The sequence below is a fragment of the Streptomyces omiyaensis genome (assembly GCF_014650895.1).
Taxonomy (GTDB): Bacteria; Actinomycetota; Actinomycetes; order Streptomycetales; family Streptomycetaceae; genus Streptomyces; species Streptomyces omiyaensis.
The window spans coordinates 399,629-456,948 of the sequence record NZ_BMVV01000003.1; the positions used below are offsets into that span (position 1 = coordinate 399,629).

Here is a 57,320-nt window from a genome sequence, read left to right on the forward strand (position 1 = left end):
CCGCCACCGTGGGTGATGGCGTCCGGGAGCATGACCAGCGAGGTGGTGCCGGCCTGCTCGCCCGAGGGGCGGAGCTGGACGCGGATGCCGTGCCGGTCGGAGAGCCGGCCGACCACGAAGAGGCCCATGCGCTGGGAGACGGCCGCGTCCACGGTGGGCGGGTTCGCCAGCTTGTGGTTGATGTCCGCGAAGTCCTCGGCGGTGAGGCCGATGCCCTTGTCGTGGATCTCGACCATCACGCGGCCGTCGGGGAGACGGGTCGCGGTCACGCGGACCTTGGTCTGCGGGGAGGAGAAGGTGGTGGCGTTCTCCAGCAGCTCGGCGAGCAGGTGCACGAGGTCGGTCACGGCCTGGCCGTGGATCTCGGCCTCCGGCACGCCGGCGATCTCGATGCGCTCGTACTGCTCCACCTCGGAGGAGGCGGCGCGCAGCACGTCGACCAGCGGGACCGGCTGGTCCCAGCGGCGGCCCGGCTCCTCGCCTGCGAGGACCAGGAGGTTCTCGCCGTTGCGGCGCATACGGGTCGCCAGGTGGTCCAGCTTGAAGAGGTTCTCCAGCTGGTCCGGGTCGGCCTCGTTGTTCTCCAGGTCGGTGATGAGGGTCAGCTGGCCCTCGATCAGCGACTGGTTGCGGCGCGACAGGTTGGTGAAGATCGCGTTGACGTTGCCGCGGAGCATGGCCTGCTCGGCGGCGAGCCGGACGGCCTCGCGGTGGACCTGGTCGAAGGCGCGGGCGACCTCGCCGATCTCGTCCTGCGAGTCGATCGGGATGGGCTGCACACGGGTGTCGACCCGGCCCGGCTCGGTCCGGGAGAGCTGGTCGACCAGCATCGGCAGGCGCTGCTCGGCGATGCCGAAGGCCGCGGTGCGCAGCTCGCGCATCGAGCGGCTCATCTGGCGGGCCATCATCCCGGCGAGGATGAAGGCGGCCAGCAGGGCGAGGACGACGCTGGCGCCGGTGACCCAGGCGTCGGTCTGCGCGTCGGAGGAGATGTCGGTGGCCTCGGCCACGGCCTTGTCGACGAGGACCTTCTCGACCTCGCTGTAGCCGTCGAACTTGGCGGTGGCGATCGCCATCCAGGTCTCGGCGGTGATGCCCTTGGCCGCGAGGGCCCGGATCGCGTCCGCGTCCTCGGCGGTGCCGATCAGGCCGGCCGCGCCGGTGTAGACCGAGCCGTCCTTGCCCTTGGGCAGGGTGACGTTCGCGGCCTGCATCTGCTTCTCGCCCGCGGCGGCCTTGCCGGCCATCACCTTCTTCAGGCGCTCGACGTCCTCGGCGGTGCCACCGGAGTTGTACTCGCCGAGGGCGATCTGCTCCAGGTAGTTGTACGAGTTGAACGCGACCGACTGCTGGGCGAAGACGGCGTCCTTGGCGCTGGGCCGGACGAGCAGGTGGGTGCCGATGGAGCGCTGGAGGGAGCCGGCGGCCTGCGCGAGCTGGATGGCGTAGACCGTCCGGCCGTAGCTGGTGATGTTGCCGGTGCCCAGGCCGAGCTCGTTGGAGAACTCCATGAGGTAGTGCTGGACGCCGGTGTAGCCGAGCTGGGTGTTCACCGGGTCGAGGGCGGCCGTGTAGGCGGCCTTGCGGAGCGCGGCGAGCTTGGGCTCCTCGTTCTTGAACGCCTGCAGACGGCGCTCCAGGCCCTGGCCCGAGGGCATGTTCCGGACGGCCTCGTCGAACTTGGCGCGGGCCGCGTCGGTGTTGGCGTACGCCCGGGTGATGTCCTCGCCCGCGCGGTCCTTGCCGGCGAGCAGCGGGGCCGCCGTCAGGTCGCGCTCGTTGAGGAGGGCGGTGGAGTACTCCGAGGCGGCGCGCACGATGAGCGCCGTCTTCTCGGCGTCCTGGGCCTCCTGCCAGGTGTCGATCGACCCCTTGACCTGGAAGCCGCCCATGACGAGGCCGACCAGCACGGGTATGAGGAGGATCGCGTTCAGGCGGGTGGGCACGCGCCAGTTGCGCGGCGACAGCTTGCTGGAGCTGCCCCGGGGGGCGGGCGCGGGCGCGGGCGTCACCGGCACGTCCGCGGGCGATATCGCACCGCGCGACGGCGGGGTGAAGTTGCCCCGCGCCTCCTGCTCCGCGGAGCCATCCATGCTTCGCCTCACTCGACCAACAACCTCTCCGCGTCGGCACCTACGTCGTGCCGGTGTTTCGTTCAGGGCCGTACTACTCGGGAGTTCATGAATTGCAGCACGTGAAGGGGGCCGGTTCCAAACAGTGGGACGGAGCCGGTTTCCGTGGCCCACGCCTCGCATAAAACGGGCATAAAGAGCGAGCCCCGCCAAATGGCGGGGCTCAGGTGAGCGCAGCGGCACCGATCGGATGCGTCGGGTGTCCGAGGCGTCCGAATTCTCTGTCGAAATGTTATGAAGCCCCGGGCGGGCCGTGTCGAAGGCCACAGATCCACTCCGACCGGCCCGGCGCCCGGGCATATGACAACCGTCCTGGTGGGGAGCCTACTTGAGCCGCGCCATGAGGGCGTGCTCGACGAGGGTGATGAGCGCGCTCTTCGCGTCCGCGCGGTGGCGGGCGTCGGTGGTGATGATCGGGGTGTCGGGACCGATCTGCAGCGCCTCGCGGACCTCGTCCGGGGTGTAGGGCTGGCTGCCGTCGAAGCCGTTGAGGGCGATGACGAAGGGCAGGCCGCTGTTCTCGAAGTAGTCGACGGCCGGGAAGCAGTCGGCGAGACGGCGGGTGTCGACGAGCACGACGGCGCCGATGGCGCCGCGGACCAGGTCGTCCCACATGAACCAGAAGCGGTCCTGGCCCGGCGTACCGAAGAGGTACAGGATCAGGTCCTGGTCCAGCGTGATGCGGCCGAAGTCCATCGCCACCGTGGTGGTGGTCTTGCCGCCGGTGTGGGTCAGGTCGTCGATACCGGCGGAGGCCGCGGTCATCACGGCCTCGGTACGCAGCGGGTTGATCTCCGAGACGGCACCCACGAACGTGGTCTTGCCGACGCCGAAGCCACCGGCCACCACGATCTTCGCGCTGGTGGTCGATCTGGCCGCGCCGCCGTTAGAGCTTGCGAAGTCCACTGAGCACCCTTTCGAGCAGTGTCACGTCCGGCGTGCCGCCGGCTTCTCCGTTGCCCGGCTGGTGGATGGCCACCATGCCCGCCTCGGCCAGGTCGGCCACGAGGATCCGGGCGACACCGAGCGGCATCGACAGCAGGGCGGACACCTCGGCCACCGACTTGACCTCACGGCACAGGTGGCAGATGCGCTGGTGCTCGGGGAGGAGCGTGGCGAGGTGCGCCGGGTCGGCCGTGGTGCTGACCAGCGCCTCGATGGCGAGCTGGTAGCGCGGCCGGGTCCGGCCGCCGGTCATCGCATACGGACGGACCAGCGGCTGGTCGCCCTCATGACCGTACGGATCGTCCAGGGACGAGCCGCCGTACGGATCGTGAGTGGCGGGGGGCGGGGTCATGAATCCTCCGGGCGTGACAGCAAGACGTCTGCCGTCTGATGGGGCCGGTGGGGGGCCGGATGGGGCGGCCGGACGATGAACGGTGCCGGGGGCGGTACGGGATGGGGGGTGTACCGCCCCGTCGGGGAGCAGGTGCCGCGTGCGGGTGGGGGCCGCTAGTGCAGCAGGCTGCCCTGGAGCTCCGCGCGGAGATCCGGGGTGAGCACGCTGCCGGCCCGGTCGACCAGCAGCGCCATCTCGTACCCCACGAGGCCGATGTCGCACTCCGGGTGCGCGAGCACGGCCAGCGAGGAGCCGTCCGAGACCGACATCAGGAAGAGGAAGCCGCGCTCCATCTCCACCACGGTCTGTGCCACGGGTCCGCCCTCGAAGATCCGGGAGGCACCCGCGGTCAGCGAGGTGAGCCCGGACGCGACCGCCGCCAGCTGGTCGGCACGATCGCGGGGGAATCCTTCGGACATGGCCAGCAGGAGGCCGTCGGCGGAGACCACCACCGTGTGGGACACCCCGGGGGTGTTGTCCACGAAGTTGGTGATCAACCAGTTCAGATTCTGCGCCGCCTGGCTCATCGCGCTCAACTATCGCTCCTGCTGGTGGTTCGGACCGAGGTGGAAGCTACCCGTGGTCGAGTTGCCCGCCTGTCGGCCCTGCTGGATACCGCGGCGGAGATTGGTGAGCCGGCCGCGGACGTCGTCGGGTGCACGCGAGACCTGGGGGCCGGCCGAGTGGGCCTGCTCCTGTGCGGTCCCGGGTACGAGGTTGGCCTTCGGCACACGGCGCGGAAGACCGGAGGTGGTGACCCCGCCGGCGGAGGGCTTGCGCGCCCGCTCGGCCTGGCGCACCAGATCGTCGTTGGGCGAGGGCCGCCACGAGGCCGAGCCCGGCCGGCCACCGTCGCCGGCGGCCGGACCGCCCGCCGGCCGCGGACCCGCCGGAGCGGGCTGCTGCACGACCGGGGTCTGCATGGTCTGGTCGACCTGGGGCGTCCGCTGCTGCTGCTGCGCGGGCTGGACCGGCTGCGCCGGGGCCTGCTGCTGACCCTGGTCCTGGTGGAACCAGTTGGTCTCCAGCGTGTCGTACAGCGGGGTGCGCCCGTCCGCCGTGCCCGGCGCCGGCGGCAGGGCCTCCGGACGGCGCGACCGGCCGAGCTGCGGCTGACGCGGCTCGGGGGCCTGGGCCTGCGGCGCCCCGTGCTGCGGAGCCTGCGGGAGGCCCTGCTGCTGGGGAGCGAACTCGTTCCCGGTGCGCTGACGCGGGGCCGGGGCCTGCGGGGCCTGCTGCTGCGCCTGCGGCACGAAGGGCTGGCTGCCGTACGGCGGGTGGCCCTGGTACTGCGGGGCCTGCGGGCCCTGGGGAGCCTGCGGTCCCTGGGGCGCCTGCGGGGCACCGAAGTCGGGGCGCGGGAACTGGCCCGTCGAGCCGGGACCCTGCGGCAGCTGCGGAGCCTGGGGCTGCGGAGCCTGCGGGGCCTGCGGCATCTGGGGAGCCTGGGGCGCCTGCGGGGCACCGAAGTCCGGCCGCGGGAACTGGCCCGTGGAACCGGGACCCTGCGGGGCCAGGGGCGCCTCGTACTCCGGCCGCGCGAACTGCGCGGTGGAGGCCGGGTCCTGGTACTGCGGGGCCTGCGGCATCTGCGGGGCACCGAAGTCGGGACGCGGGAACTGGCCCGTCGAACCCGGGCCCTGCGGGGCGCCGGGCGCGGCGAACGCACCCGTGGTCTCCGGGTCCTCGTGGCCGCGCGGGGCGTCCAGCGGGGTCATGTCCTGCTGCGGGCGGCGCACCGGCTGCTGGGCCGCCGGGTCGCTGCCCCAGCTCGCACCCTGCGGGCGCTGCGGCTGCGGGTTGCCACCGGGCAGCTCGGCGCGCGGGAAGCCGTTCGGGGCACCCAGCGGGTCCTGCTGCTGCGGGGCCTGCTGGTTCTGAGGTGCCTGCTGGTTCTGCGGCGGCTGCTGGTTCTGCCGGGAGCCCCACACGTCCGTGCGGGACGGGATGGCGCTGGCCGCGCCGCCGATGAGACCGGCACCGGGGCCGGGCTGCGGGAGCTGCGGGAGCTGACCGGTCTGCTCCAGCTGCGCGTTGGCGGGCTGGGGCTGCTGCGGAGCCGGGGCCTGCGGCGCGCCGTCGCGGGCGGGCAGCGCGGTGCGCGGAGCACCGCCGGTGCCGACCTGGGGACGGGCTCCGCCCGGACCGGCGCCGAGGCGGCCGGCCGGGGCTGAGGGGCCGCCGAGGCCCGGACGCCCGGCACCGGGACCGCCGGCACCCGGACCGCCGGCCGCGCCGGGGCCGCCGGGCAGACGCCCGCCGGGGGCGTTGCCGCCCTGCGGGGCCGCGCCCTGGGAACCGGGGCCCGCCTTGGGGGCCGGCTTGCGGCCGCCCTGGGCGACGTCGACGGGGAGCATGACGAGCGCGGTGGTGCCGCCCGAGTCGGACGGGCGCAGCTGGATGCGGATGCCGTGTCGCAGGGACAGGCGGCCGACCACGAAGAGGCCCATGCGGCGGGAGACGGAGACGTCCACGGTGGGCGGCGAGGCGAGCCGCTCGTTGATCGCCGCGAGGTCCTCGGGGGAGAGACCGATGCCGGTGTCGTGGATCTCGACCAGCACGCGCCCGTCGGGCAGCGCGTGGCCGGTGACCCGGACCTTGGTCTGCGGGGAGGAGAACGAGGTGGCGTTCTCGAGCAGCTCGGCGAGGAGGTGCACGAGGTCGTTGACGACCCGGCCGGCGACGTCCGTCGCCGGGACCGCGGCCAGTTCGATGCGCTCGTACTGCTCCACCTCGGAGGCGGCGGCACGCAGGACGTCGACCAGCGGGACCGGGCGGGTCCAGCGGCGGCCCGGCTCCTCGCCGGCGAGGACGAGGAGGTTCTCGCCGTTCCGGCGCATACGGGTCGCGAGGTGGTCGAGCTTGAAGAGCGAGGAGAGCTGGTCCGGGTCGGCCTCGCGGGACTCCAGCTCGGAGATGAGCGAGAGCTGGCGCTGGATGAGGCCCTGGGAGCGGCGCGAGAGGTTGGTGAACATCGCGTTGACGTTGCCCCGGAGGAGGGCCTGCTCGGCGGCGAGGCGGACGGCCTCGCGGTGCACGTCGTCGAAGGCCGCGGCCACCTGGCCGATCTCGTCACGGGAGTGCACGCCGACGGACTCGACGGAGGTGTCGACGTCCTGCGGGTCGGACTCGGAGAGCTGCTTGACCAGCTCGGGCAGGCGTTCCTGGGCGACCTTGGTCGCGGTGTCCTGGAGCCGGCGCAGCGAGCGGATCATGGACCGGGCCACGACGAAGGCGCCGATGAGCGAGACGCCGAGGACGAGCAGGATCAGCGCACCGTTGATGATGGCCTCGCGCTGCGACTCCTGCCGCAGCTCACGGGCCATCGTCTCCATGTCGCCGAGGAGCTGGTTCTCGATGCGGCCCATGGCCGCGATCTTGGTCTCGTACTCGTCGGTGAAGTTGAGGTAACCGCGGCGCACGCCGCCGGGCATGGCCCCGTCGGACTTCAGCACGCGCTCGGCGTACTTCTCGGCGTCCACGATCGTGGGGTTGCCGGAGTGCAGCGAGTCGGTGAGGTCGGTGGCGTCGCCGCCGGTCGCCTCGTAGATCGCGGTGAAGGACTTGAAGGCGTTGCTCTCGCCGTTGAGCGCGGCCTCGCCGTAGAGGCGGTCGCCGGGCTGGATGCGGCCGGCGGTCTTGTCGCTGGCGGGCAGGGCGCCGGCGATGATCGCCTGCTGGATGGAGGCGTACTCCTTGGCGGACGAGAACGCGGCGAGCGCGCGGGTCCGCTTGATCATCTCGGGGTTGCTGGTCGCCTGCGCCATGTCCTGGGAGAGGCTGAGCAGCGAGCGGATGAGACGGCTGTACGCCTCGACCGTCACCGAGTGCTGGACGCCCTGCTTGTACGCGGTCGTCCGGATGTTGTGGAGGTCGATGACCTGCGACGCGATGGTGTTGACGTTGGAGCGGATGCTCCGCAGCGCCTCGTCGTCCTCGCCGTTCGGGATGGCCCGGGTGGCGTCGAGGAAGGCGTCGTACTGGCGGTCCGTGCGGCGGCGCGGGTTGGCGACCTGGTAGTCGCTGATCGGGCGCCCGTTGGCGAGCGGACCCGCGGAGAGGTCGCGCTCGGCCTGGAGGGCCTGGGCGAGCGCGGTCGCCTCACGGGTCAGCTTGGTGAGCAGCTGCATGTGGTCGAGCTGCTGCATGTCCTGGAGCGACTCGCTGATGCGGATGCCGCCGAGGCTGGTGGCCGCGACCACGGGGAGGGTCAGCAGGGCCACGAGGCGCGTCGAGATGCGCCAGTTGCGCAGCGCTATTCGGGGACCGGTGGAGTTCTCCGGGGGAGTGGGCGCTGCGCCCTTCTCCCCGCGCGGCGCGCCGGGCGCGCCGGACTGGTCGCCGGGCGCGGCGGACGGGCCGGAACGGCGTGCGGAGCCCTCGCCGGACTCGCCGTTCGGCCGCGCGGCCTTGCCCTGGTTCCTGCCCTGGCCGCCCGGGCCGGGCGCCTGCTGGGTGGAGTGCGGGGCCGCGGGACCGCGATCGGCCCCGGCACGCGGTTCCTGCTCCGACGGAGCCTCCGCGCGGCCCTTGCGGGCCGGGGCGGAGCCCGCGCCATCCCTCTTGAAACGTCCCTGCACTAGCGTCGCAACCTCTGGACCAGGCGTCCTTCCGGGTGGAACCGGAACGGACGGTGTCGGCGTCGATGGGACGCGTCGGTGCGCCCCGGGTGGTCGTCGGTGACCGGCGCAGATCCCCCTTTCCCGCCACTCGGCCGGCGCTGCGTTGCGCCCCCTGCGTGCCGGCGTCGAACCCGCGGCGGATGCGTGGAATTCCAGCACAGTGCCGGAACTCCAACAAGGGCTGAGGTCTGTACCGCAGACGGGATGACCAACCGTGCGCAGCGCGTCACCGGGTGTAGAGGATGGCCGTGGAGCTTTCGGACTTTTCACCCCCAATGACTCGGCGCCCCCGTGTGTCCCAGTCGCGATGATCAGGAGCGGAATGGAGGGTTCAGTGGCGGAATGTCCCTTTCCGTGACCTGACATGCCCGCCCGTAATGACCGGAATATCCACCCAGTGGTGAGCAAACTCACACGGGAATGGATGTCTCCGCCATGCATTCGAAGGGAACGCCTTGATTTAGCCTGACGCTTTACACCATTCTCGCGCCCGCACGGGCGCCCGTCCCGGACAAGGTCTGCCAGCGCGATGACTGCACCCACGCCCGCCACCACGGCCAACCCGCGCCGTTCCACGCTCGCCCACCTCGCGGACGCCGCCGCCCTCGGCCGCGGCGCCACCCCCGAGTACGCGACCGAGCTCCCCGGCACCACGGCCAACCCGCGCCGCACCGTTCTCATGCAGGCCCCCGCGCCCTACGTGCCGGCCTACCTCGCCGAGGCCTGATCGGGCCTCCCGCCCGCCCGCCACCGGCGATATCCGCCGGTCGGCCGCCCCGCGCCGCGTTAGCCTGGAGCGTCAGACTCCAGCCAGTACCAAGTGAGGGGCGACAGCACTCGTGCGCATCGCCAGATTCTCCATCGACGGCAATGTCGCCTTCGGCGCGGTCGAGGGCGAGGGGGCCGTCGAGTCCGGCGGCCTCGTCCTCGACATCATCAAGGGCATCCCGTACACCGACTTCGAGCTCAGCGGCACCAAGGTCCCGCTGAGCAAGGTACGGCTCCTGCCGCCGGTGCTCCCCAACAAGATCGTGGCCATCGGCCGCAACTACGCGGAGCACGCGAAGGAGCTCGGCCACGAGGTGCCCGAGGTCCCGGTCGCCTTCTTCAAGCCGACCACCTCCGTCATCGGCCCCGGCGACGCCATCGAGTACCCCTCCTTCTCCAGCGAGCTGCACCACGAGGCCGAACTGGCCGTGGTGATCGGCCGCATGTGCCGCGAGGTGCCCCGGGAGCGCGTCAAGGACGTGATCTTCGGCTACACCTGCGCCAACGACGTGACCGCCCGCGACGTCCAGAAGCGCGAGGCCCAGTGGGCCCGCGCCAAGGGCTTCGACACGAGCTGCCCGCTGGGCCCCTGGGTGGAGACCGACCTCGACCCGAGCGACCTCGCCGTCCAGGCCACGGTCAACGGCGAACAGCGCCAGCTCGGTCGGACGAGCGACATGATCCGCTCCATCGAGGACCTGGTCGTCCACATCACCGAGGCCATGACGCTGCTCCCCGGCGACGTCATCCTCACCGGCACTCCCGCCGGGGTCGGCCCCCTCACCGTCGGCGACGAGGTCGCCGTCACCATCGAAGGCATCGGCACTCTCACCAACAGGGTGATCAAGCGTGGCTAACGCGAACCTCCGCGTCCGTTTCTGTCCGTCCCCGACCGGCAACCCCCACGTGGGCCTGGTCCGCACCGCCCTCTTCAACTGGGCGTTCGCCCGGCACAACCAGGGCACCATGGTCTTCCGCATCGAGGACACCGACGCGGCCCGCGACTCCGAGGAGTCGTACGAGCAGCTCCTCGACTCGCTCAAGTGGCTCGGCCTCGACTGGGACGAGGGCCCCGAGGTCGGCGGCCCGCACGCCCCCTACCGCCAGTCGCAGCGGATGGACATCTACAAGGACGTCGCCGACAAGCTGCTCGCCGGCGGGTACGCGTACCGCTGCTACTGCTCCACCGAGGAGCTCGACGAGCGCCGCGAGACCGCCCGCGCGGCCGGCCGCCCCTCCGGCTACGACGGCCACTGCCGCGAGCTGCCCGCCGAGCAGGTCGCCGCGTACGAGGCCGAGGGCCGCACGCCGATCGTCCGCTTCCGGATGCCCGACGAGGCCATCACCTTCACCGACCTGGTCCGCGGCGAGCTCACCTTCACCCCGGAGAACGTGCCGGACTACGGCATCCTCCGGGCCAACGGCGCCCCGCTCTACACGCTGGTCAACCCGGTCGACGACGCCCTCATGGAGATCACCCACGTCCTGCGCGGCGAGGACCTGCTCTCCTCCACCCCCCGCCAGATCGCCCTCTACAAGGCGCTGATCGAGCTGGGCGTCGCCAAGGAGATCCCCGCCTTCGGCCACCTGCCGTACGTCATGGGCGAGGGCAACAAGAAGCTCTCCAAGCGCGACCCGCAGGCCTCCCTCAACCTCTACCGGGAGCGCGGCTTCCTCCCCGAGGGCCTGCTCAACTACCTCTCGCTCCTCGGCTGGTCCTTCTCGGCCGACCAGGACATCTTCACCATCCCCGAGATGGTGGCGAAGTTCGACATCGCCGACGTCAACGCCAACCCGGCCCGCTTCGACCTCAAGAAGGCCGAGTCCATCAACGCGGACCACATCCGCATGCTGGACGTGAAGGCCTTCGCCGAGGCCTGCGAGCCGTGGCTCCGGGCCCCGCACGCCCCCTGGGCCCCCGAGGACTTCGACCGCGCGGCCTGGGAGCGGATCGCCCCGCACGCCCAGACCCGCCTGACCGTCCTCTCCGAGATCACGGCCAACGTCGACTTCCTCTTCCTGGCCGAGCCGGTCTTCGACCAGGCCTCGTGGGACAAGGCGATGAAGGGCGAGCCCGCGGCCCTCCTCGCCACCGCCCGCGAGAAGCTGGTGGACGCCGACTGGAACGACCCCGAGTCGCTCAAGAACGCCGTCCTGGCCGCCGGCGAGGCCCACGGCCTCAAGCTCGGCAAGGCCCAGGCCCCGGTCCGCGTCGCGGTCACCGGCCGCACCGTCGGCCTCCCCCTCTTCGAGTCCCTGGAGATCCTGGGCGAGGAGAAGACCCTGGCCCGCATCGACGCGGCCCTGGCGAAGCTCGCCGCGTAACCGCGCGCCGCACCCCGCACGGGGGCGGCGGCCGGAGACCCCTCCGGCCGCCGCCCCCGTCGCCGTATCCGGGCCGCACGGCGGCCCGGACCGCGTGGACGTGCCCCGGAACCGCGGGAACCGCCCCCGGCGGACCGTCCGGCGGCGTACCGTCGGTCCCATGAGCATTCGCGCCGTCCTCTGGGACGTGGACGACACGATCTTCGACTACGCGAGCGCCGATCGTGCCGGGATGCGCGCCCACCTCGCCGCCGAGGGCCTGGCCGGACTGCACGGCTCCGTCGAGGACGCCCTGCGCCACTGGAAGGAGCTCACCGAGCTCCACTGGCGGCGCTACGAGGTGAGCCCGGAGGGGGGCTGGCAGGAGCAGCGGCGCGACCGCGTCCGCGACTTCCTGGACCGCCCCGCCATGACCGACCCGGAGGCCGACGCCTGGTTCGGGCGGTACGTGACCCACTACGAGGCCGCCTGGGAGCTCTTCCCCGACGCCCTGCCCGTCCTCGACCTCCTCGCGGCCGAGTACCGCCAGGCCGTCCTGTCGAACAGCAGCATCCACGCCCAGGAGCCCAAGCTGCGCGCCCTCGGCGTCCGCGACCGCTTCGAGGCCGTGCTGTGCGCCGCGGAGCTGGGCAGCGCCAAGCCCGCCGCCGAGGCCTTCCACGCCGCCTGCACCGCCCTGGGGCTCGCCCCGCACGAGGTCGCGTACGTGGGGGACCGGCCCGACATCGACGCCCTCGGCGCCCAGGAGGCGGGGCTCCGCGGCATCTGGCTGGACCGCGCCGGCACCGGCGGACAGCCCGGCCTGCACCGCATCACCGACCTCCACCAGCTCCCTCCGCTGCTCCGCGGGGATACCCGTTTTGGAGCACCGTCCACCTTCGGGTAATGTTCTTCCTGCGCCGAGGGAACGGGCCGAAAGGCAAGAACCCCCGAAGCGCAAGCCGAGCAAGATCCCTCTCACGGGGAAGTTGCCCCGGTGGCCTATGGTGTAATTGGCAGCACGACTGATTCTGGTTCAGTTAGTCTTGGTTCGAGTCCAGGTAGGCCAGCTCGCAGAGCTCATCTGCAAACCGTGGATGGCATCCACAAAGCCCCCGTTGTGTAGCGGCCTAGCACGCCGCCCTCTCAAGGCGGTAGCGCCGGTTCGAATCCGGTCGGGGGTACAGATCCTTCCCGCGGGATCACTTGGGTAGCTCCCAGGTGGACCCGATGCAGGATCGCTAGGGCCCCCGTTGTGTAGCGGCCTAGCACGCCGCCCTCTCAAGGCGGTAGCGCCGGTTCGAATCCGGTCGGGGGTACGACGCTGGTCTAACCACGTATTGGTCTATGGTGTAATTGGCAGCACGACTGATTCTGGTTCAGTTAGTCTAGGTTCGAGTCCTGGTAGACCAGCTCGGGTCTGCGGCGGAAACGCCCGCATGATCCAAAGCCCCCGTTGTGTAGCGGCCTAGCACGCCGCCCTCTCAAGGCGGTAGCGCCGGTTCGAATCCGGTCGGGGGTACTCGAAACGAAGAAGCCCTTCCCTCCGGGGGAGGGCTTCTTCGCCGTTCCCCCGCACCCCTCCGCGTCCGGACACAACTCCGGCCCACCGCTGCGGCGTTGGAGCGGTGGGCCGGGGACGTACAGGTGAACAGGGAGCAGGTCAGCCGTTGCGGCGGAGGGCCTCGGAGAGACGGGCGGCGGCGTCGATGACCGCCTGGGCGTGCATGCGGCCCGGGTGGCGCGTCAGACGCTCGATCGGACCCGAGACCGACACGGCGGCCACCACGCGGTTCGACGGGCCCCTGACGGGCGCGGAGACGGACGCGACGCCCGGCTCCCGCTCGCCGATCGACTGGGCCCAGCCGCGGCGCCGCACGCCCGACAGGGCCGTCGCCGTGAAGCGGGCGCCCTGGAGGCCGCGGTGCAGCCGCTCGGGCTCCTCCCAGGCCATCAGGATCTGCGCCGACGAGCCGGCCTTCATGGTCAGCGTCGAGCCCACCGGGACCGTGTCCCGCAGGCCGGACAGCCGCTCGGCCGCCGCCACGCAGATGCGCATGTCGCCCTGGCGCCGGTAGAGCTGCGCGCTCTCCCCGGTCACGTCGCGCAGATGCGTCAGCACCGGCCCCGCCGTCGCCAGGAGACGGTCCTCACCCGCCGCCGCGGCCAGCTCCGCCAGCCGCGGACCGAGGATGAAACGGCCCTGCATGTCGCGGGCCACCATCCGGTGGTGTTCCAATGCCACAGCCAGTCGGTGGGCCGTGGGTCGTGCGAGTCCCGTCGCCGCGACCAGTCCTGCGAGGGTGGCCGGACCGGACTCCAGGGCGCTCAGGACAAGGGCTGCCTTGTCGAGAACGCCTACGCCGCTAGAGTTGTCCATGCAACGATATTCGCGTCTCACTCTGTGAAACGCAAGTTCAATTTTCCGGGGAACTTGTCACTCTGGTGAGGCGGCCGCACAACGGACCGCACAACGGTCTCTAGTGGTGCCGGCGCAGCCGCCGGCCGGAGGGAAAGCGATGGGTAGGACACTCGCGGAGAAGGTCTGGGACGACCACGTCGTCCGGCGCGCCGAGGGCGAGCCCGACCTCCTCTTCATCGATCTTCACCTGCTGCACGAGGTGACCAGCCCCCAGGCCTTCGACGGCCTCCGGCAGAACGGCCGCCAGGTCCGGCGCCTCGACCTCACCCTCGCCACCGAGGACCACAACACCCCCACCCTCGACATCGACAAGCCGATCGCCGACCCGGTCTCCCGCGCCCAGCTGGAGACCCTGCGCAAGAACTGCGCCGAGTTCGGTGTGCGGCTCCACCCGCTCGGCGACGTCGAGCAGGGCGTCGTCCACGTGGTGGGACCGCAGCTGGGCCTGACCCAGCCCGGCATGACCGTGGTCTGCGGCGACTCCCACACCTCCACCCACGGCGCCTTCGGCGGTCTGGCGTTCGGCATCGGCACCAGCCAGGTCGAGCACGTCCTGGCCACCCAGACGCTGCCCATGGCCCGCCCGAAGACCATGGCGATCACCGTCGACGGCGAGCTGCCCGCCGACGTCACCGCCAAGGACCTCATCCTCGCGATCATCGCGCGGATCGGCACCGGCGGCGGCCAGGGCTACGTCCTGGAGTACCGGGGCTCCGCCATCGAGAAACTCTCGATGGAGGCCCGCATGACCATCTGCAACATGTCCATCGAGGCCGGTGCCCGCGCGGGCATGATCGCCCCCGACCAGACCACCTTCGACTACCTGGAGGGCCGCCCGCACGCCCCCGTGGGCGAGGACTGGGACGCGGCCGTCGCCTACTGGAAGACCCTGCGGTCCGACGAGGACGCCGTCTTCGACGCCGAGGTCGTCATCGACGCCGCCGCGCTCGCCCCCTTCGTCACCTGGGGCACCAACCCCGGCCAGGGCGCCCCGCTTTCGGCGAACGTCCCCGACCCGGCCTCGTACGAGGACCCCTCGGAGCGCCTCGCCGCCGAAAAGGCCCTGGAGTACATGGGGTTGACCGCCGGGCAGCCGCTGCGCGACATCAAGGTCGACACCGTCTTCGTGGGCTCCTGCACCAACGGGCGCATCGAGGACCTGCGCAACGCCGCCTCCCTCCTGGAGGGCCGCAAGGTCGCCGACGGCGTCCGCATGCTGGTCGTCCCCGGCTCCGTCCGGGTCGCCCTGCAGGCCGTCGAGGAGGGCCTGGACAAGGTCTTCAAGGCCGCCGGGGCCGAATGGCGGCACGCCGGCTGCTCCATGTGCCTGGGCATGAACCCCGACCAGCTGGCCCCCGGTGAGCGCTCCGCGTCCACCTCCAACCGCAACTTCGAGGGCCGGCAGGGCAAGGGCGGCCGCACCCACCTGGTCTCCCCCCAGGTCGCCGCCGCCACCGCCGTACTGGGCCACCTGGCCTCCCCGGCCGACCTGTCCGACGCCGTCACCACCGCGGGGGTCTGAGGAACCATGGAAGCTTTCACCACGCACACCGGCCGGGCCGTCCCGCTGCGCCGCAGCAACGTCGACACCGACCAGATCATCCCCGCGCACTGGCTCAAGAAGGTCACCCGCGACGGCTTCGAGGACGGCCTCTTCGAGGCCTGGCGCAAGGACGCCGAGTTCGTCCTCAACCGCCCCGAGCGGCAGGGCGCCACGGTCCTGGTGGCCGGCCCCGACTTCGGCACCGGCTCCTCCCGCGAGCACGCCGTCTGGGCGCTCCAGAACTACGGCTTCAAGACCGTCATCTCGGCCCGCTTCGCCGACATCTTCCGCGGCAACTCGCTGAAGAACGGTCTGCTCACCGTCGTCCTGCCGCAGGAGACGGTGGACGCCCTCTGGGAGCTCACCGAGGCCGACCCGACCGTCGAGATCACCGTCGACCTGGAGGCCCGCAAGGTCCTGGCCCCCGGGATCGACGCCGACTTCGAGCTCGACGAGAACGCCCGCTGGAGGCTCCTGAACGGGCTCGACGACATCAGCCTCACCCTTCAGAACGAAGGCGACATCGCGGCCTACGAGGCGGAGAGGCCGTCCTTCAAGCCCCGTACAATTACGGCCTGAGCAGCGCTTTTCCAAGACTGCGCCCCCCACCCTCCGGTGGGGGGCGCAGTCGCTTGTTGAGACCCCGTCGGGCGACAACTCGCCCTAGATGGCACAATCGGTGCATGGAACGCGACAGCCAACTCGAGCTCTACGAGGCAGTCGCCGCCCGATTGAAGGAAGCGCACTCCCGGGTGCGCACACTGCAAGTCCCGGAGGGCGTAAGGATGGCGCTGTCCCGGAAGCTGCTGGTCGTCACGGCCGCGGCGAAGCACGATCTCGCGGACGCGGCGACGCGTCTGGACCGGTTGATGAAGGACCTCGATGAGGGCCGATTCCCTGAAGACGACTGACGCCAGGAACTCCGCAACGGCACTTCCGCGTTGCGGCACAAGGGTGATTAGACCGTTTCGTGTTTGATTTGCGGTATATACATGCCTAACGTGCGAAAACGCTTGAACAGTTTCGTTCCGGCAAAGTCTCCGAAGGGGAAGACGTGAACAAGGCGCAGCTCGTAGAAGCGATTGCCGACAAGTTGGGCGGTCGCCAGCAGGCCGCCGAAGCCGTCGACCACGTGCTCGACGCCATCGTGCGTGCCGTGGTGTCCGGCGACCGGGTCTCGGTCACCGGCTTCGGCTCGTTCGAGAAGGTCGACCGTCCGGCCCGCTACGCCCGCAACCCCCAGACGGGCGAGCGCGTGCGGGTCAAGAAGACCTCGGTTCCGCGTTTCCGCGCAGGCCAGGGCTTCAAGGACCTGGTCAGCGGCTCGAAGAAGCTCCCCAAGGGCGGCGAGGTCTCCGTCAAGAAGGCCCCCAAGGGCAGCCTGACCGGCGGCGGCGCCTCCGCCACCGTCAAGAAGGCCGCGGCGAAGAAGGCCACCACGGCCAAGAAGGCCGCCGCCAAGAAGGCCACGCCGGCCAAGAAGACCACCGCCGCCGTCGCGAAGAAGGCGACCCCGGCGAAGAAGACCACCACCGCGGCCGCGAAGAAGACCACCACCGCCGCCGCCGCGAAGAAGACCTCGGCGGCCGCGAAGAAGACCACCACCGCCGCCGCCGCGAAGAAGGCCACCACGGCCACCACGGCCAAGAAGGCCGCCGCCAAGAAGACCGCCCCGGCCAAGAAGGTCACGGCGAAGAAGGCGCCCGCCAAGAAGACCACGGCGCGCAAGACCGCCACGGCCAAGAAGGCCGCCGCCAAGAAGTAGGACGGGTCACCGCACGTCCGCCGGGCCGGGCTCTCCGCACGGGAGCCCGGCCCGCGGCGCGCCCGGGCACCTCAGAAGGTCTGCAGGGTCACCAGCGTGATCCGCAGCTCCGCGCCCGAGGTGCCCGGAGCCGCCTCGATCCGCACCCGCTGCCCCGGCCGCAGCAGCCGCAGCCCGCCCGCGTCGAAGGCCTCCGCCCCGAACCCCACCGGGGTGCCGTCGTCGAGCAGCACGCTGCCGCTGCGGGTCTCGGGGTCGTACGTGTACGCGGTCGCCTGCATGGACCGCAGCCTATCCGGCCGGCGCCGGCCGCCGGGCGGCCGTCCGCGGGCCGAGCCCCAGCGCCCCCGCCTCCTCCAGGTCCTCGCCGGTGTCCACGTCCCGGCGCACCGAATCCACCCCGGCCAGCCGGATTTCCACCGCCCCCGACGACAAATGCCGGAGCCGCGACGGACCCCCGAAAGCCGGTTCCAATTCCACGCCCGGCGCCGCCGAGAGGAATGTCGTACCTATTTCGGAGGCATCCGCGAGAAATGCCCTCGGGAATTGCCGGGCCGCGGACAGGACCCGCGCCAGCTCCACCGGGCGCAGCGCCGGGAGATCCGCGTTCAGCGCCGCCACGCGCGCGTGCGGCCGCCGTCTCCGCACCGCCCGCGCCCCGTGCGCGAGCGCCGCGTTCAGCCCCGCCGCCGGCGCGTCCGGCACGATCCGGGCCCCCAGCGCGCCCAGCGCCCGGGCCGCCAGGGAATCGTCCGTGACCACCACCACGTCCCGTACCTCCGGACAGTCCAGCGCCGCCGCCACCGTGTCCTCGGCGAAGGCCAGGGCCAGCCGGGGCCGCAGCAGCTCCCCCGTGGCGGGGGCCAGCCGGCTCTTCGCCAGGGCCAGGGGCTTCAGGGGTACGACCAGGGTCCAGCCGTCGTCCGCATCCGTGTTCATCGCCGCCCATTCTGTCCCGCCCCGGCGGTACGGCCCCGGCCCCGGGGCGTACGGTGTCCTCGACAGAGCTGGAGCACGGGGCGACACTTGACCCCCTGCCGACGGGAACCGGCGAGGCCGGACGAGGCCCGGAGGCGCGGACCGGGCAGGCCCGGCCCGGTCCAGCAGGACGCAGCAGGACTCAGCAGGACCCATGAGGACACGGAGAAAGGTGCCCCGAGTGCCCCGCCGCAGAATCGGCTTCTGGTACCGCCTCGCGGCGGTCATCGCCAAACCCCCCCTGGTGGTTCTGTTCAAGCGGGACTGGCGCGGCACGGAGCACATCCCGGCCGAGGGCGGCTTCATCACGGCGGTCAACCACAACTCCTACCTGGACCCGCTCTCCTACGCGCACTACCAGTACAACACCGGCCGGGTGCCCCGGTTCCTGGCCAAGGCCGGCCTCTTCAAGGCCGGATTCGTCGGCACCATGCTGACCAACACCGGCCAGATCCCCGTCTACCGCGAGACCGCGAACGCCCTGGACGCCTTCCGCGCCGCCGTGGACGCCATCGAGCGGGGCGAGTGCGTCGCCTTCTACCCCGAGGGCACCCTCACCCGCGACCCCGACATGTGGCCCATGCCCGGCAAGACCGGCGCCGCCCGCGTGGCCCTGCTCACCAAGGCCCCGGTCATCCCGGTGGCCCAGTGGGGGGCCAACCTCGCGATGCCGCCGTACGCCAAGACGGACAAGTTCCGGCTCTTCCCGCGCAAGACGCTCGTCGTGCAGGCCGGACCGCCCGTCGACCTCTCCCGCTTCGACGGCCTGGAGCCCACCCCCGAGGTGCTGCGCGAGGCCACCGAGACGATCATGGCCGCCATCACCGCCCTCCTGGAGGAGGTCCGCGGCGAGAAGGCCCCCGCGGAGCCGTACGACCCGCGCCGCGCCCGCCAGGAGCAGCGCCGCAAGGCCGCCGAGGGAGGCACCAAGTGACCAAGGCCGCCGTCTTCGGCAACGGGTCCTGGGGCACCGCCTTCGCCATGGTGATGGCCGACGCGGGCTGCGAGGTGAGCCTCTGGGGCCGCCGCCCCGCGCTCGCCGACACCATCAACGCCACCCGCACCAACCCCGACTACCTGCCCGGCGTCGAACTCCCCCGGGGCATCACGGCCACCGCCGACGCGGCCGAGGCCGCCGCGGGCGCCGACTTCGCCGTCCTCGTCGTCCCCTCCCAGACGCTGCGCGAGAACCTCGCGGCCTGGGCTCCCGCGCTCGGCCCCGAGACCGTCCTCGTCTCCCTGATGAAGGGCATCGAGCTCGGCACCGCCAAGCGGATGAGCGAGGTCATCGGAGAGGTCGCCGGCGTCCCCGCCGAGCGGGTCGCCGTCCTCACCGGCCCCAACCTGGCCCGTGAGATCGCCGCCCGGCAGCCCGCCGCCGCCGTCGCCGCCTGCGTCGACGAGTCGGTCGCGCAGCGACTCCAGGCCGCCTGCATGACCCCGTACTTCCGCCCTTACACCAACACCGACGTCGTCGGCTGCGAACTCGGCGGCGCGGTCAAGAACGTCATCGGCCTCGCCGTCGGCATCGCCAACGGCATGGGCCTCGGGGACAACTCCAAGGCCACGCTGATCACCCGCGGCCTCGCCGAGACCACCCGACTCGGCCTCGCCATGGGCGCCGACCCGCTCACCTTCTCCGGCCTCGCGGGCCTCGGCGACCTCGTCGCCACCTGCTCCTCGCCGCTCTCCCGGAACAACACCTTCGGCACCAACCTGGGCCGCGGGATGACCCTCCAGGAGGCCGTCGCGGCCACCAAGCAGACCGCGGAGGGCGTCAAGTCCTGCGAGTCGGTGCTCGATCTGGGCCGCCGGCACGGCGTCGACATGCCCATCACCGAGACGGTCGTCTCGATCGTCCACGACGGCAAGCCGCCCACGGTCGCGCTCAAGGAACTGATGTCGCGCAGCGCCAAGCCCGAGCGCCGCTGAGCCGGACGCGGGAGCCCGTCAGCGGGGCGCTCAGGAGTTCGGACACCGCAAGGTACGCTCATCGTGATATGAGCGAGAACACCCAGAGCCCCCGCAAGCCGCGCGTGGCCGTCGTCTTCGGCGGACGCAGCTCGGAGCACGCCATCTCCGTCGTCACCGCCGGCGCCGTCCTCAAGGCGATCGACCGGACCAAGTACGACGTGCTTCCCATCGGCATCACCCGGGAGGGGCGCTGGGCGCTGACCGCCGACGCCCCCGAGCGGATGGCGATCGCCGAGCGCACCCTGCCGGACGTCGACCGGCTCGCCGAGTCGGCGACCGGCGGCGTGGTCCTCCCGGTCGACCCGGCCGACCGCGAGGTCGTCCTCCACGAGCCCGGCAGCCTGCCGCGGGCCCTCGGCCAGGTCGACGTCGTCTTCCCCATGCTCCACGGCCCCTACGGCGAGGACGGCACCCTCCAGGGCCTCCTGGAACTCTCCGGCATCCCGTACGTCGGCGCCGGCGTCCTCGCCTCCGCCGTCGGCCAGGACAAGGAGTACATGAAGCGGGTCTTCGTCTCCTACGGCCTGCCCGTCGGCCCGTACGAGGTGATCCGGCCGCGCGAGTGGGACCGCAACCCGGCCGAGGCCCGCAAGAAGATCGTCGAGTTCGCCGCCGACCACGGCTGGCCGCTCTTCGTGAAGCCCGCCCGCGGCGGCTCCTCCGTCGGCATCACCAAGGTCGACGACCTCTCCGGCCTCGACGAGGCCGTCGAGGAGGCCCGCCGCTACGACCCGAAGATCATCGTGGAGGCGCTGGTGCGCGGCCGCGAGATCGAGTGCGGCGTCCTGGAGTTCGAGGACGGCCCGCGCGCCAGCGTGCCCGCCGAGATCCCCCCGGTCACCGACCACGACTTCTACGACTTCGAGGCCAAGTACATCGACTCGGCCTCCGGTCTGGTGCCCGCCCCGATCGGCGACGAGGCCACCGCCGAGGTCCAGCGCCTCGCCGTCGCCGCCTACGAGGCCGTCTCCTGCGAGGGCCTGGTCCGCGCCGACTTCTTCCTCACCGAGGACGGCGACTTCGTCATCAACGAGATCAACACCATGCCCGGCTTCACCCCGATCTCCATGTACCCGCGCATGTGGCAGGAGAGCGGCGTGAGCTACCCCGAGCTCGTCGACCGGCTGATCCAGGCCGCCCTGACCCGCTCCACGGGCCTGCGCTAGCCGGCGCCCGCGGCCCCGTCCCCGGGACCCGGGGACGGGACGCCGGCGGGCCCGCCGGGCCCGGCGGGCCCGGCCTAACGGCACTCGGGCTCCAGGGCGCAGGGCACCGCGCGCGCCACCGGGGCGGCCAGGTCCACCAGCGGCCCGATGTCGTGCGCGTACCGCTCGCCCAGCGCCACCTCGACGTACGTCTCGCGGTAGACCGAGGTGAAACGCGGCCCGCTGGCGGCCCCGGACGGCTCCACCATCCAGCGCACGCCCTCGGCGGAGACGGCCTGCGCCTGCGGATCGCTCATCTTTTCGGGCCGGGGGACCCCGCAGCGCAGTACGATCGCTCCGTCACCCCACCCGGCGGTCAGCTCGGAGTCGGGCGACGGATCGCTCCGCTCCTGCCCCGCCACGGCGTCCGGGAGCTCCTTCGCCAGCGCACGGCAGAGCGCCGCCTCCGCCGCGGGCGGAGTCGGCACCGGCACCGACGCCTGGGCGGCGGAGCAGCCGGTGACGGCCAGCAGCAGGACGGCGGCTGAGACGGGCAGGCCGAGGGGCCGGTGGGAAGACGTCACCGGCCAAGGGTAGACGGGGGCTACAGATGGACGACCGGGCAGGTCAGGGTGCGGGTGATGCCGTCCACCTGCTGGACCTTGGCGACCACCATGCGGCCGAGCTCGTCGACCGTGTCGGCCTGGGCCCGCACGATCACGTCGTACGGTCCGGTCACGTCCTCGGCCTGGATCACCCCCGGGATCTTGGAGATGGTGTCGGCGACGGTCGACGCCTTACCCACCTCGGTCTGAATCAGGATGTACGCCTGTACCACGGAACCTCCAGGGCGGCCACGAGGATCTTGTGGGAGAAAGAGACGCCACGGTACCGCGTCGCCGGAAGCCACGGGGAGACCCGCGCCTTCCGGAGCGCCCGGGGTGTGGCGTACACAGGACGGAAGTTGACGGTCAACTTGACGGTACCCAGCACGGTGACGGCCCGCGACCCGCGGCGGGAGCGGACGCTCCGACGCCCACCGGCCGGCACGACGACACGAGGTGAGACGCGGTGAAGGGCACAGTCGGAGAACTGGGAGAGTTCGGGCTCATCAGGGAGCTCACGTCCCGGCTCACCTCCACCCCGGCGGTACGGATCGGGCCCGGCGACGACGCCGCCGTGGTCTCCGCCCCGGACCGGCGCGTGGTGGCCAGCACGGACATCCTGCTCGAAGGACGGCACTTCCGCCGCGACTGGTCGACGGCCTACGACGTCGGCCGCAAGGCCGCGGCCCAGAACCTCGCCGACATCGCCGCCATGGGCGCGGTCCCCACCGCGCTCCTCCTCGGCCTCGTCGTCCCCGCCGAACTCCCCGTCACCTGGCCCACCGAATTGATGGACGGCCTGCGCGATGAATGTCAGGTCGCGGGCGCGGCGGTGGTCGGCGGCGACGTCGTCCGCGGCGACACGATCATGGTCTCCATCACCGCCCTCGGCGACCTCCGCAACCACGACCCGGTCACCCGCGGCGGCGCCGAACCCGGCGACGTCGTCGCCTACACCGGCTGGCTCGGCTGGTCCGCCGCCGGCTACGCGGTCCTCTCCCGCGGCTTCCGCTCCCCGCGCGCCTTCGTCGAGGCCCACCGCCGCCCCGAACCCCCCTACCACGCCGGACCCGCCGCCGCCGGGCTCGGAGCCACCGCCATGTGCGACGTCAGCGACGGCCTGATCGCCGACCTCGGGCACATCGCCGAGGCCAGCAACGTCCGGATCGACCTGCGCTCCGGACTCATCGACATCCCCAGCCAGATGCACGACATCGGCCAGGCCGTCGGCGTCGACCCGCTCCAGTGGGTGCTCACCGGGGGAGAGGACCACGCCATCGTGGCCACCTTCCCGCCCGACGTGAAGCTCCCCGCCCGCTGGAAGGTCATCGGCGAGGTCATCGCCCCCTCCGCGCTGCCCCAGGTGACCGTCGACGGCGCCCCCTGGCACAGCGCCGGCGGCTGGGACCACTTCGGGGAGACCGAGTGAGCCCCGCCCCGCCGCTCGTCCTCACCGTCGCCGGATCCGACTCCGGCGGCGGCGCCGGCATCCAGGCCGACCTCAAGACCATGCTCGCCCTCGGCGTCCACGGCATGAGCGTCCTCACCGCCGTCACCGCCCAGAACTCGCGCGGCGTCCACGGCGTCTGGGAACTCCCCGAGGACGCCGTCCGCGCCCAGTACCGGGCCGTCGTCGACGACATCGGCGTCCACGCGGTCAAGACCGGCATGCTCGCCACCGCCCCGCTCGTCGAGACCGTCGCCGCGCTCCTCGCCGGCACCCCCGGGGTGCCCGTGGTCGTCGACCCGGTCGGCGTCTCCAAGCACGGCGACCCGCTCCTCGCCGCCTCCGCCCTGGAATCGGTGCGCGCCACCCTGCTCCCCGTCGCGACCGTCGCCACGCCCAACCTGGACGAGGTGACGCAGCTCACGGGGATCGTGGTCGAGGACGAGGCGGGGATGCGGCGGGCCGCCGACGCGATCCTCGCGTACGGACCCCGCTGGGCGCTGATCAAAGGCGGACACCTCCCCGGCGACGCCGCGGAGGTCGTGGACCTGCTCACCGACGGCACCGAGGAACACTGGCTGTACGCGCCCCGCCACGACAACCGGCACACCCACGGCACCGGCTGCACGCTGGCCTCGGCGGTCGCCTCGGGACTCGCCAAGGGCCTGCCCGTCCCGAAGGCCGTACGGGAGGCGAAGGCGTACGTCACCGGGGCCCTCGCCGCGGGCTTCGCCCTGGGGGAGGGCATCGGCCCCGTCGACCACGGCTGGGAACACCGCCGCTGACACGGCGAAGGGCGGGGTCCGGCCCCCGAGGCCGGACCCCGCCCTTCGCCGATGCGGGCGAGGCGGGTCGTGCCCGCCCGTCACCAGGGCAAGGCAAAAGGCCGGACCACCGAGGTGGACCGGCCTTTCAAGGCAACCGCAGGGGCTGCGCTACGACACGGAAACGTCGCGATTAGCGCGAGACCTTGCCGGCCTTGATGCACGAGGTGCAGACGTTGAGCCGCTTCGGCGTCCGACCGACCACGGCACGCACACGCTGGATGTTCGGGTTCCAGCGACGAGACGTACGGCGGTGCGAGTGCGAAATGTTGTTGCCGAAGCCCGGCCCCTTGCCGCAGACGTCGCAGTTGGCAGCCACGGGTCACTCCAAAGACTTCAGATTTACAGTGAGATCCGGCGCACCGGAATCAGGAGTCTGAAGTGGCTTGCCGGGGATGGCCCGGCGAGTGCCGGGCAACCGAAGCAGCATACAACGACTGCTTCCGTGGAACGAAACTACCACGGTCCGGGCCCGTCCCGTCCCGGCCCCCGGGTCCGGGAACCCCCGGTCTACCCTGCGGTGAGCTCCACCGCCTAAGGAGGACCCCCGTTGTCGCGAGCCCCGCAGCCCCCCGGCCACATCGCCCGGAGTGACGAGCGCCTCGTCCTCGACGCAGGGGCGGTCCGGGAGTGGAGCGCGCGGACGGCCGAGGCCCTCGGCCGGGACCGGGCCGCGATCGACGCCATCAACGTCTTCCCGGTCGCCGACGGGGACACCGGCACCAACCTCTACCTGACCGCCGACGCCGCCCACCGGGCCGTCGAGGCCGTCTTCACCGCGCCCGGGGCCCTCGGCACCTCCGCCCCCGACACCGCCGACGCCGTCCGGGCCATGGCCCACGGCGCCCTCCTCGGCGCCCGCGGCAACTCCGGCACCATCCTGTCCCAGCTGCTCCGCGGCATGGCCGGCGTGCTCGCCGAGGGCGCCGACGGCGACCACCTCGCCCGCGCCCTCGCCACCGCCGCCGCCTCCGCCCGCGCGGCCGTCGCCCACCCCGAGGACGGCACCATCCTCACCGTCGCCGCCGCCGCGGCGGCGGACTGCGCGGCCGGCGGAGCCCTCCCGGACGTGGCCAGGAGGGCCTACGACGGGGCCAGGACCGCCCTCGCCGCCACCCCCGGCCAGCTGGCCGTGCTCGGCCGCGCCGGGGTCGTGGACGCCGGCGGGCAGGGCCTGGTGACCGTCCTCGGCGCGCTGGTCGAGACGGTGACCGGAGAGACGCCCGAACCGCCGCCGCGGGCCCCGGCGCCGCGGCCCGCCGCCGAGCCCGGGCCCGGGGGAGCGGGGGAGCCCTGCGGCCCCGACGGCGAAGGACCCGGCTACGAGGTCCTCTACCTCCTGGAGGCCGAGGACGCCGCCGTCGACCTGCTCAGGGCCCGGCTCGACGCCCTCGGGGACTCCCTCGTCGTCGTCGGCGGCGACGGGCTCTGGAACGTCCACGTCCACGTCGACGACGCCGGAGCCGCCGTCGAGGCCGGGATCGAGGCCGGCCGTCCCCACCGGATCCGCATCACCCACTTCGCCGCCCCCGCGCCCGCCCCCGTCCCGGCCCCCGGGCCCGCCGCGGGAACCGCCGCCCCCGCGCGCGAGGAACGGGCCGCCCGCGCCGTCGTCGCCGTCCTCCCCGGCGAGGGCCTCGCCGGGCTCTGCGCCGAGGCCGGCGCCACCACCGTCCGGACCGGGCCCGGCGGACCGCCCGCCGGGGACGAGCTCCTCGACGCCGTCCGCCGCGCCCGCGCGCGCGAGGTGGTCCTGCTGCCCAACGACACCGAGCTGCGGACGGCCGCCGCCGGCGCCGCGGAACGCGCCCGCGCCGAAGGCATCCGGGTCGCCCTCATCCCCACCCGGGCCGCCGTCCAGGGCATCGCCGCCCTCGCCGTCCACGAACCCGGGCGCAGCTTCGACGAGGACGTCGTCGCCATGACCGCCGCCGCCGGCGCCACGCGCTACGCCGAACTCGCCGTCGCCGAACGCCAGTCCTTCACCAGTGCCGGCGTCTGCCAGGCCGGCGACGTCCTCGGCCTCATCGAGGGCGACGTCGCCGTCATCGGCGAGGACCTCACCGACACCGCCCGCACGGTCCTCGACCGGATGCTCCAGGCCGGCGGCGAGCTCGTCACCCTCGTCGTCGCCGACGGCACCCCGCCCGGCCTCGCCGACACCCTCGAAGCCCACGTCCGCCGCGGCTACCTGGCCGTCGACACCGTCACGTATCACTCCGGAGAAGGCGCCCCGCCGCTCCTCATCGGCGTCGAGTAGCCGGGTCCGGGGCCCTTCCGGGCGCGTTGTCCACAGGCCTCGCCCCGGCTGTCGGCGTCGTGGTGTGCAATGGAGGACGTGCCCGCGCTCGACGAACCCCTCAAGAAGTCCCTCGGCCCCGCCACCGCCAAGGTCATGGCCGAGGCCCTCGACCTGCACACGGTCGGCGACCTCCTCCACCACTACCCCCGGCGGTACACGGAGCGGGGCGAGCTGACCACCCTCTCCGACCTGCCGCTCGACGAGCACGTGACGGTCGTCGCCCAGGTCGCCGACGCCCGCGTCCACACCTTCAACGGCGCCAAGGGACGCACCCAGCGCCTGGAGGTCACCCTCACCGACGGGTACGGCCGGCTCCAGCTGGTCTTCTTCGGCAAGGGCGTCCACAAGCCCCACCACGACCTGGCGCCCGGCACCCGCGCGATGTTCTCCGGCAAGGTCTCGCTCTTCAACCGGCGCCTCCAGCTCGCCCACCCCGCCTACGAGCTCCTCCGCGGCGACGGGGACGCGGCCGTGGACACCTGGGCCGGCGCCCTCATCCCGATCTACCCGGCCACCACCAAGCTGGAGTCCTGGAAGATCGCCAAGGCGGTCGACGCCGTCCTGCCGAGCGCCGCCGACGCCGTCGACCCCCTCCCCGGGGCGCTCCGCCGGGACCGCGGCCTCGCCGAGCTCCCCGACGCCCTGCGCCTGATCCACCGCCCCCGCACCAAGGCCGACGTCGCGGCCGCCCGGGACCGGCTCAAATGGGACGAGGCCTTCGTCCTCCAGGTCGCGCTCGCCCGCCGCCGCCACGCGGACACGCAGCTCCCCGCCGTGCCCCGCCGCCCCGCCGACGACGGCATCCTCGCCGCCTTCGACGCCAAGCTCCCCTTCACCCTCACCGACGGCCAGCTCAAGGTCTCCGAGGAGATCTTCGCCGACCTCGCCACCGACCACCCGATGCACCGCCTCCTCCAGGGCGAGGTCGGCTCGGGCAAGACCCTGGTGGCGCTGCGGGCTATGCTCGCCGTCGTCGACGCAGGGGGGCAGGCCGCGATGCTCGCCCCCACCGAGGTCCTCGCCCAGCAGCACCACCGCTCGGTCACCGAGATGATGGGCGAGCTCGCCGAGGGGGGGATGCTCGGCGGGGCCGAGAAGGCCACCAAGGTCGTCCTGCTCACCGGCTCCATGGGGGCAGCGGCCCGCCGGCAGGCCCTGCTCGACCTGGTCACCGGCGAAGCGGGCCTCGTCATCGGCACCCACGCGCTGATCGAGGACAAGGTCCAGTTCCACGACCTGGGACTGGTCGTCGTCGACGAGCAGCACCGCTTCGGCGTCGAGCAGCGCGACGCGCTCCGCGGCAAGGGCAAGCAGCCCCCGCACCTGCTCGTGATGACCGCCACCCCGATCCCCCGGACCGTCGCCATGACCGTCTTCGGCGACCTGGAGACCTCCGTCCTCGACCAGCTCCCCGCCGGACGCTCCCCGATCGCCAGCCACGTCGTGCCCGCCGCCGACAAGCCGCACTTCCTCGCCCGCGCCTGGGAGCGGGTCCGCGAGGAGGTGGCCGGCGGCCACCAGGCGTACGTGGTCTGCCCCCGGATCGGGGACGAGGAGGACGGGAAGAAGGCGGCCAAGGGCAAGCCGTCCGCCGAGGACGAGGCCGAGAAGCGCCCGCCGCTGGCCGTCCTCGACGTCGCCGGGAAGCTCTCCGCCGGCCCGCTCGCCGGGCTCCGCGTGGCCGTCCTGCACGGGCGCATGCACCCCGACGACAAGGACGAGGTCATGCGCCGCTTCGCCGCCGGCGAGCTCGACGTCCTCGTCGCCACCACCGTCATCGAGGTCGGCGTCAACGTGCCCAACGCCACCGCCATGGTGATCATGGACGCCGACCGCTTCGGCGTCTCCCAGCTCCACCAGCTCCGCGGCCGCGTCGGCCGAGGCTCCGCCCCCGGCCTCTGCCTCCTCGTCACCGAGATGCCCGAGGCCAGTCCCGCCCGGCAGCGCCTCGGCGCCGTCGCCTCCACCCTCGACGGCTTCGAGCTCTCCCGCATCGACCTCGAACAGCGCCGCGAGGGCGACGTCCTCGGCCAGGCCCAGTCAGGCGTCCGCTCCTCCCTCCGGGTCCTCGCCGTCATCGAGGACGAGGAGGTCATCGCGGCCGCCCGCGAGGAGGCCACCGCCCTCGTCCTCGCCGATCCCGGCCTGGACTCCCACCCGGGCCTGCGCACGGCCCTGGACGCCCTGCTGAGCGAGGAGCGGGAGGAGTACCTGGAGAAGGGCTGACCGGCCGGGCCGCCCTAAGCTGGTCACGTGCCGCGCGAGCGGCACGTGACCGAGCAGCCGAGGACGACGAGGAAACGATGACCCGCGTGATCGCCGGCACCGCCGGCGGAAGGCGCCTGGCCGTGCCCCCGGGCAACGGCACCCGCCCCACCTCCGACCGGGCGCGCGAGGGCCTCTTCTCCACCTGGGAGGCGCTCCACGGCATCGAGGGCACCCGGGTCGCCGACCTGTACGCCGGCTCCGGCGCCGTCGGCCTGGAGGCGCTCTCCCGCGGCGCCTCCCACGCCCTGCTCGTCGAGGCCGACGCCCGGGCGTCCCGCACCGTCCGCGAGAACGTCCGCGCGCTCGGCCTGCCCGGCGCCGAGGCCAGGACCGGCCGGGCCGAGCAGATCGTCACCGGACCGGCCCCGGCCGAACCGTACGACCTGGTCTTCCTCGACCCGCCCTACGCCGTCGCGGACGAGGAACTGCGCGAGATCCTCCTCACACTGCGCTCGGGGGGCTGGCTGAGCGAGGATGCCGTCGTCACCGTGGAACGCAGCACCCGAGGCGGCGTCTTCGGCTGGCCGGACGGCTTCGAACCCCTGCGGTCCCGTCGCTACGGCGAGGGAACGTTTTGGTACGGTCGCGCCGCCTCTACGTGCGAAGACGCACGATGACCGGACCGGAGAGCGAGGGAACCAGGTTGCGCCGCGCCGTCTGCCCGGGGTCGTTCGACCCCATCACCAACGGACATCTCGACATCATCGCCCGCGCCTCCAAGCTGTACGACGTCGTGCACGTCGCGGTGATGATCAACCAGTCCAAGAAGGGCCTGTTCGCGGTGGAGGAGCGGATCGAGCTGATCCGCGAGGTCACCGCCGACTTCGGCAACGTCGAGGTGGAGTCCTTCCACGGCCTGCTCGTCGACTTCTGCAAGCAGCGCGACATCCCCGCCATCGTCAAGGGGCTGCGCGCGGTCAGCGACTTCGACTACGAGCTCCAGATGGCCCAGATGAACATCGGCCTGTCGGGCGTCGAGACGCTCTTCGTGCCCACCAACCCCACGTACAGCTTCCTGTCCTCCTCGCTGGTCAAGGAGGTCGCCGCCTGGGGCGGCGACGTCTCCCACCTGGTGCCCCCGGCGGTCCTCGGCCGCCTCACCGAGCGGCTGCGCGGGAAGTGACGCGCGGCCACCGCCGCTGACGCTCCGTCATCTGGTGTCGGACGGGCCACGACTGCCCTTACAGTCGTCCCGTCCGTCTCCATCCAGCTGTAGAGAGTGGCGAGCACCCGGTGGACGTGCAGAAGAAGCTCGACGAGATCGTCGCGACCGTACAGAACGCCCGCTCGATGCCCATGTCGGCCTCCTGCGTGGTCAACCGCGCCGATCTGCTCGCCCTCCTCGACGAGGTGCGGGACGCGCTGCCGAACTCCCTCGCCCAGGCCCAGGAGCTGATCGGCGGCCGCGAGCAGATGGTCGAGCAGGCCCGCCAGGAGGCCGAGCGGATCATCGACGCCGCCCACGCCGAGCGCGGCACGATCGTCTCCGACACCCAGATCGCCCGGCAGTCCCAGGAGGAGGCCGACCGGATCCTCTCCGAGGCCCGCCGGGAGGCCGAGGAGGTCCGCGCCGAGGCCGACGAGTACGTCGACTCCAAGCTCGCCAACTTCGAGGTCGTCCTCAACAAGACCATCGGCTCCGTCGACCGCGGCCGCGAGAAGCTCCTCGGCCGCGGCCCGGGCCTGGACGAGCACGGTTACGCGGACGAGGACGCCCCCGAGTACAGCGCGGACCCGCAGACCCTGATCGCCCGCGCCGACGAGTACGTCGACGCCAAGCTGGGCGCCTTCGAGGCGGTCCTCTCCAAGACCCTGGAGGCCGTCGGCCGCGGCCGGCAGAAGCTGCACGGCCGGATCGCCACCGACGCCCTCGGCGAGCACATGGCCGCCCAGGAGGGCCTCGGCCACTCCGTGCACACCAGCGACGCCGACTACCTCGCCGGACTCGCGGAGCTCGCCGACCCCCAGCCGGTCGCCCCCGTGCCCGCCCCGGTCGCCGCGCAGATCCCGGACCGGCACGAGCCCGACCCGTACGCCGCCTACCAGCAGTCCCCGCAGCCCCCGCAGGCCGCCCCGTACGGCTACCAGCAGCAGGATCCCTACGCGTACCAGCAGCCCCAGCAGGTCGACCCGTACGGCTACCAGCAGCAGGACCCCTACGCGTACCAGCAGCCCCAGGCCCAGCAGCCGCCGGCCGCGCTCGACGAGACCAGCTTCTTCGACACGAGCATGATCGACCTGGAGCAGCTGCGCCGCTACGAGCAGGGCCAGTAGCCGGGGCCGGAGCGGCGGAAGGGCCGGATTGGGCCCTGGGCGAAGCGTCCAGTATCCTGGCCCTTCGGTCGCGTGTATGTCCGCGATCCATGCTGCCCGCGAGCGGCAGCCCCCTGAGACTTGCGACGCGAACGATCCGAAAGCAGGAAGAGCCCTGAGCACGCGCCTCGACCACCGCAACCCCCTCGTGTTCGACACACACGAGCTGGGGCGGCGTCCCGGTGCCCTCCAGCGGATCTCCCGCACGGTCGACGCGCCCGCCGACCTCGGCGTCGCGGGGGTCGTCGGAGTGCCCGAGGGCGCTCCGGTGGAGATCGAGCTCCGACTCGAGTCGGTCATGGAAGGGGTGCTTGTCACAGGCACCGCCCGTGCATCGGCCGAGGGGGAGTGCGTAAGGTGTCTGGAGCCCGTCGAGCTGGAGCTCGACGCGGACTTCCAGGAGATGTTCTCGTACCCCGACTCCGACGACCGGGGCCGCGCCAAGGCGGCCACGGACGACGAGGACGATGAAGACGAGAGCATGATCCCCCTCGAGGACGGCATGTTCGACCTCGAACCCGTGCTGCGTGACGCAGTGGTACTCGCGCTGCCCATGCAGCCGGTGTGCCGGGAGGACTGTGCGGGTCTGTGTTCCGATTGCGGAATCAACCTGAACGACAACCCGGACCACCACCACGACGCCACCGACATCCGTTGGGCGGCACTGCAGGAACTCGCCGGTTCGCTGGGAGCCGACGAGAAGGACAACATGAGCGACGCCGCTACCGGTGTCGACGAGAAGCAGGAGAAGTAGCCGTGGCTGTTCCGAAGCGGAAGATGTCGCGCAGCAACACGCGCCACCGCCGGTCGCAGTGGAAGGCTGCGGTCCCCACCCTGGTTTCGTGTGAGCGTTGCCAGGAGCCGAAGCTGCAGCACATCGCGTGCCCGAGCTGCGGCACCTACAACAAGCGCCAGGTCCTCTCGGTCTGAGCGGGCTGGTGAGAGGCACGATGTCTGACAACATCAACAGCGCCTCGTCCCACACGCTTCTGGAAGGGCGGCTCGGGTACCACCTCGAGTCCGCCCTTCTGGTGCGTGCGCTGACCCACCGCTCGTACGCGTACGAGAACGGCGGGCTGCCCACCAACGAGCGCCTGGAGTTCCTCGGGGACTCCGTGCTCGGCCTGGTGGTCACCGACACCCTCTACCGCACCCACCCCGATCTGCCCGAGGGCCAGCTGGCCAAGCTCCGGGCCGCGGTGGTCAACTCGCGTGCGCTGGCGGACGTCGGGCGCGGCCTCGACCTGGGCTCCTTCATCCGGCTCGGCCGGGGCGAAGAGGGCACGGGCGGCCGGGACAAGGCATCCATCCTCGCCGACACCCTCGAAGCGGTGATCGGCGCGGTCTATCTCGACCAGGGTCTCGACGCGGCGTCCGAGCTGGTGCACCGGCTCTTCGACCCGCTGATCGAGAAGTCCTCGAACCTCGGTGCCGGACTGGACTGGAAGACCAGCCTCCAGGAGCTCACCGCGGCCGAGGGTCTCGGCGTGCCGGAGTACCTCGTCTCCGAGGAGGGCCCCGACCACGAGAAGACCTTCACTGCTGCCGCCCGCGTCGGTGGCGTCTCGTACGGCACCGGCACCGGCCGCAGCAAGAAGGAGGCGGAGCAGCAGGCCGCCGAGTCCGCGTGGCGCGCCATCCGCGCCGCCGCGGACGAGCGCACGGCGGCGGCCAAGGCCGCGGCCGACGCCGGCGGGACCGGCGAGCGGACCCAGGAGGACGGGCCCGCCCCGGCCTCCGCCTGACCGCTCTCCCGCGACCGCGCTTCCTTCGCCTCCTTCGACGGAGCCTCCCGCCCGCCCCCGCCAGGGGCGGGCGGATCCGTTTCCGGCCCCGGCCGGCCCGCCCGCACCGGGCGGTAGGCTGCGAGGACCACCGTCCCTTCCCTCCGGAGGAGTCCCGTGCCCGAGCTGCCCGAGGTCGAGGTCGTCCGGCGCGGACTGGAGCGCTGGGTCACCGGCCGGACCGTGGCGGACGTCGAGGTCCTCCACCCCCGGGCGGTGCGCCGCCACCCGGCGGGCGGCGCCGACTTCGCGGCCCGGCTGACCGGGCAGCGCTTCGAGCCGGCCCGCCGCCGGGGCAAGTACCTGTGGCTGCCCCTCGCCGACACCGACACCTCGGTCCTCGGCCACCTGGGGATGAGCGGACAGCTCCTGGTGCAGCCGGAGGAGGCCCCGGACGAGAAGCACCTGCGGATCCGCGTGCGCTTCGCCCCGTCCGACGCCGACTCCGCCACGGGGGCCGCCGGCACGGAGCTCCGCTTCGTCGACCAGCGCACCTTCGGCGGGCTCTCGCTCCACGAACGGGCCCCCGACAGCGCCGACGGCCTGCCGGACGTCATCGGGCACATCGCCCGCGACCCGCTCGACCCCGCCTTCGACGACGCCGCCTTCCACGCCGCGCTCCGGCTGCGCCGTACGACGATCAAGCGGGCGCTCCTGGACCAGTCGCTGATCAGCGGCGTCGGGAACATCTACGCCGACGAGGCGCTGTGGCGCGCGAGGCTGCACTACGACCGGCCGACGGCCACCCTCACCCGCCCGCGCTCGGCCGAACTCCTCGGCCACGTCCGCGACGTCATGAACGCCGCGCTCGCGGCCGGCGGCACCAGCTTCGACAGCCTCTACGTGAACGTGAACGGCGAATCCGGCTACTTCGACCGCTCGCTCGACGCCTACGGCCGGGAGGACGAGCCCTGCCGCCGCTGCGGCACGCCGATGCGCCGCCGCGCCTGGATGAACCGCTCCAGCTACTTCTGCCCGCGCTGCCAGCGCCCGCCGCGCGTCAGCCCGTGACGGCGGGGCGCCCGGCGTCGTACGCCTCCCGGGCCGCCACGACCTCCGGCATCCGCCCCTCGACCAGCGTGATCAGTCCGACCAGCCGCTCGGCGACGTCCCGCCCGAGCGGGGTGAGCCGGTAGTCGACCCGGGGCGGATTGACCGGCTGCGCCTCGCGGTGCACGAGGCCGTCGCGCTCCAGGGCCTGGAGGGTCTGCGCCAGCATCTTCTCGCTGACGCCGTCGACCCGGCGCCGCAGCTCGTTGAAGCGGAAGGACCCCTCGTGCAGGGCCCCGAGGGTGAGGCCGCCCCATCGCCCGGTGATGTGCTCCAGGGTCACCCGCGAGGCACACTCCCGCGCGAACACGTCGAAGGCGAGGTCGTCGGTCATGCCCTCCACGGTACGCGCGCACCCCACTCGCCACCAGACCGCGCTTTCGAAAAGTGAGCACCTGGAGGGGGAGGGGGTGTCGGAGGGGCCGCCGTGGAGCGGGGCGGCCCCTCCGACACCCCGCCGGAGGCCGTCCGCCGCCGTCCTCCCCCGTCCGCTGTACGGGGAGCGGCCGCGTCCCCCACGATGGACCCACATCCTGAGAGGCCGTCATCCATGACCACCACGCTCGCGCTCGCCCAGGGCGGCAACGCGCCGCTGTCCGCCGCCGTCTGCCGCGTCACCCTGGACTCGTCCGGCGGCGGCATCGACGTCTCCGCCGTGCTCCTCGGCCCGGACGGCCGGGTGCGCGGCGACGACGACCTCGTCTTCTACAACCACCCCGCGCACGACGGGGTGAGCCTGGAGGGGCGGACGGTCACCGCCGACCTGCCGTCGCTCCCGGCAGGCGTCGACCGCGTCGCGATCGTCGCCAGTGCCGACCCGGCCCTGCCCGCGGCCCGTCTGGACGGCGCCGCCACCCCGCACGCGCTCGTCGAGTGCGGCGCCGACCGGCTCTCCTTCGCCCCGGCGCCCTTCGCCCGCGGGGAGACGGTCGCCGTCCTGGTGGAGCTCTACCGGCGCGGCGACGGATGGAAGGCGAGGGCGGTCGGCCAGGGCTGGGACACCGGTCTCGCGGGCCTGGCGACGGACTTCGGCATCGACGTGGCGGCGGAGGAGCCGGAGCCGGCACGCGCACCGGAGCCCGCCGTGGTGCCCGCGCCCGTACCCGCATCGGCGCCCGCGCCCGCGGCGGTTCCGTTCGGTGCTCCGGCCGCCCCGGCCGACGCGCCGCTCGGCGCGGTGACGCTCGCGAAGGACGGGCACGCGACGATCGGCATGCGCAAGGACGAGCCGGGGCTCGTCGTGACCGCCACGCTGGAGTGGGACGGCGGGAGCGAGGAGCGCCAGGAGGCCGGGGCCGACCTCGACCTGTACGCCCTCTACGTGCCCCGTCCCCGCGTCACCCCGTCCGGCACCCGCGCGAAGAAGGCGGAGGAGGCCGTCTACTACGGCGAGCTCGGTTCCGCCTCCGCCCCGCCGTACATCGCCCTGGACGGCGACGCGCGCGTCCCCGGCCGCGAGAGGGTCACCCTGCACCGGCCCGACCGGCAGGGGTACGTCCTCGTCTGCGCCTACAGCGCGATCGAGAACGGCACCGGCTCGTTCAAGTCCTTCGGCGCCCGCGCGGTGGTCACCGACGGGCGCGGCTCCACCGTGACGGTGCCGCTGTTCCACGACTGCGAGCTGTCCTACTGGGTCGCCATCGCGCTGATCGACTTCACCGATCCGGAGGGGGTCCTGATCCGGCACGTCGAGAAGTACGGCGCGGAGAACGACGAGGCCCGCCCGGCGCTCTACTCCGACGGGACCTTCCGGATGGGCGCCGGTCCGATCGAGTTCAAGACCCTGTAGCCGGCCGCGGGGGCCCGGGGGTCAGCGGCCGAAGTCCTGGGTCCACCAGGGGCCGCCGTCGGCGAAGTGGACACCCACGCCGAGGGTGGTGAAGTCGCAGTTCAGGATGTTGGCGCGGTGGCCGTCGCTGTTCATCCAGGAGACCATCGCGGCGGTCGCGTCGACCTGGCCGCGGGCGATGTTCTCGGCGCCGAGGCTCGTGATGCCCGCGGCCTGGGCGCGCGACCAGGGGGTGGCGCCGTCGGGGTCGGTGTGGTCGAAGAAGCCGCGGTCCGCCATGTCGGCGCTGAAGTCGCCGGCCAGGCGGGCGAGGCCCTCCGAACGCTGGACCGGGGAGCAGCCGACCTTGCCGCGCTCGACGTTCACCAGGCGCAGGACCTCGGCCTCGGCCGCGTCCGCACGGTCGGCGGTGGAGCCGGCGGCCTTCGTCTCCTCGGCCGGGGCCTCCGTGGTGGGGGCCGGCGTCGGGGCGGCGGCCGGGGTGGTCGCCGCGGTCTTCGACGGCTTCGGCTTCGGCTTCGGCTTCGCCGGGGTGGTGGCGGGCGCCGGGGCCGCGGTGCGCGTCTTCGACGGGGTGGGGGAGGGGGTCGCGGTCTTCGTGGGGGTGGGGGTGGCCTTCGGGGTGGTCCTCGGGGAGGCGGAGGACGGGGCCTTCCTGCCGGTCGCCCCGGTGCCGCTGCCCGTGTGCGTGCCCGTCGGCGCGTCCGCGGGGGTGCGGGTCGCCCCGCCCTGGGTGGTGAGCTCCGGGGCCTGCCGGGTCTCCGTGGTGGTCGGCCGGCTGCTGCCCACGCTGCCGGCGGTGAGGGTCTCCCCGCCGGGGAGGAGGCCGGAGGCGACCGCTGCGGCGCCGACGGCGACCGCCGCCGAGGCCCCGATCAGTCCGTTGCGGACGGGGTGGCGGCGCTTGCGGCGCGTACCCCCGTCACCGCGGTCGGTGCCGGTCGCGTAGTCTGCCTCGGCGGGCGCGGCGCCGGAGCGACGGTGGCGTCCCATCTGCCCTGCCTCCCTGAGCTGGCTCTGTGCTGGGTCTTTGCGCTCTTTGCTTTCGGCATGGAGTGGTACGGAGCGTGAGGTCGCGTACGGACGGCCGAAAGGTGTGCACCCGTGTGGGTGAGGCGCATTCCGTCGGACTGTACGCCATGGGAAGCCGCCGCGACGTGCGGTTCGGGCAATCCGCCCGCTAGCGTGCAGCCATGAGTGACGATGTGCGGATGACCGCTTGGGTGCGTGGGCGAGTACAGGGAGTGGGCTTCCGGTGGTTCACCAGGGCAAACGCCTTGGAGATCGGTGGCCTCGCCGGATTCGCCCTGAACCTCGACGACGGCCGGGTCCAGGTGGTGGCCGAGGGCCCGAGTGACAATTGCCACCGTCTGCTCGACTGGCTGCGGTCCGACGACACGCCCGGCCGCGTGGACGGCGTCACCGAGATATGGGACACCCCCCGCGGCGGGTACGACGGCTTCGCCATCCGCTGACCGCGCCTCCCGGGACCACCCGCCGGCCCCCTGTCCGAACGCCCTCCGAGGGGGGTCGGGCAGGGGGCCGGTTGCGTGCGCGTGAACGCCGGTGAACAGGAGAAGCGCCTGGTGGTTGCCAAGATTCGACACTCGTGCAAGGCTTCCCGGGTAAGGATGATCGACACGCCCCACGACCACGGGTCGAGAGACGCCGCCGCCTGCGACGCGGCCGCGAACTCCCCGTGCGCCGCACCGATGGGGGCGTGATCGTGTTGACCGTCAAACTTTTTGGTGAGACTCTGGAAGCCCCGCGCACCTTAGCTGTGTGGCAGTAGAACACCGGCACGACTCAGGTACTGCCGAGCACCGCGGGTGCGAATCCATCCCTCACGACCCACACCGCAATCGGTCGGTCACTCAGTGTGGAGGACCACTCATCATGGCAAAGGCGCTTCTCGGTTACGTCGGCGGCTCCGACCCGCGACTCCTCGCCGAGATGCGACGGCTCCAGCAGCGCGTCCAGGATCTGGAATCCGAGCTCGTACGGATCCAGACCGAGAACGACGCGCTCGCCGCTGCCGCCGCTCATCACCAGGGCGAGTCGCTGCTCGACCGCATCGACCTCGACGTACCCCAGGCAGAGCCTGCGCTCACCTGACATCCCGCCCCGAGGGGCATCAGGTGGGAACAGCTGAATAGGCAAGGGGCGCTTCGGCGTCCCTTCTTTTCTTCACCCCCGCGTCGCCACCCCCGGGCTTCTCCTTCACCCCCGCGTCTCCCCCGCGTCACACCCCTCCTCACCCGAGGATCTGCCCTGCGCGATCACGGGCGAAACGCGACACCCCGGGTAGAGTCCCGGGGGTGCACCTCAAGGCTCTGACGCTCCGCGGATTCAAGTCGTTCGCCTCCGCCACCACCCTGCGGTTCGAACCCGGAATCACCTGCGTCGTCGGCCCCAACGGCTCCGGCAAGTCCAACGTCGTCGACGCGCTCTCCTGGGTCATGGGCGAACAGGGCGCCAAGTCGCTGCGCGGCGGCAAGATGGAGGACGTCATCTTCGCCGGCACCACCGGGCGGCCCCCGCTCGGCCGCGCCGAGGTCTCGCTCACCATCGACAACTCCGACGGCGCGCTGCCCATCGACTACGCCGAGGTCACCCTCACCCGGATCATGTTCCGCGGCGGCAGCAGCGAGTACCAGATCAACGGCGACACCTGCCGGCTCCTCGACATCCAGGACCTCCTCTCCGACTCCGGCATCGGCCGCGAGATGCACGTCGTCGTCGGCCAGGGCCGGCTCGACTCCGTGCTCCATGCCGACCCCATGGGCCGCCGCGCCTTCATCGAGGAGGCCGCCGGCGTCCTCAAGCACCGCAAGCGCAAGGAGAAGGCGCTCCGGAAGCTCGACGCGATGAAGGCCAACCTCGCCCGCGTCCAGGACCTCACCGACGAACTCCGCCGCCAGCTCAAACCCCTCGGCCGCCAGGCCGCCGTCGCCCGCCGCGCCGTCGTCATCCAGGCCGACCTCCGCGACGCCCGCCTCCGCCTCCTCGCCGACGACCTCGTCCGCCTCCAGCGCGCCCTGCACGCCGAACTCGCCGACGAGGCCGCCCTCCTGGCCCGCAAGGAGACCACCGAGGAGGAGCTGCGCACCGCCCTCGCCCACGAGGCCGCCCTGGAGGCCGAGGTCCACGCCCTCGCCCCCCGCCTGGAGCGCGCCCAGCAGAGCTGGCACGCCCTCTCCCAGCTCGCCGAACGCGTCCGCGGCACGATCTCCCTCGCCGACGCGCGCGTGAAGAGCGCCACCGACGCCCCCGCCGAGGAACGGCGCGGCCGCGACCCCGAGGACCTGGAGCGCGAGGCCGCCCGCGTCCGCGCACAGGAAGCCGAGCTCGAAGCCGCCCTGGAGGCCGCCGAACGGGCCCTGGAGGACACCGTCGCCCACCGCGCCGAGCTGGAACGGGCCCTCGCCGCCGAGGAACGGCGCCTCAAGGACGCCGCCCGCGCCCTCGCCGACCGCCGCGAGGGCCTCGCCCGCCTGAACGGCCAGGTCAACGCCGCCCGCTCCCGGGCGGCCTCCGCCCAGGCCGAGATCGACCGGCTCGCCGCCGCCCGCGACGAGGCCGCCGACCGCGCCGTCGCCGCCCAGGAGGAGTACGAACGGCTCAAGGCCGAGGTCGACGGCCTCGACGCCGCCGACACCGACCGCGCCGAGCGGTACGAGGAGGCCCGCCGCGCCCTCGCCGACGCGGAGACCGCCCTCGGCGCCGCCCGCGAGACCGCCGCCGCCACCGAGAGCCGACGCGCCGCGACCCGCGCCCGCCACGACACCCTCGCCCTCGGCCTGCGCCGCAAGGACGGCACCGGGGCCCTCCTCTCCGCCGGCCTGACCGGCCTCCTCGGCCCCGCCGCCGAACTCCTCACCGTCGCCCCCGGCCACGAGGTCCCCGTCGCCGCCGCCCTCGGCGCCGCCGCCGACGCCCTCGCCGCCGACGGCACCGCCACCGCCGCCGAGGCCCTCCGCCTCCTGCGCAAACAGGACGCCGGCCGCGCCACCCTCCTCCTCGCCGCACCCCGGGACACCGCCCCCGCCCCCCGCCCGCTGCCCGCCGGCGCCCGGCCCGTCGCCGCCCTGGTCACCGGCCCGGACGAGCTCCTCGGCTCCGTCCGCCGGCTGCTCGACGGGATCGTCCTCGTCGACGGCCTCGACCACGCCCGCGACCTCGTCCGCGCCCACCCCGGGCTCACCGCCGTCACCGCCGACGGCGACCTCCTCGGCGCCCACTGGGCCCAGGGCGGCTCCGCCGGCGCGCCCAGCCTCCTCGAAGTCCGGGCCCAGGTCGACGAGGCCGCCGCCGAACTGGCCGAGCTGACCGCCCGCCGCGAGGAGTCGGTCCGCGCCCGGGAGGAGGCCGCCGAGCGCCGCCGGGCCGCCGCCGCCCTCGCCGAGGAGCTCGACGCCCTCCGCCGTACCGCCGAGAAGGAGAGGGCCGCCGTCGCCCAGGCCCTCGGGCGCCTCGCCGGCCAGGCCAGGGGAGCGGTCGGCGAGGCCGAACGGACCGCCGCCGCCGTCGCCCGCGCCCAGGAGGCACTGGAACGGGCCGGCGCCGAGGCCGAGGAGCTCGCCGGGCGACTGCTCGTCGCCGAGGAGGCGCCGGCCGAGGAGGAGCCCGACACCTCGGTCCGCGACCGGCTCGCCATCGACGGGTCCAACGCCCGCCAGACCGAGATGGAGGCCCGCCTCCAGGTCCGCACCCACGAGGAGCGCGTCAGGGGCCTCGCCGGCCGGGCCGACTCCCTCGACCGCGCCGCCCGCGCCGAACGCGACGCACGCGCGCGTGCCGAGCAGCGCCGCGCCCGGCTCCGCCACGAGGCCCGGACCGCCGCCGCCGTCGCCGCCGGAGCCCGTACCCTCCTCGCCCACGTCGAGGTCTCGGTGGCACTTGCCGACCGCGAGCGGGCCGCGGCCGCCGCCGCCCGCGCCGACCGCGAGCAGGGCCTCACCGCCGCCCGGACCCGGGGCCGCGCGCTCACGACCGAGCTCGACAAGCTCACCGACTCCGTCCACCGCGGCGAGGTCCTCGGCGCCGAGAAGCGGCTGCGGATCGAGCAGCTGGAGGCGAAGGCCCTGGAGGAGTTCGGGGTCGAGACGGGCTCCCTCACCGCCGAATACGGCCCCGACCAGCCCGTGCCGCCGTCGCCGCCCGCCGAGGGCGAGACGCTGCCCGAGGACCCGGACGACCCCCGCAACCGGCCCCGCCCGTTCATCCGTTCGGAGCAGGAGAAGAGGCTGAAAGCGGCCGAGCGCGCCTTCCAGCAGCTCGGCAAGGTCAACCCGCTGGCCCTGGAGGAGTTCGCGGCCCTGGAGGACCGCCACCGCTTCCTCTCCGAACAGCTGGAGGACCTGAAGAAGACCCGCGCCGACCTGCTCCAGGTCGTCAAGGAGGTCGACCAGCGCGTCGAGCAGGTCTTCACGGAGGCCTACCGGGACACCGCCCGCGAGTTCGAGGGCGTCTTCTCCCGCCTCTTCCCCGGCGGCGAGGGCCGCCTCGTCCTCACCGACCCCGACTCCATGCTCACCACCGGCGTCGACGTCGAGGCCCGTCCCCCGGGCAAGAAGGTCAAGCGCCTCTCGCTGCTCTCCGGCGGCGAACGCTCCCTGACCGCCGTCGCCCTGCTGGTCTCCATCTTCAAGGCCCGGCCCAGCCCCTTCTACGTCATGGACGAGGTCGAGGCGGCGCTCGACGACACCAACCTCCAGCGGCTGATCCGGATCATGCGGGAGCTCCAGGAGTCCTCGCAGCTCATCGTGATCACCCACCAGAAGCGCACGATGGAGGTCGCCGACGCGCTGTACGGCGTGTCGATGCAGGGTGACGGCGTCTCGAAGGTGATCAGCCAGCGGCTCCGCTGAAGTGGTGGACGGCCGGAAGGTGTGCGCCACTGGGAATCCTGGGTAACCGGAAGCCTCCCGGCACCCCGGGAAGAGGACCGCAGGCCGTCACACCGAGGAGTCCACGTGACCAACACCGAGAAGGCTCCCCCGCCGCCCCCGTCCGAAGGCCGGGCGGCGCACCCGGACCACCTCGGCCACGTCATCTTCATCACCGCCTCCGCCGCGATGGGAGGCTTCCTCTTCGGCTACGACAGCTCCGTCATCAACGGCGCCGTCGAGGCCATCCGCGACCGCTACGACATCGGCTCCGCGACCCTCGCCCAGGTCATCGCCATCGCCCTGATCGGCTGCGCCATCGGCGCCGCGACCGCCGGCCGGATCGCCGACCGCATCGGCCGCATCCGCTGCATGCAGATCTCCGCCGCCCTCTTCACCGTCAGCGCCGTCGGCTCGGCCCTGCCCTTCGCCCTCTGGGACCTGGCCTTCTGGCGGATCGTCGGCGGCTTCGCCATCGGCATGGCCTCCGTCATCGGCCCCGCCTACATCGCCGAGGTCGCCCCCGCCGCCTACCGCGGCCGCCTCGGCTCCTTCCAGCAGGCCGCCATCGTCATCGGCATCGCCATCTCCCAGCTCGTCAACTACGGCATCCTCCAGCTCGCCGACGGCGACCAGCGCGGCGAGATCGGCGGCCTGGAGGCCTGGCAGTGGATGCTCGGCGTGATGGTCGTCCCCGCCCTCCTCTACGGGATGCTCTCCTTCGCCATCCCCGAGTCCCCCCGCTTCCTCATCTCCGTGGGCAGGACCGAACGGGCCAAGGAGGTCCTCGCCGAGGTCGAGGGCAAGGGCGTCGACCTCGACCACCGCGTCGCCGAGATCGACCGGGCCATGCGCAGCGAGCACAAGTCCACCTTCAAGGACCTGCTCACCCCCGGCAGCCGCTTCCGCCTGCTGCCCATCGTCTGGGTCGGCATCGGCCTCTCCGTCTTCCAGCAGCTCGTCGGCATCAACGTCGCCTTCTACTACTCCGCGACGCTGTGGCAGTCCGTCGGCATCGACCCGTCGAGCTCGTTCTTCTACTCCTTCACCACGTCGATCATCAACATCATCGGCACCGTGATCGCGATGGTCCTGGTCGACCGGGTCGGCCGCAGGCCGCTCGCCCTCGTCGGCTCCGTCGGCATGGCGATCGCCCTCGCCTTCGAGGCCTGGGCCTTCTCCGCCGACCTCGTCGACGGCAAGCTCCCCGAGACCCAGGGCGTCGTGGCGCTCGTCGCCGCCCACGTCTTCGTACTCTTCTTCGCCCTCTCCTGGGGCGTCGTCGTCTGGGTCTTCCTCGGAGAGATGTTCCCCAACCGGATCCGCGCCGCCGCCCTCGGCGTCGCCGCCTCCGCCCAGTGGATCGCCAACTGGGCCATCACCGCCAGCTTCCCGTCCCTCTCGGACTGGAACCTCTCCGGCACCTACGTCATCTACACGTTCTTCGCCGTCCTCTCGATCCCCTTCGTGCTCAAGTTCGTCAAGGAGACCAAGGGCAAGGCCCTGGAGGAGATGGGCTGACGCCTACGCCCCGAGGCGGGGCAGCACCTCGTCGCAGAACAGGCGCAGGCTCCGCCACCCCTCCTCCACCGGCATCCCCCCGCACAGCGGATGCAGCACCAGGCTCTCCAGCCCCAGCGCCGCGCACTCCTCCGGCGTCACCACCCGGTACACCCCCTCCGCCCGCAGCTCCGCCACGCTCGACGCCCCCGACCGCACCGCCGACCGGATGTCCTTCGACTGCCAGGAGGCGTAGGTCCGGGCCTCGTGCAGGAAGTGCTCCCCGTACTCCGCCCACGTCCGGTCCGGGTCCTCCGACACGTGCAGCAGCGGTGTCACCGGCCCCGGCATCATCGTCCAGCCCTCCGTCCCGTACTCCGCGCACCGCTCCCGGTAGTACGCCTCCAGCTCCGGCAGGTGCGCGGACGGGAAGAACGGCAGCCCCAGCCGGGCCGCCCGCCGCGCCGCCGCCTTCGAGGAGCCCCCGACGAGCAGCAGCGGGTGCGGCCGGGTGAAGGGCCGCGGGGTGACCCGCACCGTACGGCCCCGGTACGCGAAGGGCTCGCCCGTCCACGCGGCGAGCAGGGTCTCCAGGAGCTCGTCCTGGAGCTTCCCGCGCCGCCCCCAGTCGACTCCGCGCTCCTCGTACTCCTCCGGCCGGTAGCCGATCCCGGCCACCGTCACCAGCCGGCCCCGGCCCAGCAGGTCGAGGACCGCGATCTCCTCGGCGAGCCGCAGCGGGTCGTGCAGCGGGCCGATGGCCGCGGAGACCGTGACCGCGATCCGGCGGGTGGCGCCGAAGACCGCGCCCGCGAAGACGAAGGGGGAGGGGAGCCAGTTGTTCTCCACCCCGTGGTGCTCCTCGGTCTGGACCGTGTCCACCCCGTGCCCGTCGGCGTGGGCGGCCATCTCCAGGGCGGCGCGGTAGCGCCCGGCGAGGGACTCGGGGGTGGCGCGCGGGTCGACCAGGTTGAACCGTACGACGCTGAAGGCCATCGAGATCCCCTCCGCGGGTGGGCTGCCGGCGAGGGCCGACCATAGCTGACGGTGCGTCAGATGGGAACGGTCCCGGCGCCCCGCCGACCCGCGACCCACGCTGCGTGCGTACTGCGTCACCGGGCCACTCGTGGCCGATACTGGAGCGGTTATGGAACTCATCCTTGCTGTAGTCATCGCTCTGGTCGTCGCGGTCGCCGTGACCAGCGGGCTCGTGATCAGCGGTCGCAAGAAGAAGCAGCTGCCGCCGGCCGAACCGCCGTCCACCACGCCGACCGTCACCGCTCCGCCCGCCGAGCCGCACGTCGGCGACGAGGCGGAGACACCGCGGGAAGAACCACGCCGCACCATCGAGGAGGTCGGCCTCCCGACCGCCGAGGAGGCGGTCGAGACCCCCGCCGCCATCGAGGACCCGGTGGTCGCCGAGGCGCCCCCGGCGCCCGGGATCGAGGTCCCCGAGCCCACCGCCGGACGCCTCGTCCGGCTCCGCGCCCGGCTCGCCCGCTCCCAGAACTCCCTGGGCAAGGGGCTGCTGACCCTGCTCTCCCGCGAGCACCTCGACGAGGACACCTGGGAGGAGATCGAGGAGACCCTCCTCACCGCCGACGTCGGCGTCGCCCCCACCCAGGAGCTGGTCGACCGGCTCCGCGAGCGCGTCAGGGTGCTCGGCACCCGCACCCCCGACGAGCTGCGCGCCCTGCTCCGCGAGGAGCTCGTCGCCCTCCTGGGCGACTACGACCGCACCGTGCACACCGAGAGCCCCCAGGACGTCCCCGGCGTCGTCATGGTCGTCGGCGTCAACGGCACCGGCAAGACCACCACCACCGGCAAGCTCGCCCGCGTCCTGGTCGCCGACGGCAAGTCCGTCGTCCTCGGTGCCGCCGACACCTTCCGCGCCGCCGCCGCCGACCAGCTCCAGACCTGGGGCGACCGCGTGGGCGCCCGGACCGTCCGCGGCCCCGAGGGCGGCGACCCGGCCTCGATCGCGTACGACGCGGTCAAGGAGGGCATCGCCGAGAAGGCCGACGTCGTCCTCGTCGACACCGCCGGCCGCCTGCACACCAAGACCGGCCTCATGGACGAGCTCGGCAAGGTCAAGCGGGTCGTCGAGAAGCACGGCCCGCTCGACGAGATCCTCCTCGTCCTCGACGCCACCACCGGACAGAACGGCCTCATCCAGGCCCGCGTCTTCGCCGAGGTCGTCGACATCACCGGCATCGTCCTGACCAAGCTCGACGGCACCGCCAAGGGCGGCATCGTCGTCGCCGTCCAGCGCGAGCTCGGCGTCCCCGTCAAGCTCGTCGGCCTCGGCGAGGGCCCGGACGACCTGGCCCCCTTCGAGCCCGCCGCCTTCGTCGACGCCCTGATCGGCGACTGACCTCCGCGACGGCACAGGAAAGGGCCCCCGCCGACCACGGCGGGGGCCCTTCGCGTACGCCACCGGTCAGGCGTGCGTCCGATGGCACATGTACGCCAGCGTGCCGAGCAGCAGCCGGGCCTGCGGCGGCGCCCCCGCCGTGTCCAGCGTCGGCGGCCGCAGCCAGCGCACCGGACCCGACCCGCCCAGGTTCGACGGGGGAGCGGTGATGTGGCTGCCCGGCCCCAGACAGTGCAGGTCCAGGTCCGCGTCGTCCCAGCCCATCCGGTACAGCAGCCGGGGCAGCTCCTCCGCCGCGCCCGGCGCCACCAGGAACTGGGCCCGGCCGGTCGGCGTCGCGCAGACCGGACCCAGCGGGAGCCCCATCCGCTCCATCCGGACCAGCGCCCGGCGGCCCGCCGCCTCGGCCACCTCGATCACGTCGAAGGCGCGGCCCACCGGCAGCAGCAGCGCCGCCCCGGGGTACTCCGACCATGCCTTCGTCGCGTCGTCGAGCGCCGCTCCCGCCGGGACGGGCGAAGCGAACGGGAGGGGATGGGCGCCCGGAGCCGCGCAGGCCCGGTCGCCGCAGGAGCACTGGCCGTTGACGGCCCGCGCGCCGGGCTGGACGTCCCAGCCCCAGAGTCCGGTGTACTCGGCCACCGCGGTGCACTCGGTGGTGCGTGCGCGGCGCCGTGAGCCGGACCGCATCTCGCGGATGCCGCCGATCGTGAAGCCCATGCCCCCTCCAACGGGTCGGACGCGCCGGTGGTTACGACCCGGAACACATGCGTCACGCTCGGTGACGCCCTGCCCGGGACTCGTCGCCCGGGGTGGCGCACGGTCGTGAACGGGGTGGTGCGCACGGTGGCGCGCGCCTCTTCGCGCTTCCGTCCGCCGACTCCGGGTCGTCGCATGTCAAGTGAATCGTGTGCGACGCCAAGGGAGTTCATTCGAAGGGGTGGCGAATGGTGGCGTTTCTTGAAACGCCCTCACCGTGGGGGTGATCGTAGGATTACTTTCGGTACCCGAACCCCCGGAGGGGCTTGCGCGGGCGGGTATGCCGGAGGCAACCCGGTTTCCCGTTCGAAGGAGTCGGAACACCGGGCGGAGCGCGGCCGGACACGGCATTCTGATAGGGGTTCGCACGACAGGCAATCAGGTGGATGGGGGCGTTCCAGTGGGCGGCAACGGCACAGACGGTACGACTGCCGGCAAGCGCCCCAACGAGCGTCTCGGCTCGTGGTTCGTGCGCAGCGGCTGGTCCAAGGGGGAGCTCGCCCGCCAGGTCAACCGCAGGGCCCGCCAGATGGGCGCCCACCACATCTCCACCGACACCTCACGGGTCCGCCGCTGGCTCGACGGCGAACAGCCCCGCGAGCCCATCCCGAGAATCCTCTCCGAGCTGTTCTCCGAGCGCTTCGGCTCCGTCGTCGCCGTCGAGGACCTCGGCCTGCGCGCCGCCCACCAGACGCCCTCCGTCTCCGGCGTCGACCTGCCCTGGGCCGGGCCGCAGACCGTCTCCCTGCTCAGCGAGTTCTCCCGCAGCGACCTCATGCTCGCCCGGCGCGGCTTCCTCGGCTCCTCCCTCCAGCTCGCCGCCGGCCCGGCCCTCATCGAGCCCATGCAGCGCTGGCTCGTCCCCACCCCCACCGGCGATCCCCTCCCCGGCGACCCCGCCCCCGACGGCCGCCGCCCCCACCGGCTCTCCGAGATCGAGCTCGACCTCCTCGAGTCCACCACCGCCATGTTCCGCAAGTGGGACGCCCAGTGCGGCGGCGGACTGCGCCGCAAGGCCGTCGTCGGCCAGCTCCACGAGGTCACCGACCTCCTCCAGGAGTCCCAGCCCGCCGCCACCGCCAAGCGGCTCTTCACCGTCGCCGCCGAACTCGCCGAACTCGCCGGCTGGATGAGCTACGACGTGGGCCTCCAGCCCACCGCCCAGAAGTACTTCGTCCTCGCCCTGCACGCCGCCAAGGAGGCCGGGGACAAGCCGCTCGGCTCGTACATCCTCTCCTCCATGAGCCGGCAGATGATCCACCTCGGCCGCCCCGACGACGCCCTCGAACTGGTCCACCTCGCCCAGTACGGCAGCCGGGACTGCGCCACCCCCCGCACCCAGGCCATGCTGTATGCGATGGAGGCCCGCGCCTACGCCAACATGGGGCAGCCCTCCAAGTGCAAGCGGGCCGTCCGGATGGCCGAGGACACCTTCGCCGACGCCGCCTTCGAGGGCGGCCCCGAGCCCGACTGGATCCGCTTCTTCACCGAGGCCGAACTCAACGGCGAGAACTCCCACTCCTACCGCGACCTCGCCTACGTCGCCGGGCGCTCCCCGACCTACGCCTCCCTGGCCGAACCCGTCATGGAGCGCGCCGTGGAGCTCTTCGAGAAGGACAGCGACCACCAGCGGTCCTACGCCCTCAACCTCATCGGCATGGCCACCGTCCACCTGCTCAAGCGCGAGCCCGAGCAGTCCGTCGTGCTCGCCGAGAAGGCCCTCGGCGTCGCCCGCTCCATCCGCTCCGAGCGGGTCAACAACCGGCTCCGCAAGACCGTCGACACCGCCGCCCGCGACTTCGGTGACGTCGCCGAGGTCGTCGACCTCACCGACCGGCTCACCCTGCTCCTGCCCGAGTCCGCCGAGGCCGTCTGACCGCCCCGCACCGCTCCCGCGAGCCCCACGACCCCGGCCGCGCCGGACGTCCCGTACTGCCCGACTCGGCTCCCCCGCCGCACAGGACACACGGACGCCGGCGCGGCCGGTCCACGTCCCGGACCGCCCCGGGTCCGCCCGCCGGGCCGGGAGCGTACGCCCGTTACCTCCCCGTGACCCGGGTGTTCACGGTCGCGTAACACACCCCCGCCCTTCGTCACTGCCCCGAAACATCGAGCGGCATCGTCGGAAACCGCGCTGCGCGAATCTCTGGCCCATAACCGGCCACCCCTCAGGCCGCCGCTCACCGCCGGCCCCGCCCCGCACAGGCCGCATCCGACGACGAGGAGACGCCGATGGCACCAGCCATCACGACCCTGGCAGCAGACGCCCCCGAGCTGTCCGCCGCCAACACCGGGTTCATGCTCATCTGCTCCGCCCTGGTCATGCTGATGACCCCGGCCCTCGCCTTCTTCTACGGAGGCATGGTCCGCGTCAAGTCCACCCTCAACATGCTGATGATGAGCTTCATCAGCCTGGGGATCGTCACGATCCTGTGGGTGCTCTACGGCTTCAGCGTCGCCTTCGGCACCGACACCGGCGGCATCGTCGGCTGGTCCTCCGACTACCTCGGTCTCAGCGGCATCGGCGTCACCGAGCTGTGGGACGGCTACACCATCCCGGTGTACGTCTTCGCCGTCTTCCAGCTCATGTTCGCCATCCTGACCCCCGCCCTCATCAGCGGCGCCCTCGCCGACCGGGTCAAGTTCACCGCCTGGGCCCTCTTCATCACCCTCTGGGTCACCGTCGTCTACTTCCCCGTCGCCCACTGGGTCTGGGGCGCCGGCGGCTGGCTCTTCGAGATGGGCGTCATCGACTTCGCCGGCGGCACCGCGGTCCACATCAACGCCGGCGCCGCGGCCCTCGGCGTCATCCTCGTCATCGGCAAGCGCGTCGGCTTCAAGAAGGACCCGATGCGCCCGCACAGCCTCCCGCTGGTCATGCTCGGCGCCGGCCTCCTCTGGTTCGGCTGGTTCGGCTTCAACGCCGGCTCCTGGCTCGGCAACGACGACGGCGTCGGCGCCGTGATGTTCGTCAACACCCAGGTCGCCACCGGCGCCGCCATGCTCGCCTGGCTCGCCTACGAGAAGGTCCGCCACGGCTCCCTCACCACCCTCGGCGCCGCCTCCGGCGCCGTCGCCGGCCTCGTCGCCATCACCCCCGCGGGCGGCTCCGTCAGCCCCCTCGGCGCGATCGCCGTCGGCGCCATCGCCGGCCTCGTCTGCGCCATGGCCGTCGGCCTCAAGTACAAGTTCGGCTACGACGACTCCCTCGACGTCGTCGGCGTCCACCTCGTCGGCGGTGTCATCGGCTCCCTCCTCGTCGGCTTCTTCGCCACCGGCGGCGTCCAGTCCGACGCCAAGGGCCTCTTCTACGGCGGCGGCCTGGAGCAGCTCGGCAAGCAGGCCGTCGGCGTCTTCGCCGTCCTCGCCTACTCCCTGGTCGCCTCCGCCGTCCTGGCCCTGATCATCGACAAGACCATGGGCATGCGGGTCGGCGAGGACGACGAGGTCTCCGGCATCGACCAGGTCGAGCACGCCGAGACGGCCTACGACTTCAGCGGAGCCGGCGGCGGCGCCTCCGGGCGCACCACCGCCCCCGCCCCGGCAGTCACGGAGAACAAGAAGGTGGACGCATGAAGCTCATCACCGCGGTCGTGAAGCCGCACCGCCTCGACGAGATCAAGGAGGCCCTCCAGGCCTTCGGGGTCCACGGCCTCACCGTCACCGAGGCCAGCGGGTACGGACGCCAGCGCGGCCACACCGAGGTCTACCGCGGCGCCGAGTACACCGTCGACCTCGTCCCCAAGATCCGCATCGAGGTCCTGGTCGAGGACGAGGACGCCGAGCAGCTCATCGACGTCGTCGTGAAGGCCGCCCGCACCGGCAAGATCGGTGACGGAAAGGTCTGGAGCGTCCCCGTCGAGACCGCCGTCCGCGTCCGGACGGGCGAGCGCGGGCCCGACGCGCTCTAGGAGCAGCACCCCGGGGGGTACGGCTCCGAGGGGGACGGCTTCCCCGGGGTACGGCCTCCGGCCCGGAGGCCGCACCCCGGAGCCGTACCCCCGCCCCACCGCCCCGCAGAGCGAAGGAGCCGCCGGTGACCACCCTCGAACCGCAGGACGCGACCGAAGCACAGGGATCCGGCTACGCGGCGGCCCGGCTGCTCCTCCTCCAGGAGAAGGAGCGGACCGGGCCGTCCCGGCGTACCGCCCTCGCCCGCCTCACCGACGACTGGCTGGCCGCCCTCTTCGCCGCCGCCGCACCGCCCAGGGGGGTCGCCCTCGTCGCCGTCGGCGGCTACGGCCGCGCCGAACTCTCCCCGCGCAGCGACCTCGACCTCCTCCTGCTCCACGACGGCAGCGCCCCCGGGGAGGCCGTCGCCGCCCTCGCCGACCGCATCTGGTACCCCGTCTGGGACCTCGGGATCGCGCTCGACCACTCGGTCCGCACCCCCGCCCAGGCCCGCGCCACCGCCGCCGAGGACCTCAAGGTCCAGCTCGGCCTCCTCGACGCCCGCCCGCTCGCCGGCGACACCGCCCTCGCCGCCTCCCTGCGCTCCACCGTCCTCGCCGACTGGCGCAACCAGGCCGTCCGCCGCCTCCCCGAACTCGCCGAGCTCTGCCGCGACCGCGCCGAGCGCGCCGGCGAGCTCCGCTTCCTCCTCGAACCGGACCTCAAGGAGGCCCGCGGCGGCCTCCGCGACGTCCAGGCCCTGCGCGCCGTCGCCGCCTCCTGGCTCGCCGACGCCCCCCGCGACGGCCTCGACACCGCCCGCCGCCGCCTCCTCGACGCCCGCGACGCCCTCCACCTCGCCACCGGCCGCGCCACCGACCGCCTCGCCCTCCAGGAACAGGACGCCGTCGCCCGGGAACTCGGCCTCCTCGACGCCGACACCCTGCTCCGCGAGGTGTACGAGGCCGCCGGCATCGTCACGTACGCCTCCGACGTCACCTGGCGCGAGGTCGGCCGCGTCCTCAAGGCGCGGTCCGCCCGCCCCCGGCTCCGCACCCTCCTCGGCGGCCGCTCCGGCGACCGGAAACAGCCCGTCGAGCGCACCCCGCTCGCCGAGGGCGTCGTCGAGATGGACGGCGAGGCCGTCCTCGCCCTCTCCGCCCGCCCCGAACGGGATCCGGCCCTCCCGCTCCGCGCCGCCGCCGCGGCCGCCCAGCACGGACTGCCGCTCTCCCCGCACGCCGTCCGCCGGCTCGCCGCCGCGGCCAAGGCGCTGCCCGTCCCCTGGCCCGCCGAGGCCCGCGAGGCCCTCGTCACCCTCCTCGGCGCCGGCTCCTCCGCGGTCCCCGTCTGGGAGGCCCTGGAGGCCGAGGGGATCGTCACCCGCCTCCTGCCCGACTGGGAGCGCGTCCGCCACCGCCCCCAGCGCAACCCGGTCCACACCTGGACCGTCGACCGCCACCTCGTCGAGACCGCCGTCCGCGCCGCCTCCCTCACCCGCCGCGTCGGCCGCCCCGACCTCCTCCTCGTCGCCGCCCTCCTCCATGACATCGGCAAGGGCTGGCCCGGCGACCACTCCGTCGCCGGCGAGACCATCGCCCGCGACCTCGCCGCCCGCATGGGATTCGACCGCACCGACACCGCCACCCTCGCCACCGTCGTCCGCCACCACCTCCTCCTCGTCGACACCGCCACCCGCCGCGACCTCGACGACCCCGCCACCGTCCAGTCCGTCGCCGCCGCCGTCGGCACCGTCGGCACCCTCGAACTCCTCCACGCCCTCACCGAGGCCGACGCCCTCGCCACCGGCCCCGCCGCCTGGTCCGCCTGGCGCGCCTCCCTCGTCGCCGACCTCGTCAAACGCGTCACCGGCGTCCTCGCCGGCGAGCCCCTGCCCGACCCCGAGGCCGCCGCGCCCAGCGCCGAACAGGAACGCCTCGCCGTCGAGGCGCTGCGCACCGGCGAACCCGTCCTCGCCCTCCACGCCCGCGACGAGCAGCCCCTCGACCCCGACGAGCCCGAACCCGTCGGCGTCGAGCTGCTCATCGCCCTCCCCGACCAGCCCGGCGTCCTGCCCGCCGTCGCCGGCGTCCTCGCCCTCCACCGGCTGACCGTCCGCGCCGCCGACCTGCGCGCCGTCGACCTCCCCACCGAGCTCGGCTCCGGCTCCGTCCTCGTCCTCGACTGGCGGGTCGCCGCCGAGTACGGCGCCCTGCCCCAGGGCCACCGGCTCCGTGCCGACCTGCTGCGCGCCCTCGACGGCTCCCTCGACATCCCGGCCCGCCTCGCCGAGCGCGAGGCGGCCTACCCGCGCCGCCGCGGCGTCCCGGCCCCGCCGCCCCGGGTCACCGTCGCCCCCGCCGAGTCCCGCCTCGCCACCGTCCTGGAGGTCCGCGCCCAGGACGCCCCCGGCCTGCTCCACCGGATCGGCCGCGCCCTGGAGGGCGCGGCGGTGCGGGTCCGCAGCGCCCACGTCTCCACCCTCGGCGCCAACGCCGTCGACACCCTCTACGTGACCCGCCCGGACGGCTCCCTCCTCCCGGACGAGGAGGCGATCGACCTGGCCCGGACGCTGGAGGAGGCGCTGGGCTGACGCGCGCCGGCCCCGTCCCCGTCCCCGTCCCGTGCCCCGGATCGGGCGGGCGGGGCCACACTCCGCGGACGGCCCGATACCCTGGAGGGCAATCCGACCGCCCACGACACCGAGGATCCGCGACCGCCGTGTTCGATACCCTCTCCGACCGCCTTGCAGCGACCTTCAAGAACCTCCGCGGCAAGGGCCGTCTGTCCGAGGCGGACATCGACGCCACCGCACGCGAGATCCGGATCGCCCTGCTCGAAGCGGACGTGGCCCTTCCGGTCGTCCGCTCCTTCATCAAGCAGGTCAAGGAGCGCGCCACCGGCGTCGAGGTCTCCCAGGCCCTCAACCCGGCCCAGCAGGTCATCAAGATCGTCAACGAGGAGCTCATCGGCATCCTCGGCGGCGAGACCCGCCGGCTGCGGTTCGCCAAGACCGCGCCCACCGTGATCATGCTCGCCGGTCTTCAGGGCGCCGGTAAGACCACCCTCGCCGGAAAGCTCGGCCTCTGGCTGAAGGGGCAGGGCCACTCGCCGCTGCTCGTCGCCTGCGACCTCCAGCGCCCCAACGCCGTCAACCAGCTCTCGGTCGTCGCCGACCGCGCCGGCGTCGCCTTCTACGGCCCGCAGCCGGGCAACGGCGTGGGCGACCCGGTCCAGGTCGCCAAGGACTCCGTCGAGTACGCGCGGACCAAGCTCTACGACGTCGTCGTCGTCGACACCGCCGGCCGCCTCGGCATCGACCAGGAACTGATGCAGCAGGCCGCGGACATCCGCGACGCCGTCAGCCCCGACGAGATCCTCTTCGTCGTCGACGCCATGATCGGTCAGGACGCGGTCAACACCGCCGAGGCCTTCCGCGACGGCGTCGGCTTCGACGGCGTCGTCCTCTCCAAGCTCGACGGCGACGCCCGCGGTGGTGCCGCGCTCTCCATCGCGCACGTCACCGGCAAGCAGATCATGTTCGCCTCCAACGGCGAGAAGCTGGACGAGTTCGACGCGTTCCACCCGGACCGCATGGCGTCCCGCATCCTCGGCATGGGCGACATGCTGTCGCTCATCGAGAAGGCCCAGCAGACCTTCGACGAGGAAGAGGCCGCCAAGATGGCCTCGAAGCTCGCGTCGAAGAAGGGCCAGGACTTCACCCTGGACGACTTCCTCGCCCAGATGGAGCAGGTCCGCAAGATGGGCTCCATCAGCAAGCTCCTCGGCATGCTGCCCGGCATGGGGCAGATGAAGGAGCAGATCGCCAACATCGACGAGCGGGACGTGGACCGCACCGCCGCCATCATCAAGTCGATGACCCCGGCCGAGCGCCAGGACCCGACCCTCATCAACGGCTCCCGCCGCGCCCGTATCGCCAAGGGCTCCGGCGTCGAGGTCAGCGCCGTGAAGGGCCTGGTCGAGCGGTTCTTCGAGGCCCGCAAGATGATGTCCCGCATGGCCCAGGGCGGCGGCCTGCCCGGCATGCCCGGCATCCCGGGCATGGGCGGCGGCCCCGGCCGGCAGAAGAAGCAGATCAAGCAGGCCAAGGGCAAGCGCAAGAGCGGCAACCCGATGAAGCGGAAGGCCGAGGAGCAGGCCGCCCAGCAGAAGCGGGAGCAGGCCCAGCAGGGCGGCGCCTTCGGGCTGCCGGGCGCCGGCCAGGGCCCGCAGGACTTCGAGCTGCCGGACGAGTTCAAGAAGTTCATGGGCTGACGCCCGGAGGACGCCCACGAGGAGGGGCCCGGGACGGTGCGCAACCGTCCCGGGCCCCTCCTCGTCCGCCCGGCCCACCCGGAATGCCGCCTTCGTCACGATCTTCGATACTGGGGCCACTGCCGCCCCGAGGAGAGCGACGTGGCCAACCCCGTACCCCCGCGCGACCGGACCGACCAGCCCTGGCGCTCGGAAGGGGCACCGCCGCCCCCGCCGCAGAAGAAGAAGATGCCCGGCGGCTGGGGCAGCCTCGTCCTCACCGCGCTCGCCGTCTACCTCATCGCCAACCTCGTGCTGTCCTTCTTCAACGAGGGCGACGGGCCGACGATCTCGTACACCGAGTTCAGCAAGCAGGTCACCGCCGGGAACGTCACCAAGATCTACTCCAAGGGCGACGCCATCCAGGGCCAGCTGAAGGAGAAGCAGCCGGTCCCCGACGGCAAGGGCGACTACACCAAGTTCCAGACCCAGCGGCCCGCCTTCGCCGACGACGACCTGTGGGCGCAGCTCACCCAGCAGAAGGTCACCGTCACCGCCGAGCCCGTGGTGCAGGAACGGTCCTTCCTCGCCAACCTCCTCCTCTCCCTCGCCCCGATGCTGCTCCTCGTCCTCCTCTGGGTCTTCATCGCCCGCCGGATGAGCGCCGGCATGGGCGGGGGAGGCGGCATGCTCGGCCGCAAGCAGCCGCCGAAACCGGTCGAGCTGGAGGGCGGCAAGCGCACCACCTTCGCCGACGTGGCCGGCATCGACGAGGTGGAGGGCGAGCTCAACGACGTCGTCGACTTCCTCAAGAACCCGCAGGCCTACCGCGAGATGGGCGCCAGGATGCCCCGCGGCGTCCTCCTCGCCGGTCCTCCCGGCACCGGCAAGACGCTCCTCGCGCGGGCCGTCGCGGGCGAGGCCGGAGTGCCCTTCTTCTCCGCCTCCGCCTCCGAGTTCATCGAGATGATCGTCGGCGTCGGCGCCTCCCGCGTCCGCGAACTCTTCGCCGAGGCCCGCAAGGTCGCCCCCGCGATCATCTTCATCGACGAGATCGACACCATCGGCCGCGCCCGCGGCGGCGGCTCCGGCATGGGCGGCCACGACGAACGCGAACAGACGCTCAACCAGATCCTCACCGAGATGGACGGCTTCACCGGCTCCGAGGGCGTCATCGTCCTCGCCGCCACCAACCGCGCCGACGTCCTCGACCCCGCCCTCACCCGCCCCGGCCGCTTCGACCGGATCGTCCACGTCAACCCGCCCGACCGCGGCGGCCGCGAGGCCATCCTCAGGATCCACACCCGGCGGATCCCGCTCGCCAAGGACGTCGACCTGGAGCAGGTCGCCCGCACCACCCCCGGCATGACCGGCGCCGAACTCGCCAACCTCGCCAACGAGGCCGCCCTCCTCGCCGTCAAGCGCGAGCAGAAGTCCGTCACCCAGTCCGACCTCTCCGACGCCCTGGAGAAGGTCCAGCTCGGCGCCGAACGGCCCCTCGTCATGCCCGAGGAGGAGCGCCGCCGCACCGCGTACCACGAGAGCGGCCACGCCCTCCTCGGCATGCTCCAGCCCGGCGCCGACCCCGTCCGCAAGATCACCATCGTGCCGCGCGGCCGCGCCCTCGGCGTCACCCTCTCCACCCCCGACGCCGACCGGTACGCCTACACCGAGGAGTACCTGCGCGGCCGGATCATCGGCGCCCTCGGGGGCATGGCGGCCGAGCAGGTCGTCTTCGGCGTCATCACCACCGGCGCCGAGAGCGACCTCGAACAGGTCACCAGCATCGCCCGCGGCATGGTCGGCCGCTGGGGCATGAGCGAGACCGTCGGCCGGCTCACCGCCATCCCGAGCGACGCCCAGCAGGCCTACGGGCTCTCCGCCGCCCCCGCCACCCTCGACACCGTCGACGCCGAGATGCGCCGGATCGTCGACGAGTGCTACGACGACGCCGTACGGCTCCTGAACGAGCACCGCGACAGGCTGGACGCCCTCTCCGCCGCCCTGCTGGCCGCCGAGACCCTCGAAGAGGACGCGGCCTACCGGGCGGCCGGCATCGACCGCCCGGACCCGGACGCCCCCGAGCCCGGCGTCGGCCCCCGTCCGGAGGCGCCCGCCTGAGCCCGGACCGCTAGACCACGCGCGCGACCACGTACCGGAAGACGTTCGGCATCCACACCGTGCCGTCGGCGCGCCGGTACGGGGCCAGCGCCTCCTCGATCTCCTTCTCCACCTGCGAGGGGCCGGCGGCCCGCACGGCCGCGTCGAAGGCGCCGGTGGAGAGCAGCCCGCGCACCGCGCTGCCCTCGTCCGCGTAGCCGAACGGGCAGGCCACCCGCCCCGAGCCGACCGGCCGCAGGCCGGCCCGGACGGCGAGCGCGGCCAGGTCGGTACGGGGGGAGGGGCGGCGGTCGGCGAGCCGGTCCGCGAGCCGCAGCAGCGGCTCCGTCGCGCACCGCTCCGGCGGTCCCCAGCCGGCCAGCACGACCGCCGTGCCGGGTTGGGCCGCCCGGGTGAGGTCGGCCGGCCCGAAGGCCGTGCGGTCGGCCGCGTGGAAGGCGGTGACCACGTCGTACGGACCGTCGCCGGGCACCTCGGGGGCGACCGTCACGGACTCGGGGAGACGGGCCCTGGCGAGCTCCACGCGCGCGTGGTCCCGTTCCGCCCCGGTGGCCGAGGCGCCCCGGGCCGCCGCCATCAGCAGGGCCAGGCCGGTGCCGCAGTCCAGGCCGAGCAGGCGGGTTCCCGGGCCGACGCCGAGGCGTTCGTAGGCCGCCTCGTAGAGCGGGACGAGCATCCGCTCCTGGATCTCGGCCCAGTCGCGCGCGGGGTGGTGCGGGACGAGCGTAGGTGTCATGGATCAGGCCCCATTCCGTGCCGGACGACAGCCCCCCGTAGTCAGGGAACTGCGCTTCGCGTCCGGCGTCCAGTGCTCGTACCGGACGACTCGGGACGAGTTCGGTGCGCGGCCCCGGGGACGCCGCGGGGGAGGGGGTCGGTGCCCGAAGTCGGGCACCCGCCCGGTAGTGTCCCGTCCCACACCGCCCCGGCGTGCGTGACGCGACCGCACGCCGGGGCGTATGCGCCCGCTGTGCACCAGCTGTGGACGCCTGGGTACCGACTGACGGGTACGTGCAAAATATTTGAGTTGCCCCGTAATGGAACCCGGAAGCGATCCGGCTCGTTGTACCCGACGTGAGCACGACACCACCTGTCCTCGCCGCAGAGCTGGCGCAGGCGTGGGCCGACATTCAGCGGCACCACCCCGAGCTGCCGGACC

51 protein-coding genes and 5 tRNA genes (2 of these 56 running past the window's edge) are annotated in these 57,320 nt (G+C 72.9%); 40 read left to right on the forward strand and 16 right to left on the reverse strand.

From position 1 onward, the window contains the following. The 5 genes from IE287_RS07340 to IE287_RS07360 all read right to left on the reverse strand — a co-directional run. Positions 1-2,105, reverse strand: the 5' portion of a protein-coding gene (locus tag IE287_RS07340; RefSeq protein ID WP_189848076.1) for a nitrate- and nitrite sensing domain-containing protein. The gene continues 1,144 nt to the left of window position 1, outside the view; only the first 2,105 of its 3,249 coding nucleotides appear in the window; it begins with the start codon at positions 2,103-2,105; its stop codon lies off the left edge, out of view. Between the two features lie 351 nt (positions 2,106-2,456). Next, positions 2,457-3,038: a GTP-binding protein gene (locus IE287_RS07345; RefSeq protein ID WP_189848077.1), complete on the reverse strand. Its 582-nt coding sequence runs from the start codon at positions 3,036-3,038 to the stop codon at positions 2,457-2,459. Further along, entirely contained in the window at positions 3,019-3,429 is a 411-nt protein-coding gene (locus IE287_RS07350; RefSeq protein WP_030496941.1) for a DUF742 domain-containing protein, read from the reverse strand. The genes IE287_RS07345 and IE287_RS07350 overlap by 20 nt, the downstream gene beginning before the upstream one ends. A 155-nt stretch (positions 3,430-3,584) precedes the next feature. Beyond that, a complete protein-coding gene (locus IE287_RS07355) occupies positions 3,585-3,998 on the reverse strand; it encodes a roadblock/LC7 domain-containing protein (protein WP_030496942.1) in 414 nt (137 codons plus the stop codon). 9 nt (positions 3,999-4,007) lie between these two features. Next, positions 4,008-8,051 carry a sensor histidine kinase gene (locus tag IE287_RS07360; RefSeq protein ID WP_189848078.1) on the reverse strand — a complete coding sequence of 1,348 codons (4,044 nt, stop codon included), beginning with the start codon at positions 8,049-8,051 and terminating at the stop codon, positions 4,008-4,010. A 571-nt stretch (positions 8,052-8,622) separates the two neighbouring features. Between IE287_RS07360 and IE287_RS07365 the strand changes: the two genes are divergently transcribed. The 9 genes from IE287_RS07365 (at position 8,623) to IE287_RS07405 (ending at position 12,687) form a co-directional block, all read left to right on the forward strand. After that, a complete protein-coding gene (locus tag IE287_RS07365) occupies positions 8,623-8,820 on the forward strand; it encodes a hypothetical protein (RefSeq protein ID WP_189848079.1) in 198 nt (65 codons plus the stop codon). A gap of 112 nt (positions 8,821-8,932) precedes the next feature. Then, positions 8,933-9,718: a fumarylacetoacetate hydrolase family protein gene (locus tag IE287_RS07370; protein WP_189848080.1), complete on the forward strand. Its 786-nt coding sequence runs from the start codon at positions 8,933-8,935 to the stop codon at positions 9,716-9,718. Further along, positions 9,711-11,186, forward strand: a complete 1,476-nt coding sequence (gene gltX, locus IE287_RS07375) for a glutamate--tRNA ligase (protein ID WP_189848081.1) — start codon at positions 9,711-9,713, stop codon at positions 11,184-11,186. Before IE287_RS07370 ends, gltX begins: the two co-directional genes overlap by 8 nt. Positions 11,187-11,346: 160 nt before the next feature. After that, positions 11,347-12,072, forward strand: coding sequence for an HAD family hydrolase (locus tag IE287_RS07380; RefSeq protein WP_189848082.1), 726 nt, complete (start codon positions 11,347-11,349; stop codon positions 12,070-12,072). Positions 12,073-12,163: 91 nt separating this feature from the next. Next, positions 12,164-12,235: transfer RNA gene (locus IE287_RS07385), tRNA-Gln, on the forward strand. Positions 12,236-12,276: 41 nt separating this feature from the next. Continuing rightward, positions 12,277-12,349 (forward strand) — tRNA-Glu (locus IE287_RS07390). 62 nt (positions 12,350-12,411) lie between these two features. Further along, positions 12,412-12,484, forward strand: a tRNA-Glu gene (locus IE287_RS07395). Positions 12,485-12,506: 22 nt separating this feature from the next. Beyond that, positions 12,507-12,578 (forward strand) — tRNA-Gln (locus tag IE287_RS07400). A gap of 36 nt (positions 12,579-12,614) precedes the next feature. After that, a tRNA-Glu gene (locus IE287_RS07405) sits at positions 12,615-12,687 on the forward strand. 141 nt (positions 12,688-12,828) lie between these two features. On the opposite strand, the gene ndgR is transcribed toward IE287_RS07405, so the two are convergent. Continuing rightward, positions 12,829-13,545 (reverse strand): IclR family transcriptional regulator NdgR, encoded by a 717-nt coding sequence (gene ndgR / locus IE287_RS07410; RefSeq protein ID WP_005311436.1) that lies wholly within the window; start codon positions 13,543-13,545, stop codon positions 12,829-12,831. 139 nt (positions 13,546-13,684) lie between these two features. Here ndgR and leuC point away from each other — a divergent pair, with 139 nt between their 5' ends. From leuC to IE287_RS07430, 4 genes are all read left to right on the forward strand, one after another. After that, the gene (gene leuC, locus IE287_RS07415; protein ID WP_189848083.1) at positions 13,685-15,109 is read left to right on the forward strand and encodes a 3-isopropylmalate dehydratase large subunit; all 1,425 of its coding nucleotides are present in this window, start codon (positions 13,685-13,687) and stop codon (positions 15,107-15,109) included. 6 nt (positions 15,110-15,115) lie between these two features. Beyond that, entirely contained in the window at positions 15,116-15,709 is a 594-nt protein-coding gene (leuD, locus tag IE287_RS07420) for a 3-isopropylmalate dehydratase small subunit (protein ID WP_189848084.1), read from the forward strand. Positions 15,710-15,813: 104 nt separating this feature from the next. After that, on the forward strand, positions 15,814-16,041 hold the full coding sequence (locus IE287_RS07425; protein ID WP_189848085.1) for an SCO5555 family protein: 228 nt from the start codon (positions 15,814-15,816) through the stop codon (positions 16,039-16,041). 143 nt (positions 16,042-16,184) lie between these two features. Next, a complete protein-coding gene (locus tag IE287_RS07430; protein ID WP_189848086.1) occupies positions 16,185-16,895 on the forward strand; it encodes an HU family DNA-binding protein in 711 nt (236 codons plus the stop codon). 71 nt (positions 16,896-16,966) lie between these two features. On the opposite strand, the gene IE287_RS07435 is transcribed toward IE287_RS07430, so the two are convergent. Further along, positions 16,967-17,176: a hypothetical protein gene (locus IE287_RS07435; protein WP_189848087.1), complete on the reverse strand. Its 210-nt coding sequence runs from the start codon at positions 17,174-17,176 to the stop codon at positions 16,967-16,969. A 10-nt stretch (positions 17,177-17,186) separates the two neighbouring features. Beyond that, positions 17,187-17,834, reverse strand: a complete 648-nt coding sequence (gene cofC, locus IE287_RS07440; RefSeq protein WP_189848088.1) for a 2-phospho-L-lactate guanylyltransferase — start codon at positions 17,832-17,834, stop codon at positions 17,187-17,189. Positions 17,835-18,054: 220 nt separating this feature from the next. On the opposite strand from cofC, the gene IE287_RS07445 reads away from it, so the two are divergent. The 3 genes from IE287_RS07445 (at position 18,055) to IE287_RS07455 (ending at position 21,013) form a co-directional block, all read left to right on the forward strand. Beyond that, positions 18,055-18,807 (forward strand): lysophospholipid acyltransferase family protein, encoded by a 753-nt coding sequence (locus IE287_RS07445; protein WP_189848089.1) that lies wholly within the window; start codon positions 18,055-18,057, stop codon positions 18,805-18,807. After that, positions 18,804-19,805, forward strand: coding sequence for an NAD(P)H-dependent glycerol-3-phosphate dehydrogenase (locus IE287_RS07450; RefSeq protein WP_189848090.1), 1,002 nt, complete (start codon positions 18,804-18,806; stop codon positions 19,803-19,805). The genes IE287_RS07445 and IE287_RS07450 overlap by 4 nt, the downstream gene beginning before the upstream one ends. Before the next feature lie 68 nt (positions 19,806-19,873). Beyond that, a complete protein-coding gene (locus IE287_RS07455) occupies positions 19,874-21,013 on the forward strand; it encodes a D-alanine--D-alanine ligase family protein (protein WP_189848091.1) in 1,140 nt (379 codons plus the stop codon). Positions 21,014-21,087: 74 nt separating this feature from the next. Here IE287_RS07455 and IE287_RS07460 read toward each other — a convergent pair whose 3' ends face one another. Both IE287_RS07460 and IE287_RS07465 read right to left on the reverse strand, forming a co-directional pair. Continuing rightward, entirely contained in the window at positions 21,088-21,576 is a 489-nt protein-coding gene (locus tag IE287_RS07460) for a DUF3515 domain-containing protein (protein ID WP_189848092.1), read from the reverse strand. 20 nt (positions 21,577-21,596) lie between these two features. After that, the gene (locus tag IE287_RS07465) at positions 21,597-21,830 is read right to left on the reverse strand and encodes an Lrp/AsnC family transcriptional regulator (protein WP_017947604.1); all 234 of its coding nucleotides are present in this window, start codon (positions 21,828-21,830) and stop codon (positions 21,597-21,599) included. A gap of 233 nt (positions 21,831-22,063) precedes the next feature. Here IE287_RS07465 and IE287_RS07470 point away from each other — a divergent pair, with 233 nt between their 5' ends. After that, positions 22,064-23,026 carry a thiamine-phosphate kinase gene (locus IE287_RS07470; protein WP_189848093.1) on the forward strand — a complete coding sequence of 321 codons (963 nt, stop codon included), beginning with the start codon at positions 22,064-22,066 and terminating at the stop codon, positions 23,024-23,026. Beyond that, entirely contained in the window at positions 23,023-23,829 is an 807-nt protein-coding gene (gene thiD, locus IE287_RS07475; RefSeq protein ID WP_189848094.1) for a bifunctional hydroxymethylpyrimidine kinase/phosphomethylpyrimidine kinase, read from the forward strand. The genes IE287_RS07470 and thiD overlap by 4 nt, the downstream gene beginning before the upstream one ends. Before the next feature lie 172 nt (positions 23,830-24,001). On the opposite strand, the gene rpmB is transcribed toward thiD, so the two are convergent. After that, entirely contained in the window at positions 24,002-24,187 is a 186-nt protein-coding gene (gene rpmB, locus IE287_RS07480) for a 50S ribosomal protein L28 (protein ID WP_003957616.1), read from the reverse strand. Positions 24,188-24,418: 231 nt separating this feature from the next. Here rpmB and fakA point away from each other — a divergent pair, with 231 nt between their 5' ends. The 9 genes from fakA (at position 24,419) to mutM (ending at position 33,546) form a co-directional block, all read left to right on the forward strand. Next, complete coding sequence (gene fakA, locus IE287_RS07485) at positions 24,419-26,128, forward strand: DAK2 domain-containing protein (RefSeq protein ID WP_229883324.1); 1,710 nt, start codon at positions 24,419-24,421, stop codon at positions 26,126-26,128. 69 nt (positions 26,129-26,197) lie between these two features. After that, positions 26,198-28,396 carry an ATP-dependent DNA helicase RecG gene (gene recG, locus IE287_RS07490; protein ID WP_189848095.1) on the forward strand — a complete coding sequence of 733 codons (2,199 nt, stop codon included), beginning with the start codon at positions 26,198-26,200 and terminating at the stop codon, positions 28,394-28,396. Positions 28,397-28,473: 77 nt separating this feature from the next. Beyond that, positions 28,474-29,055, forward strand: coding sequence for a 16S rRNA (guanine(966)-N(2))-methyltransferase RsmD (gene rsmD / locus IE287_RS07495; RefSeq protein WP_189848096.1), 582 nt, complete (start codon positions 28,474-28,476; stop codon positions 29,053-29,055). Between the two features lie 26 nt (positions 29,056-29,081). Next, entirely contained in the window at positions 29,082-29,561 is a 480-nt protein-coding gene (coaD, locus tag IE287_RS07500) for a pantetheine-phosphate adenylyltransferase (RefSeq protein ID WP_189848242.1), read from the forward strand. Positions 29,562-29,671: 110 nt separating this feature from the next. After that, positions 29,672-30,712 carry a F0F1 ATP synthase subunit B gene (locus tag IE287_RS07505; RefSeq protein ID WP_189848097.1) on the forward strand — a complete coding sequence of 347 codons (1,041 nt, stop codon included), beginning with the start codon at positions 29,672-29,674 and terminating at the stop codon, positions 30,710-30,712. Between the two features lie 76 nt (positions 30,713-30,788). Continuing rightward, a complete protein-coding gene (locus IE287_RS07510) occupies positions 30,789-31,505 on the forward strand; it encodes a YceD family protein (protein WP_189848098.1) in 717 nt (238 codons plus the stop codon). Positions 31,506-31,507: 2 nt separating this feature from the next. Next, positions 31,508-31,681, forward strand: coding sequence for a 50S ribosomal protein L32 (gene rpmF, locus IE287_RS07515; RefSeq protein ID WP_015036448.1), 174 nt, complete (start codon positions 31,508-31,510; stop codon positions 31,679-31,681). 20 nt (positions 31,682-31,701) lie between these two features. Next, complete coding sequence (gene rnc / locus IE287_RS07520) at positions 31,702-32,496, forward strand: ribonuclease III (protein ID WP_189848099.1); 795 nt, start codon at positions 31,702-31,704, stop codon at positions 32,494-32,496. Positions 32,497-32,652: 156 nt separating this feature from the next. Continuing rightward, positions 32,653-33,546 carry a bifunctional DNA-formamidopyrimidine glycosylase/DNA-(apurinic or apyrimidinic site) lyase gene (mutM, locus tag IE287_RS07525; RefSeq protein ID WP_189848100.1) on the forward strand — a complete coding sequence of 298 codons (894 nt, stop codon included), beginning with the start codon at positions 32,653-32,655 and terminating at the stop codon, positions 33,544-33,546. On the opposite strand, the gene IE287_RS07530 is transcribed toward mutM, so the two are convergent. Beyond that, a complete protein-coding gene (locus tag IE287_RS07530) occupies positions 33,536-33,919 on the reverse strand; it encodes a winged helix-turn-helix transcriptional regulator (RefSeq protein ID WP_189848101.1) in 384 nt (127 codons plus the stop codon). The two genes, mutM and IE287_RS07530, sit on opposite strands and share 11 nt — an antisense overlap. Positions 33,920-34,135: 216 nt before the next feature. On the opposite strand from IE287_RS07530, the gene IE287_RS07535 reads away from it, so the two are divergent. Then, positions 34,136-35,374: a TerD family protein gene (locus tag IE287_RS07535; protein ID WP_189848102.1), complete on the forward strand. Its 1,239-nt coding sequence runs from the start codon at positions 34,136-34,138 to the stop codon at positions 35,372-35,374. 21 nt (positions 35,375-35,395) lie between these two features. On the opposite strand, the gene IE287_RS07540 is transcribed toward IE287_RS07535, so the two are convergent. Next, complete coding sequence (locus tag IE287_RS07540) at positions 35,396-36,367, reverse strand: CAP domain-containing protein (RefSeq protein ID WP_189848103.1); 972 nt, start codon at positions 36,365-36,367, stop codon at positions 35,396-35,398. A gap of 200 nt (positions 36,368-36,567) precedes the next feature. On the opposite strand from IE287_RS07540, the gene IE287_RS07545 reads away from it, so the two are divergent. The 4 genes from IE287_RS07545 to IE287_RS07560 all read left to right on the forward strand — a co-directional run bounded on the left by IE287_RS07545 (position 36,568) and on the right by IE287_RS07560 (position 42,783). Continuing rightward, positions 36,568-36,849, forward strand: a complete 282-nt coding sequence (locus IE287_RS07545; RefSeq protein WP_189848104.1) for an acylphosphatase — start codon at positions 36,568-36,570, stop codon at positions 36,847-36,849. A 421-nt stretch (positions 36,850-37,270) separates the two neighbouring features. Continuing rightward, entirely contained in the window at positions 37,271-37,489 is a 219-nt protein-coding gene (locus IE287_RS07550; protein WP_189848105.1) for a hypothetical protein, read from the forward strand. Between the two features lie 203 nt (positions 37,490-37,692). Beyond that, on the forward strand, positions 37,693-41,244 hold the full coding sequence (smc, locus tag IE287_RS07555; protein ID WP_189848106.1) for a chromosome segregation protein SMC: 3,552 nt from the start codon (positions 37,693-37,695) through the stop codon (positions 41,242-41,244). Between the two features lie 105 nt (positions 41,245-41,349). Then, entirely contained in the window at positions 41,350-42,783 is a 1,434-nt protein-coding gene (locus IE287_RS07560; RefSeq protein ID WP_189848107.1) for a sugar porter family MFS transporter, read from the forward strand. Positions 42,784-42,786: 3 nt separating this feature from the next. On the opposite strand, the gene IE287_RS07565 is transcribed toward IE287_RS07560, so the two are convergent. Then, positions 42,787-43,758 carry an LLM class flavin-dependent oxidoreductase gene (locus tag IE287_RS07565; protein ID WP_189848108.1) on the reverse strand — a complete coding sequence of 324 codons (972 nt, stop codon included), beginning with the start codon at positions 43,756-43,758 and terminating at the stop codon, positions 42,787-42,789. A gap of 151 nt (positions 43,759-43,909) precedes the next feature. Between IE287_RS07565 and ftsY the strand changes: the two genes are divergently transcribed. Beyond that, a complete protein-coding gene (gene ftsY / locus IE287_RS07570) occupies positions 43,910-45,136 on the forward strand; it encodes a signal recognition particle-docking protein FtsY (RefSeq protein WP_189848109.1) in 1,227 nt (408 codons plus the stop codon). Positions 45,137-45,202: 66 nt separating this feature from the next. On the opposite strand, the gene IE287_RS07575 is transcribed toward ftsY, so the two are convergent. Then, the gene (locus IE287_RS07575) at positions 45,203-45,856 is read right to left on the reverse strand and encodes a bifunctional DNA primase/polymerase (protein WP_189848110.1); all 654 of its coding nucleotides are present in this window, start codon (positions 45,854-45,856) and stop codon (positions 45,203-45,205) included. 439 nt (positions 45,857-46,295) lie between these two features. Between IE287_RS07575 and nsdA the strand changes: the two genes are divergently transcribed. The 6 genes from nsdA (at position 46,296) to ftsH (ending at position 56,161) form a co-directional block, all read left to right on the forward strand. Then, positions 46,296-47,771, forward strand: a complete 1,476-nt coding sequence (gene nsdA / locus IE287_RS07580; protein WP_189848111.1) for a transcriptional repressor NsdA — start codon at positions 46,296-46,298, stop codon at positions 47,769-47,771. 356 nt (positions 47,772-48,127) lie between these two features. After that, positions 48,128-49,471 (forward strand): ammonium transporter, encoded by a 1,344-nt coding sequence (locus IE287_RS07585; protein WP_189848112.1) that lies wholly within the window; start codon positions 48,128-48,130, stop codon positions 49,469-49,471. After that, positions 49,468-49,806 (forward strand): P-II family nitrogen regulator, encoded by a 339-nt coding sequence (locus IE287_RS07590; protein WP_015036464.1) that lies wholly within the window; start codon positions 49,468-49,470, stop codon positions 49,804-49,806. Before IE287_RS07585 ends, IE287_RS07590 begins: the two co-directional genes overlap by 4 nt. 125 nt (positions 49,807-49,931) lie before the next feature. After that, on the forward strand, positions 49,932-52,379 hold the full coding sequence (locus tag IE287_RS07595) for a [protein-PII] uridylyltransferase (protein WP_189848113.1): 2,448 nt from the start codon (positions 49,932-49,934) through the stop codon (positions 52,377-52,379). Between the two features lie 128 nt (positions 52,380-52,507). Continuing rightward, entirely contained in the window at positions 52,508-54,061 is a 1,554-nt protein-coding gene (ffh, locus tag IE287_RS07600; protein ID WP_189848114.1) for a signal recognition particle protein, read from the forward strand. 141 nt (positions 54,062-54,202) lie between these two features. After that, positions 54,203-56,161, forward strand: coding sequence for an ATP-dependent zinc metalloprotease FtsH (gene ftsH / locus IE287_RS07605; RefSeq protein ID WP_189848115.1), 1,959 nt, complete (start codon positions 54,203-54,205; stop codon positions 56,159-56,161). A gap of 10 nt (positions 56,162-56,171) precedes the next feature. On the opposite strand, the gene IE287_RS07610 is transcribed toward ftsH, so the two are convergent. Next, on the reverse strand, positions 56,172-56,897 hold the full coding sequence (locus IE287_RS07610) for a class I SAM-dependent methyltransferase (RefSeq protein ID WP_189848116.1): 726 nt from the start codon (positions 56,895-56,897) through the stop codon (positions 56,172-56,174). A 338-nt stretch (positions 56,898-57,235) separates the two neighbouring features. Between IE287_RS07610 and IE287_RS07615 the strand changes: the two genes are divergently transcribed. Continuing rightward, on the forward strand, positions 57,236-57,320 hold the beginning of the coding sequence (locus tag IE287_RS07615) for a hypothetical protein (RefSeq protein WP_189848117.1). Its footprint extends 509 nt past the window's final position; the window shows 85 of its 594 coding nt (coding positions 1-85); its start codon is at positions 57,236-57,238; its stop codon lies beyond the right edge, outside the window.

Bases quoted from the DNA above. Each gene is read 5' to 3' on its own strand.
- IE287_RS07350 (WP_030496941.1), bottom strand. From the start codon at position 3,429: ATGACCCCGCCCCCCGCCACTCACGATCCGTACGGCGGCTCGTCCCTG.
- IE287_RS07355 (WP_030496942.1), bottom strand. From the start codon at position 3,998: ATGAGCCAGGCGGCGCAGAATCTGAACTGGTTGATCACCAACTTCGTG.
- IE287_RS07365 (WP_189848079.1), top strand. From the start codon at position 8,623: ATGACTGCACCCACGCCCGCCACCACGGCCAACCCGCGCCGTTCCACG.
- IE287_RS07380 (WP_189848082.1), top strand. From the start codon at position 11,347: ATGAGCATTCGCGCCGTCCTCTGGGACGTGGACGACACGATCTTCGAC.
- ndgR (WP_005311436.1), bottom strand. From the start codon at position 13,545: ATGGACAACTCTAGCGGCGTAGGCGTTCTCGACAAGGCAGCCCTTGTC.
- leuC (WP_189848083.1), top strand. From the start codon at position 13,685: ATGGGTAGGACACTCGCGGAGAAGGTCTGGGACGACCACGTCGTCCGG.
- leuD (WP_189848084.1), top strand. From the start codon at position 15,116: ATGGAAGCTTTCACCACGCACACCGGCCGGGCCGTCCCGCTGCGCCGC.
- IE287_RS07425 (WP_189848085.1), top strand. From the start codon at position 15,814: ATGGAACGCGACAGCCAACTCGAGCTCTACGAGGCAGTCGCCGCCCGA.
- IE287_RS07435 (WP_189848087.1), bottom strand. From the start codon at position 17,176: ATGCAGGCGACCGCGTACACGTACGACCCCGAGACCCGCAGCGGCAGC.
- cofC (WP_189848088.1), bottom strand. From the start codon at position 17,834: ATGAACACGGATGCGGACGACGGCTGGACCCTGGTCGTACCCCTGAAG.
- IE287_RS07455 (WP_189848091.1), top strand. From the start codon at position 19,874: ATGAGCGAGAACACCCAGAGCCCCCGCAAGCCGCGCGTGGCCGTCGTC.
- recG (WP_189848095.1), top strand. From the start codon at position 26,198: ATGGAGGACGTGCCCGCGCTCGACGAACCCCTCAAGAAGTCCCTCGGC.
- rsmD (WP_189848096.1), top strand. From the start codon at position 28,474: ATGACCCGCGTGATCGCCGGCACCGCCGGCGGAAGGCGCCTGGCCGTG.
- IE287_RS07510 (WP_189848098.1), top strand. From the start codon at position 30,789: ATGTCCGCGATCCATGCTGCCCGCGAGCGGCAGCCCCCTGAGACTTGC.
- rnc (WP_189848099.1), top strand. From the start codon at position 31,702: ATGTCTGACAACATCAACAGCGCCTCGTCCCACACGCTTCTGGAAGGG.
- IE287_RS07530 (WP_189848101.1), bottom strand. From the start codon at position 33,919: ATGACCGACGACCTCGCCTTCGACGTGTTCGCGCGGGAGTGTGCCTCG.
- IE287_RS07535 (WP_189848102.1), top strand. From the start codon at position 34,136: ATGACCACCACGCTCGCGCTCGCCCAGGGCGGCAACGCGCCGCTGTCC.
- IE287_RS07540 (WP_189848103.1), bottom strand. From the start codon at position 36,367: ATGGGACGCCACCGTCGCTCCGGCGCCGCGCCCGCCGAGGCAGACTAC.
- IE287_RS07545 (WP_189848104.1), top strand. From the start codon at position 36,568: ATGAGTGACGATGTGCGGATGACCGCTTGGGTGCGTGGGCGAGTACAG.
- IE287_RS07550 (WP_189848105.1), top strand. From the start codon at position 37,271: ATGGCAAAGGCGCTTCTCGGTTACGTCGGCGGCTCCGACCCGCGACTC.
- IE287_RS07565 (WP_189848108.1), bottom strand. From the start codon at position 43,758: ATGGCCTTCAGCGTCGTACGGTTCAACCTGGTCGACCCGCGCGCCACC.
- ftsY (WP_189848109.1), top strand. From the start codon at position 43,910: ATGGAACTCATCCTTGCTGTAGTCATCGCTCTGGTCGTCGCGGTCGCC.
- IE287_RS07575 (WP_189848110.1), bottom strand. From the start codon at position 45,856: ATGGGCTTCACGATCGGCGGCATCCGCGAGATGCGGTCCGGCTCACGG.
- IE287_RS07585 (WP_189848112.1), top strand. From the start codon at position 48,128: ATGGCACCAGCCATCACGACCCTGGCAGCAGACGCCCCCGAGCTGTCC.
- IE287_RS07590 (WP_015036464.1), top strand. From the start codon at position 49,468: ATGAAGCTCATCACCGCGGTCGTGAAGCCGCACCGCCTCGACGAGATC.
- IE287_RS07610 (WP_189848116.1), bottom strand. From the start codon at position 56,897: ATGACACCTACGCTCGTCCCGCACCACCCCGCGCGCGACTGGGCCGAG.